The organism is Antrihabitans spumae, from assembly GCF_043944905.1.
Lineage (GTDB): Bacteria > Actinomycetota > Actinomycetes > Mycobacteriales > Mycobacteriaceae > Antrihabitans > Antrihabitans spumae.
This window is the reverse complement of sequence record NZ_JBIMSN010000008.1, coordinates 112060-153218: the sequence shown is the minus strand read 5'-3', so window position 1 is coordinate 153218 and position 41159 is coordinate 112060. Positions and strand designations below refer to the sequence as shown.

37 protein-coding genes and 1 pseudogene (1 of these 38 running past the window's edge) are annotated in these 41159 nt (G+C 63.4%); 16 read left to right on the top strand and 22 right to left on the bottom strand.

Annotated features, from left to right (window positions below; genetic code table 11):
- The first annotated feature begins 374 nt into the window (after nucleotides 1-374).
- Nucleotides 375-1250, top strand: coding sequence for an LppM family (lipo)protein (locus ACHIRB_RS02570; RefSeq protein ID WP_395116492.1), 876 nt, complete (start codon nucleotides 375-377; stop codon nucleotides 1248-1250).
- 68 nt (nucleotides 1251-1318) lie between these two features.
- On the opposite strand, the gene groL is transcribed toward ACHIRB_RS02570, so the two are convergent.
- The 7 genes from groL to ACHIRB_RS02535 form a co-directional block, all read right to left on the bottom strand.
- Nucleotides 1319-2944 carry a chaperonin GroEL gene (gene groL, locus ACHIRB_RS02565; RefSeq protein ID WP_199704395.1) on the bottom strand — a complete coding sequence of 542 codons (1626 nt, stop codon included), beginning with the start codon at nucleotides 2942-2944 and terminating at the stop codon, nucleotides 1319-1321.
- Between the two features lie 175 nt (nucleotides 2945-3119).
- The gene (locus tag ACHIRB_RS02560; RefSeq protein WP_395126571.1) at nucleotides 3120-5030 is read right to left on the bottom strand and encodes a putative bifunctional diguanylate cyclase/phosphodiesterase; all 1911 of its coding nucleotides are present in this window, start codon (nucleotides 5028-5030) and stop codon (nucleotides 3120-3122) included.
- Nucleotides 4942-5424 (bottom strand): hypothetical protein, encoded by a 483-nt coding sequence (locus tag ACHIRB_RS02555; protein WP_395126570.1) that lies wholly within the window; start codon nucleotides 5422-5424, stop codon nucleotides 4942-4944. The genes ACHIRB_RS02560 and ACHIRB_RS02555 overlap by 89 nt, the downstream gene beginning before the upstream one ends.
- A gap of 96 nt (nucleotides 5425-5520) precedes the next feature.
- Nucleotides 5521-6693: an epoxide hydrolase family protein gene (locus ACHIRB_RS02550; protein ID WP_395127595.1), complete on the bottom strand. Its 1173-nt coding sequence runs from the start codon at nucleotides 6691-6693 to the stop codon at nucleotides 5521-5523.
- A 10-nt stretch (nucleotides 6694-6703) separates the two neighbouring features.
- Complete coding sequence (locus ACHIRB_RS02545; protein WP_395116488.1) at nucleotides 6704-7570, bottom strand: DMT family transporter; 867 nt, start codon at nucleotides 7568-7570, stop codon at nucleotides 6704-6706.
- A gap of 75 nt (nucleotides 7571-7645) precedes the next feature.
- Complete coding sequence (locus ACHIRB_RS02540) at nucleotides 7646-8728, bottom strand: NAD(P)H-dependent flavin oxidoreductase (RefSeq protein ID WP_395116486.1); 1083 nt, start codon at nucleotides 8726-8728, stop codon at nucleotides 7646-7648.
- Nucleotides 8725-9378: a flavodoxin family protein gene (locus ACHIRB_RS02535; RefSeq protein ID WP_199704391.1), complete on the bottom strand. Its 654-nt coding sequence runs from the start codon at nucleotides 9376-9378 to the stop codon at nucleotides 8725-8727. Before ACHIRB_RS02535 ends, ACHIRB_RS02540 begins: the two co-directional genes overlap by 4 nt.
- A gap of 98 nt (nucleotides 9379-9476) precedes the next feature.
- Between ACHIRB_RS02535 and ACHIRB_RS02530 the strand changes: the two genes are divergently transcribed.
- Entirely contained in the window at nucleotides 9477-10070 is a 594-nt protein-coding gene (locus ACHIRB_RS02530; RefSeq protein WP_395126568.1) for a TetR/AcrR family transcriptional regulator, read from the top strand.
- Between the two features lie 15 nt (nucleotides 10071-10085).
- Here the strand turns inward: ACHIRB_RS02530 and ACHIRB_RS02525 are convergent, their stop codons facing one another.
- From ACHIRB_RS02525 to ACHIRB_RS02505, 5 genes are all read right to left on the bottom strand, one after another.
- Nucleotides 10086-10427: a UBP-type zinc finger domain-containing protein gene (locus ACHIRB_RS02525; protein WP_199704389.1), complete on the bottom strand. Its 342-nt coding sequence runs from the start codon at nucleotides 10425-10427 to the stop codon at nucleotides 10086-10088.
- The gene (locus tag ACHIRB_RS02520; RefSeq protein WP_395127594.1) at nucleotides 10411-11874 is read right to left on the bottom strand and encodes an ATP-binding protein; all 1464 of its coding nucleotides are present in this window, start codon (nucleotides 11872-11874) and stop codon (nucleotides 10411-10413) included. Before ACHIRB_RS02520 ends, ACHIRB_RS02525 begins: the two co-directional genes overlap by 17 nt.
- Nucleotides 11871-13565, bottom strand: coding sequence for an NAD(P)/FAD-dependent oxidoreductase (locus ACHIRB_RS02515; RefSeq protein ID WP_395123859.1), 1695 nt, complete (start codon nucleotides 13563-13565; stop codon nucleotides 11871-11873). Before ACHIRB_RS02515 ends, ACHIRB_RS02520 begins: the two co-directional genes overlap by 4 nt.
- Before the next feature lie 110 nt (nucleotides 13566-13675).
- Nucleotides 13676-13834, bottom strand: a complete 159-nt coding sequence (locus tag ACHIRB_RS02510; RefSeq protein WP_395116478.1) for a hypothetical protein — start codon at nucleotides 13832-13834, stop codon at nucleotides 13676-13678.
- A gap of 196 nt (nucleotides 13835-14030) precedes the next feature.
- The gene (locus ACHIRB_RS02505; protein WP_395123860.1) at nucleotides 14031-14642 is read right to left on the bottom strand and encodes a TetR/AcrR family transcriptional regulator; all 612 of its coding nucleotides are present in this window, start codon (nucleotides 14640-14642) and stop codon (nucleotides 14031-14033) included.
- 98 nt (nucleotides 14643-14740) lie between these two features.
- Here ACHIRB_RS02505 and ACHIRB_RS02500 point away from each other — a divergent pair, with 98 nt between their 5' ends.
- The 3 genes and pseudogenes from ACHIRB_RS02500 to ACHIRB_RS02490 all read left to right on the top strand — a co-directional run bounded on the left by ACHIRB_RS02500 (nucleotide 14741) and on the right by ACHIRB_RS02490 (nucleotide 17432).
- A complete protein-coding gene (locus ACHIRB_RS02500; RefSeq protein WP_395123861.1) occupies nucleotides 14741-16339 on the top strand; it encodes an MMPL family transporter in 1599 nt (532 codons plus the stop codon).
- A 12-nt stretch (nucleotides 16340-16351) separates the two neighbouring features.
- Nucleotides 16352-16867, top strand: a pseudogene (locus ACHIRB_RS02495) (MMPL family transporter); the annotation flags it as partial.
- A 112-nt stretch (nucleotides 16868-16979) separates the two neighbouring features.
- Nucleotides 16980-17432 (top strand): SRPBCC family protein, encoded by a 453-nt coding sequence (locus ACHIRB_RS02490; protein ID WP_395123862.1) that lies wholly within the window; start codon nucleotides 16980-16982, stop codon nucleotides 17430-17432.
- Here the strand turns inward: ACHIRB_RS02490 and ACHIRB_RS02485 are convergent.
- A complete protein-coding gene (locus tag ACHIRB_RS02485) occupies nucleotides 17407-18117 on the bottom strand; it encodes a TetR/AcrR family transcriptional regulator (protein WP_395123863.1) in 711 nt (236 codons plus the stop codon). The two genes, ACHIRB_RS02490 and ACHIRB_RS02485, sit on opposite strands and share 26 nt — an antisense overlap.
- Before the next feature lie 116 nt (nucleotides 18118-18233).
- Between ACHIRB_RS02485 and ACHIRB_RS02480 the strand changes: the two genes are divergently transcribed.
- Entirely contained in the window at nucleotides 18234-18614 is a 381-nt protein-coding gene (locus ACHIRB_RS02480; RefSeq protein WP_395116469.1) for a gamma-glutamylcyclotransferase family protein, read from the top strand.
- Between the two features lie 10 nt (nucleotides 18615-18624).
- Here the strand turns inward: ACHIRB_RS02480 and ACHIRB_RS02475 are convergent, their stop codons facing one another.
- Together ACHIRB_RS02475 and ACHIRB_RS02470 are read right to left on the bottom strand one after the other, a co-directional pair.
- Nucleotides 18625-22836 carry a molybdopterin-dependent oxidoreductase gene (locus ACHIRB_RS02475; protein WP_395116467.1) on the bottom strand — a complete coding sequence of 1404 codons (4212 nt, stop codon included), beginning with the start codon at nucleotides 22834-22836 and terminating at the stop codon, nucleotides 18625-18627.
- Nucleotides 22837-22896: 60 nt separating this feature from the next.
- A complete protein-coding gene (locus ACHIRB_RS02470; RefSeq protein WP_395123864.1) occupies nucleotides 22897-23586 on the bottom strand; it encodes a hypothetical protein in 690 nt (229 codons plus the stop codon).
- Nucleotides 23587-23822: 236 nt separating this feature from the next.
- Here ACHIRB_RS02470 and ACHIRB_RS02465 point away from each other — a divergent pair, with 236 nt between their 5' ends.
- Together ACHIRB_RS02465 and ACHIRB_RS02460 are read left to right on the top strand one after the other, a co-directional pair.
- Nucleotides 23823-24581 (top strand): SIMPL domain-containing protein, encoded by a 759-nt coding sequence (locus ACHIRB_RS02465; protein ID WP_395123865.1) that lies wholly within the window; start codon nucleotides 23823-23825, stop codon nucleotides 24579-24581.
- Nucleotides 24582-24591: 10 nt separating this feature from the next.
- Nucleotides 24592-25746, top strand: a complete 1155-nt coding sequence (locus ACHIRB_RS02460) for a PQQ-dependent sugar dehydrogenase (protein ID WP_395123866.1) — start codon at nucleotides 24592-24594, stop codon at nucleotides 25744-25746.
- Between the two features lie 5 nt (nucleotides 25747-25751).
- Here the strand turns inward: ACHIRB_RS02460 and ACHIRB_RS02455 are convergent, their stop codons facing one another.
- Nucleotides 25752-26783, bottom strand: coding sequence for a beta-ketoacyl-ACP synthase III (locus ACHIRB_RS02455; RefSeq protein ID WP_395123867.1), 1032 nt, complete (start codon nucleotides 26781-26783; stop codon nucleotides 25752-25754).
- A gap of 253 nt (nucleotides 26784-27036) precedes the next feature.
- On the opposite strand from ACHIRB_RS02455, the gene ACHIRB_RS02450 reads away from it, so the two are divergent.
- The 4 genes from ACHIRB_RS02450 (at nucleotide 27037) to ACHIRB_RS02435 (ending at nucleotide 31224) form a co-directional block, all read left to right on the top strand.
- Entirely contained in the window at nucleotides 27037-27309 is a 273-nt protein-coding gene (locus ACHIRB_RS02450; protein WP_395116457.1) for a GlsB/YeaQ/YmgE family stress response membrane protein, read from the top strand.
- Between the two features lie 148 nt (nucleotides 27310-27457).
- A complete protein-coding gene (locus ACHIRB_RS02445) occupies nucleotides 27458-28171 on the top strand; it encodes a phosphatidylserine decarboxylase (RefSeq protein ID WP_395116455.1) in 714 nt (237 codons plus the stop codon).
- Nucleotides 28168-29043, top strand: a complete 876-nt coding sequence (pssA, locus tag ACHIRB_RS02440; RefSeq protein ID WP_395116453.1) for a CDP-diacylglycerol--serine O-phosphatidyltransferase — start codon at nucleotides 28168-28170, stop codon at nucleotides 29041-29043. The genes ACHIRB_RS02445 and pssA overlap by 4 nt, the downstream gene beginning before the upstream one ends.
- A 6-nt stretch (nucleotides 29044-29049) precedes the next feature.
- Nucleotides 29050-31224 carry an AAA family ATPase gene (locus ACHIRB_RS02435; protein WP_395123868.1) on the top strand — a complete coding sequence of 725 codons (2175 nt, stop codon included), beginning with the start codon at nucleotides 29050-29052 and terminating at the stop codon, nucleotides 31222-31224.
- Nucleotide 31225: 1 nt separating this feature from the next.
- Here the strand turns inward: ACHIRB_RS02435 and ACHIRB_RS02430 are convergent, their stop codons facing one another.
- On the bottom strand, nucleotides 31226-31978 hold the full coding sequence (locus tag ACHIRB_RS02430) for an isocitrate lyase/PEP mutase family protein (RefSeq protein WP_395123869.1): 753 nt from the start codon (nucleotides 31976-31978) through the stop codon (nucleotides 31226-31228).
- A gap of 47 nt (nucleotides 31979-32025) precedes the next feature.
- Here ACHIRB_RS02430 and ACHIRB_RS02425 point away from each other — a divergent pair, with 47 nt between their 5' ends.
- Nucleotides 32026-33261: a hypothetical protein gene (locus ACHIRB_RS02425; protein ID WP_395123870.1), complete on the top strand. Its 1236-nt coding sequence runs from the start codon at nucleotides 32026-32028 to the stop codon at nucleotides 33259-33261.
- Here ACHIRB_RS02425 and ACHIRB_RS02420 read toward each other — a convergent pair whose 3' ends face one another.
- The 5 genes from ACHIRB_RS02420 to ACHIRB_RS02400 all read right to left on the bottom strand — a co-directional run bounded on the left by ACHIRB_RS02420 (nucleotide 33262) and on the right by ACHIRB_RS02400 (nucleotide 36490).
- Nucleotides 33262-33678, bottom strand: coding sequence for a GNAT family N-acetyltransferase (locus tag ACHIRB_RS02420; protein WP_395123871.1), 417 nt, complete (start codon nucleotides 33676-33678; stop codon nucleotides 33262-33264). It lies immediately after the preceding gene.
- A 75-nt stretch (nucleotides 33679-33753) separates the two neighbouring features.
- Nucleotides 33754-33954, bottom strand: coding sequence for a hypothetical protein (locus tag ACHIRB_RS02415; RefSeq protein ID WP_395123872.1), 201 nt, complete (start codon nucleotides 33952-33954; stop codon nucleotides 33754-33756).
- Nucleotides 33951-34523, bottom strand: a complete 573-nt coding sequence (locus ACHIRB_RS02410) for an ASCH domain-containing protein (RefSeq protein ID WP_395123873.1) — start codon at nucleotides 34521-34523, stop codon at nucleotides 33951-33953. Before ACHIRB_RS02410 ends, ACHIRB_RS02415 begins: the two co-directional genes overlap by 4 nt.
- Before the next feature lie 27 nt (nucleotides 34524-34550).
- Nucleotides 34551-35948 (bottom strand): HNH endonuclease signature motif containing protein, encoded by a 1398-nt coding sequence (locus ACHIRB_RS02405; protein ID WP_395123874.1) that lies wholly within the window; start codon nucleotides 35946-35948, stop codon nucleotides 34551-34553.
- A gap of 134 nt (nucleotides 35949-36082) precedes the next feature.
- Nucleotides 36083-36490: an NUDIX hydrolase gene (locus ACHIRB_RS02400; protein WP_199704368.1), complete on the bottom strand. Its 408-nt coding sequence runs from the start codon at nucleotides 36488-36490 to the stop codon at nucleotides 36083-36085.
- A gap of 146 nt (nucleotides 36491-36636) precedes the next feature.
- Between ACHIRB_RS02400 and ACHIRB_RS02395 the strand changes: the two genes are divergently transcribed.
- The 3 genes in view from ACHIRB_RS02395 to ACHIRB_RS02385 are tightly spaced (each overlapping or abutting the next) and all read left to right on the top strand, a layout consistent with a single transcriptional unit that may run on beyond the window.
- The gene (locus ACHIRB_RS02395) at nucleotides 36637-39453 is read left to right on the top strand and encodes a Na+/H+ antiporter subunit A (RefSeq protein ID WP_395127593.1); all 2817 of its coding nucleotides are present in this window, start codon (nucleotides 36637-36639) and stop codon (nucleotides 39451-39453) included.
- Nucleotides 39450-39977, top strand: coding sequence for a Na(+)/H(+) antiporter subunit C (locus ACHIRB_RS02390; protein WP_395123876.1), 528 nt, complete (start codon nucleotides 39450-39452; stop codon nucleotides 39975-39977). The genes ACHIRB_RS02395 and ACHIRB_RS02390 overlap by 4 nt, the downstream gene beginning before the upstream one ends.
- Nucleotides 39974-41159: the 5' portion of a Na+/H+ antiporter subunit D gene (locus tag ACHIRB_RS02385; protein WP_395123877.1), read on the top strand. 431 nt of this gene lie beyond the right edge of the window; the window shows 1186 of its 1617 coding nt (coding positions 1-1186); it begins with the start codon at nucleotides 39974-39976; its stop codon lies beyond the right edge, outside the window. Before ACHIRB_RS02390 ends, ACHIRB_RS02385 begins: the two co-directional genes overlap by 4 nt.

The following is a 41159-nucleotide window of genomic DNA, read 5'->3' as shown; positions in this document are numbered from 1 at the left end:
AGCACCTTTCTTCATGTACGACACCAACTCCGAAGGAATTACCGTGAAAGCGGCAGGCTAACAGCCGAAGGCCGCCTGCCGCCTTTGCCTTACCTCACGAACTACCGGCTAACCAGCCTCAACAGCTGACCATCGCTGTTACTAGTGTGACTAGAGGTATCTATGTGACAAAAGTCCACTCTTAAACAGGCTGTCAGTCGGTTTTGTGGCCCGTTACCGGATACGCATTCAGCGAGGCGTGCCGGACGGCAGGTCGGCCGGTGCGCCGCATGTCCAATCTGCCCAGTTCGGGGGCAAGCAGGTGCGAAAATCTTGCGATGAACCACGTCAGGTCTAGGGCACGGCGACTGCCCCTATTGCTTTCCTTCCTCGCCATGGCATTCGTCTTGTCCGGTTGCATCCACGCGACCATCGACGCAACGGTGTCGAGCGACGACACCGTCTCGGGAACGGTCGAGTTCGCCCTCAAGGACGAGTACATCTCGATCCTTCCCGGCGGCTCGGAGGAGTTTCGAAAGGAAATCTCCGCCGATGGCTGCGACATCCCCGGTGCTGAAGTAGAACCCTACGAAGAGGCTGGCTTCACCGGCGTCAAATGCACCTTCGACAAAGTCCCGCTTGCCGATTTCAACGGTATGAGCGGTGAGGAAGGTTCCGATACCGAAGACCTCACACTCACGCGGGAAGGCGACAAATTCATCCTGAAAGGCACCCTCGACCTGACCGAAGAGGCATCGGGTGGCGCGCCGGTCGATCCGAGCGAACCCGACTTCTCCGAAGCGCTGAAAGACGCCGAAGTCGAATTCAAATTCACCTTTCCAGGAAAGGTCGAATCTACGACGGGTGTGAAGAGCAACAACGACCGGACTGTCACGTTCACACCGAACGACGAGGGCAAAGCCGACATTCAGGCAACCGCGAGTGCAATCGAAAGCGGTAGCGACGCCGACATCACCAAGATCGTCATCCTCGTCGCAGCGATCGTCGCCGGCGTCCTTCTGGTTCTTCTCGCGCTCGTGTTGTTGCTCAAGAAGCGCAACAAGTCGAAGAACCCGCCGCAGAGCGGCTACGGTCCCCCACCAGCTGGTGGATACACCCAGGCGCCTCCCGGCTCCGCCGGTTACGGCGGTTACAACCCGACCCCGTTCCCGCAGCAGCCGGGCGGATACAACCCGCAACAGCCAGGCGGCTATCCACCCCAGCCGCCGCAGCAGCCAGGTCCTTACAACCCGCCGCCACCGCAGCAATAGCTGCAAACCGAAAGGCCGGCCCACCCGAAGGTGAGCCGGCCTTTTGCCGTACTTGGAAAGAACAGACTCTAGAAGTCCATGCCACCCATGCCGCCGGTCGGATCGCCCGCGGGCGCTCCGGCCTTCTCCGGCTTGTCGGCGACAACGGCTTCGGTCGTCAGGAACAGAGCCGCGATGGACGCTGCGTTCTGCAGTGCCGAGCGGGTGACCTTGACCGGGTCGTTGATGCCGGCCGCGAGCAGGTCCTCGTAGACGCCGGTCTCGGCGTTGAGGCCACTGCCGTCGGGCAGGTTGCGGACCTTCTCGGCCACAACGCCGGGCTCGAGGCCTGCGTTGAAGGCGATCTGCTTCAGCGGAGCTTCGAGCGCAACGCGCACGATGTTCGCGCCGGTGGCCTCGTCGCCCTCGAGCTTGAGGTCGTCGAGAACCGGGGATGCCTGCAGAAGTGCAACGCCACCACCGGCGACGATGCCCTCTTCGACAGCTGCCTTTGCGTTACGCACGGCATCTTCGATGCGGTGCTTGCGCTCCTTGAGCTCGACCTCGGTCGCAGCTCCGGCCTTGATGACTGCAACGCCACCGGCCAGCTTGGCCAGGCGCTCCTGCAGCTTCTCGCGGTCGTAGTCGGAGTCGCTGTTCTCGATCTCCGCGCGGATCTGGCTCACGCGACCGGCGATGGCATCGGCGTCGCCGGCACCTTCGACGATGGTGGTCTCGTCCTTGGTCACGACGACCTTGCGTGCGCGGCCGAGCAGCTCGAGGCCTGCGGTCTCCAGGGAGAGGCCGACCTCTTCGCTGATGACCTCGCCACCGGTGAGGATGGCGATGTCGGCGAGCTGTGCCTTGCGACGGTCACCGAAGCCGGGGGCCTTGATGGCAACCGACTTGAAGGTGCCACGGATCTTGTTCACGACGAGGGTGGAAAGGGCTTCGCCCTCGACGTCCTCGGCGATGATCGCGAGCGGCTTGCCGGACTGGATAACCTTCTCCAGCAGCGGCAGCAGGTCCTTCACGGTCGAGATCTTGGAGCTGACCAGCAGGACGTACGCGTCCTCGAGGACCGCTTCCTGACGCTCGGCGTCGGTCGCGAAGTAGCCCGAGATGTAGCCCTTGTCGAAGCGCATGCCTTCGGTGAGCTCGAGCTGCAGGCCGAAGGTGTTGGACTCTTCGACCGTGATGACGCCCTCTTTGCCGACCTTGTCCATGGCTTCGGCGATGAGCTCGCCGATGGACGGGTCGCCGGCCGAGATACCAGCGGTAGCAGCGATCTGCTCCTTGGTCTCGACCTCCTTGGCGTTCTCGAGGAGGCGCTTCGTGACGGCCTCGACGGCCTTCTCGATGCCACGCTTGAGGCCGAGCGGGTTCGCGCCGGCTGCGACGTTCCGCAGGCCTTCACGAACGAGTGCCTGAGCGAGCACGGTTGCGGTGGTGGTGCCGTCGCCAGCGACGTCGTCCGTCTTCTTGGCAACTTCCTTGACCAGCTCGGCGCCGATCTTCTCGTAAGGGTCGTCCAGCTCGATCTCCTTGGCGATGGAAACACCATCGTTGGTGATCGTGGGAGCGCCCCACTTCTTTTCCAGAACGACGTTGCGACCCTTGGGGCCCAACGTCACCTTGACTGCGTCGGCGAGGGCGTTCAGGCCCCGCTCGAGGCCGCGGCGGGCCTCTTCGTCGAACGCGATGATCTTGGCCATTGCGAAGTGATCCTCCGGGATATTGAGGCTGACACATGTGGACGACCACTTGGGTCGTCTCATCCAACGCTGCTGGCCAGGCTCGGTGCCCGCGACGGACGACCGGAGTGTCAATTGGGTTCCGGTCTCACCGTCCCGACCTGGCACTCACGGTTCGCGAGTGCCAACTGCCTTTTTAGCACTCGGGGGTGGCGAGTGCAAGGCCGCCGACGACTGCAGCTGCGGGCACCGGCCGGCCGAAGTACCAACCCTGCGCGTACCGGCACCCGATCGCACGCACCTGAGCTTCCTGTTCGGTGGTCTCGACACCCTCGGCTACGGTCGCCAATCCGAGTGCCCGCGACAGTGCCTCGATCGCCGAGGTCAAGACGACCTTGTGCGCGTCGCGATCGATTGCGTCGATGAACGACTTGTCGATCTTGACGATTTCGATCGGAAACTTCTGAAAATTGCCGAGCGCCGAATAGCCGGTCCCGAAGTCGTCGATACAGATCGTCACGCCCAGTGCAACCAATTCGCGCAACACCTCGCGCGCGGAAAGATGGTCTTCGATAAGGGCAGTCTCGGTGAGTTCGAGCCACAACGCCGATCCCGGCAGATCGTTGCGCTCCAGTGCCGCCTTCACCGTGTCGAGCAACCCACCGCCGCGCAACTGTCTACCGGAGACGTTGACCGCTATCCGCAACGTCGACTGCTGCCGACGCCACCGGGCAAGTTGCGCGCACGCCGAATCGAGGACCCATTCCCCGATCTCGACGATCAGGTCGGTCGATTCGGCGAGGCCGATGAACTCCGCGGGACTGACCAACCTGCCCTGCAGATGCCAGCGCAGCAATGCCTCGTAGGCAATCTCCTCGTTGTTCTGCAGATCCACTATCGGCTGGTAGTACAGCTCGAACTGATCTCTGCCGACCGCCTCGCGCATCGCGTTCGTCAGCTCCAGTTCCGAGAGCGCGATCGAACGCAACCGGTCGTCGAATACGGCGGCACCACTCGGTTTGGTGGCCTTCACGTAATACATCGCCGAGTCCGCTTCCCGGATGAGGTCGTCGGCGTTCAGTGGGCCTGCGCCCGGCGTGGAGAACGACACCCCGATCGACGTCGACACGAACACCCTGCCGACACTCAATTCGAAAGGCTCCCGCATCGCTGCGAGGATGCGGTCGGCAATCGTCGGATCTGCCGCCTGCGTCTCAGTACGCTGCTCCTTCTCCGCGACGCAGGGACAATCGTCGAAACTCCATGAGGCAACGACGAATTCGTCTCCGCCGTAACGATAGACAACGCCTAGGTCGCCGACGGCAGCGACGACGCGCGTTGCGACGAGTGAAATCAGCTCGTCACCGATTCTGTGGCCGAAGCTGTCGTTGACGAGTTTGAAGTCGTTGAGGTCCATGAAGTGCAGGCAGCAGCCCATGTTCGCATGTGGACCGCCCGCGGCAAGGTCGTCGTAGAGTGCGGATCGGTTCGGCAGGTTGGTCAGATCGTCGTGAGTCGCGCGATGCCGCGCCCGATCCTCTTCCTTTTCGCTCTGCCCGACAGCGATCTCACTTCGAATGAGCACAGCGCAGAAGAGCAACGCGAACAGGGCGAGCCGCACCAATCGGTCCGTCTGCCCGACCGGCGGGTAGAGGACGGTCATCACCACCGACACGGTCAGCACCACAAGTACGACGACGAAGCGCTGGCGAAAGGTGTCGCCGCGTCGTGGCCGCCACGGGGGCTTGTCCGCCATCGTCGGGTGCAGTGTGGCGGCGACCATGAACCCGAAGCCGATCGTCAGCGGATACAGACAGGCTGTCGACGGCGTCAGACCGGGGTACGCGGGTTGGATGGCGAGCAGTGCATGCGCGACGGTGACGCAGGCCATGCCGATCGTCAGCAATGGATAGGCGCGGTTCGCGCGGCCGCGCGCAATGCACAGATGCACGAGCACGGTGAGCACAGCCGCGTCGACGACGAGACACAGCACTCGCAACAACGACGCGTCGAAGGGATCACCCGTTCGCTCGATGACCGTGGTGACGAAAGCGACCCACATCGACATCGCGGTACCGAAAGCAACGAGCAGCGCGTCGAGTGACACCCGAGGGGGCCTTCGAACCGGTCTCCCGTCGCAGCCAGTGCAGCGCGGCCCACGACGTCAGGATCATCGGGACGAAACCCAGTGCCGGCGCCACGACCGTACGAAGGAGTTCGATGTCGGTCGACCACAGGGCCACGACGACACAGCTGACAGCGTTGGATGCAACGACGAGACGCCACGGTCGCCCATCTGCCGGCTTGTTCACGGCGATCCCGACGGTCATGACGACCACCGACCCGAGGGCAACCGTTCCGACGACGGCCAGCATGCCGTCGACACTTCCGATGTGTTGCAATGCGGCAAGTACCGGGACGACGACAACACCTGCACCTGCGGTGCCCCACGACCAGATGCGGCGTCGTCGCATCGATCGATCGCTCGTCATGCCGGTCACTCGCGAGATCCTTTGTCCAGTCACTACACACTTCACGACCCGTCTAGGCGCCTGCGATCGACGGGCGGACCACCTGCTACCCCGGCAACCCGTAGCTTAGGCGTCATCCTCGGCTGCGTGTCGGCGAAAGTCGCGTAGCGATTCGCGCAAATCTTTCAGGAGCAGGTCCGGTACCTCCAGCCCGGCGAAATGGCCACCACGGTCGTAGGACGTCCATCGCACGATGTTGTGTGATTGTTCGGCCAACGCTCGTACCGGTAGCGCGATGTCACGAGGGAACACTGCGACCGCGGTCGGGACAGGCGAGTATTCGAGCGCGCGCAACGTCGTCCAGGATTCCTTGTAGAACCGCGCCGATGAACCCGCGGTGCGGTTGAGCCAATAGATCATCACGTTTGTCAGCAACTCGTCGCGGTCGACTGCGTCGTCAGGCGTGTCGGTCGAATCTGTCCAGTCCTTGAAACGTTCTGCGATCCAGGCCAACTGACCCACCGGTGAATCCGTCAGACCATAGGCAATCGATTGGGGTCTGGTGCTCTGCAGCATCGAGTAGCCGCGTAGTTCGTTGCGATAGCGTGCGCCCGCTTCGAGGCTGCGGAGCTGTTCCGGATCGGTCGGATCGGCGGACTTGGGCCGGGCACTGGCAGAGAAAACCGCGGTGAGGTGCAGCGCGACAAGATGTTCCTGATCGATCAGGACGAGCCAACGCGAGATTGCCGAGCCGTAGTCACCGCCGTGCGCCGCGTAGCGGGCGTAGCCGAGTCGGTGCATCAACTCCGCCCACACCGCGGCGACCCGTGGCACCGACCATCCGACGGTCGCCGTCGGACCGGGAAACCCGAATCCAGGAATCGTCGGAACGACGACGTGAAATGCCTCGGTGGGATCGCCACCGTGCGCACGCGGATCGGTGAGTGGCCCGATGAGGTCGAGGAATTCGACTATCGAGCCCGGCCAGCCGTGGGTGAGGACCAACGGCAACGCCTCCGGTTCGGGCGAGCGCACGTGAATGAAATGCACATCGAAGCCGTCGATCTCGGTGAGAAATTGCGGTACCGAGTTCAGCTTGGCTTCCTCTGCACGCCAGTCGTATTCGTGGCGCCAATAGCCCGCCAGGTCACGCAGATAGCCGACCGGAATGCCATAACTCCAATCGGCGCCGACGGGATCCTCGGGCCAGCGGGTTGCATCGAGTCGGGCGGCGAGGTCGTCGAGGTCGGCTTGCGGGATCTCGATTCGATACGGCCGGATCTCCGGGTCTGCGCTCATCTGGGAAAGCCTATGCGCGAGCCGGAACAGCTTCCGGCGTATCGCGGGCGAGAGCGATCGTCGACGTCACCATGACGATCAGAGCGATCGCGAGAATCGCCGACATCTCGCGATCGGTATCGAGGTATTCGCCTAGTACAAGAAATCCGAGTGCGGTGGCAACGACGGGTTCGCAGACGGTCGACGCGGGCAGCGAGGCTTGCAGCGCCCCCGCCTGATAGGCGTTCTGCTGCAGGATCGTTGCGGTCAGCCCGACCACGACGAGCACGTAGGTCTCGGGCGCGCTGAGCAGTGCGCCTATCCCATCACCTGCATGTGCGACAACACCTTTGGTGAGTACGGCAGCGATTCCGAACATGGCGCCCGCAGCTATGCCGAGCAACAGCGCGCGTCGCGGTCCAGGAGAACGACGGGCACCGACGAGACACAGTGCGAGAACGGGTAGTCCGATAGCCGCAATGACGGCCCAGTGTTTGCCCTCAGCGTGCGGATTGCCAGGGCGGGGATCGCCGATAACGATGAGCACTGCTACCGCAATCGTCAGCAGAAACGCCCACGCCCATTCACTCGGTTTGATCGAACGTGACGCGAAGAACGCACCGAGCGGAAGAGCGAAGAGCAACGACGTCACCAGTAGCGGCTGGACGAGCAGAATCGAACCCTTGCCGAGCGCTGCGGCCTGGAAGACATAGCCACCCGCTCCGACGATGGTGCCGATCCACCAGATCGGTGTCTTGGTCAGCGATCCGACGGCGCCGAGCGCGCCGAGTTGGTCGTCGGGGATCTGCGCGGCAGCGCGTTGGCGCACGACCGCGCCGACGGCGATGCACAGCGCGGCGACGAGTGCGAAGGCAATCGCGGATGCATAGACGGGCACGCCGGAAGGGTATCCGGCGTGCCCGGGTCACGCAGCGCCGAACCAATAACGGCCGAACCATCAGCGGCCGAACCATCAGCGGCCGAGGACTGCCTGCGCCGTCGTGACCAATCGATCGACGTACGCCGCCGCGGAGCCGCCGCGCGAGAGGGTTGCCGCCTGCCCCGCCCATAGATTGACGAAGTCCGGATTGCCCTGGCGGCCTGCCTCTTTGCGGATCGGTTGCATCAGTGCGTTCTGGATCGGATATGCAGGCACCTCGTCCTCCAGCGCCGCAAGGTCACGGACGAATCCGTTCGGAATTCCTCGCGCGTGCCGTCCGGAAAACAGCCGTGTCAGGACGGTTGTCCCGGCGTCGGGGCCGAGTAGTGCAGCCTTGTGCACGGGGTGTGTGCCCGATTCGGTGGTCGTGAGAAAGCCCGTACCGATCTGCACGGCGTCGGCACCGAGGGTCAGCGCGGCTGCGACACCACGACCATCCGCGATTCCGCCGGCAGCAACAACCGGAATCCCGACGGCATCGGCGACTGCGGGGACCAACGAGAAGGTCCCGACCAACGATTCGCGAAGCGGGCGAAGGAACGCGCCGCGATGCCCGCCCGCATCACTACCGGAGGCGACGACCACGTCGATACCAGCGGCTTCGACAGCTACGGCTTCGGCGACGGTCGTTGCTGTCGCGATCGTGACGATGCCGCGGCGGCGCGCCTCGGCAACAACGTGTGCATCGGGAACACCCATCACGAAACTTATTGCGGGCGGCTCGAATTCGAGTAGCGCCTCGATCTGGTCTGGGTAGTTTTGACCCAACGACATGGTGTCGGGGTCGGGCGGATCGACGCCGAATTGTTCGTAGTACGGACGCAGCCTGTCGATATGTTGCGCGAGTTCGTCGATGGTCGGCCGTGGCGCATCGTCGACGTGTGGGACCCACAGGTTGATTGCGAACGGTTTGTCGGTGACAGCCCTCGCCGACGCGACGATGTCACCGATTTCGCCCGGCGAGAAGATGTGTGCGCCGAAGGACCCGAGTCCGCCGGCGTTCGACACGGCAGCAAGCAGTTCCACACTCGAGAGACCGCCACCGAAAGGCCCCTGGACGATCGGGTGTTCGAGGCCGAGCACGTCGCCGAGTCGCCCCGCCCACGTCCCGGTCATGCCGACACCGCAACGGCGGGTATGTTGCCGTCGATCGAGCGTTTGCCGATCGCGAACTGCCGCGCGAGCAATGCAACCCGTCGCCCGAGATGTTCTGCGGTGCGAAGGTCGGCGGACGGTGGCGCGACGTCCGGTGGCGCGTCGGATGGTGCCTGCGCCATGGCTCCGACGAATCCGCCGAGCCGGTTCAGGCTGTCGGCTGTGCCCGTCGAGGTGTAGATCCAGCCCGGCGCAAGGTCGAGGTTCACCCAGGTCATGCCGTGTTGAGCGGCGAACAGAACCATCGACGAGAGGGTGTGCAGTTTGTCGCCGTTCGCGCCTGCCGACGTGGTGAAACCAGCGGCAAGCTTGTCTCGCCAGCCCTGCTTGGCCCACACGCCCGCGCTCGCTTCGGCGAATGCTTGGAACGTCGACGACTGGCTCCCCATGTAGGTCGGTGAGCCGAAGACGATCGCGTCCGCGGAATCGAGTGCATCCCATAGCGATTCGGTAAGTTCCGCGACGTTTCGCAGTTCGACTCGGGCTCCTGCAACCGATGCGACGCCGTCGGCGACCGCACGGGCCTGCCTTGCCGTGTGGCCGTAACCGCTGTGGTAGGCGACGACGACCGAGATCGATGTTCGGTTGTGCTCACTCACTGGCTCGGACATTGCTGCCCCTTTCTTCGACTGTTCGATCCGACGTTTGCGATAGTAGACGACCGGTCAACTATTTTGCAAGTATAGTTGACCGGTCGTATACTCGCCTCATGGGACGGACAAGTGATGCGCGCGAGCGGATACTCGATGCCGCGTGCACCCTCATCCACACCCGCGGCTACGTCGGGATCGGTGTCGCCGAAATCTGCACGAAGGCCGACGTGCGGAAAGGCAGCTTCTACCACTACTTCGAGTCGAAACAAGCTCTGACGCTCGAGGTCGTAGACCTGCACTGGCAGCAACAGCGCGCCACGTGGATCGCAACGCTCAGCACCGACGACGAGCCGCTACAGCGTCTGGAATCCCTGCTGCGACTGCAGATTGCAGCCCAACGAACCGCACACGACACAGACGGCCACATCGACGGCTGCCTCCTCGGCAACCTGGCACTCGAACTCAGTAATCAGGACGGCAGCGTTGCAACGAAGTTGCAAGAAGTATTTGCCGATCAGATCGCTCTCGTCGCTGCCGTACTCGCCGAAGCCGCCGCACAGGGCGCCATTCCCGAGTCGAACGCAACCGTCGAGACCGCGCGCGGGGTGGTCGCGCAACTCGAAGGCCTCGTCATGTTCGCAAAACTCAGCAACGATCCAGCCATGCTGGACGGACTGTGGCGCAACACGCTCGGCCTCCTGCGCGCCTGACGCGTTACCCGTCGTTCAGTGCAGTAGGCGTTGCCAATTCGCAGGAACTCGACCTTCGGGTCCGGGGGCAGGCTGATCGAGCGGATGGTGCGTCGGTCCGGCCAACTCCGGACCGTCGTAGGACTGCTTGGTCTCGAAGTTCCAGTACCAGTCCTCGCCAGGCTCGAAGCTCTGCATAAAGGGATGACCGGTCTCGCCCGCGTGCTTCGTCGCGTGCTGAGCGGGCGACGAATCACAGCAGCCGATGTGCCCGCACTGAGCACACCGACGCAGGTGGAACCACCAGCCACCACCAGCACCGCATTCGACACACCCGGGGCCGCTCGGCGGCACGGCGGGATCAATTCCCTTCGTCATCGTCACGCTCTCTTTCTGGTGCGGTCAACGGCAGCCGAACGATGAACCGTGTGTTGCCCGGCTCCGACTCGACTCGAATATCGCCGTGATGTTTGTTGACGACTATTCGGAACGAGATATCTAGACCGAGGCCGGTGCCCTCACCGACGGCTTTCGTGGTGAAGAACGACTCGAAGATTCGGCTCTTGATCTCGTCCGGAACGCCGGTTCCAGTATCGCCGATCTCGATTGCTGCGCAGTCGTTTTCGAGGTATGTGCGAATCGTCAGTGTGCCGCCATCGGTGTCCGCCATCGCACCGACCGCATTGTCGATCAAATTCGTCCACACCTGATTCAGTTCCGCTGCATAACAGGGGACGGGAGGGAGACTGCGGTCGTAATCCTTGACGACCTCTATCGAATCGCCGATCTTACGAGCGAGCATCACCAGCGTGCTGTCGAGCAACTCGTGCACGTCGACCACCTGGAACGGCGCCCGATCCATCTGCGAATACTGCTTGGCGGCATTGACCAGCGACGTGATGCGAGTAGTCGAATCGCCGATTTCGTTCATCAGCAATTCGGTTTCGATCGTGTAGTTCAGCCAGCGGATAGAACCCTCGAAAACGAAGTCCTGCGTATCGGCGAGCGTCGCCTCGACCCGATCCAGCCAATCGGTGTCGATACCGGCCTGCACGAAGGTCGGCGCGAGATCCCATCCGCCGCTGATGTTGTGCTCCTCGAACCACTCGCCTAGGGCGTCCTCGCGGTCGGATTCTTCCATCGGCGTGAGAATCGGCGCTTTTGCGACCTGTTCGGCCGCCTGCTCCTGCAGCGTGATCAACGCTTCCATCGTCGCGGGCGAGAACTTGCCCTTCGCGATCATTCCGAGTTTGTGCCGCATGCCCGCCACCCGCTCGCGTAGCAACGAGGTCGCCCGCACCGCGGCAGCCGCGGGATTGTTCAATTCGTGCGTCAAGCCGGCCGAAAGCGAACCGAGCGCCAACAACCGTTCCCGCTGATCGATGATCATGCGCGAGTTGCGGTTTCCGAGGAACACACCTTCGAGTAGGTGCACCGCCATCGGAAACCATTCCTGCATCATCCGCGCGAACGTGCCTGCGTCGAGCACGAAGAAGCGCGCCGTCTTCCGCACGTACATCGAACCGCCGTAGGTCTGCTCGACCCGATCGCCGAGGTAGGCACCCCATGCACCGGCATAGGCGCCGGCGTGGTCGGAGCGCACGGTCTCGATCTCTTGGCCACCGGAGAGTTTCGTCAACGCGATCTCGCCGCTGATCATCACGTAGAAACAGGTCGCGGGATCACCTTCGTGATACACGGGTCCCGGTTCGATGACCTCGACGTGACCGTCACGGCACAGCCAGGCCAACTGCTCGTCGTCGAGCTTCTCGAAGAGGAACAGGGTCCGCAGTTCCTCTGGATCACATACGGTTTCGGCGCTCATGGTTTCGCCAGATATCTGTGTACGAGCATCACTGCCATGGCTCCTTCTCCGACGGCCGACGCGACGCGTTTCGCCGAATCGGCGTGAACATCTCCGGCGACGAAGACGCCGGGAACACTTGTCTCCAAATGATGTGGCGGTCGTTCCAGCGGCCAACCACGTGGTCTGCCACCGTCGATTGCGAGATCGGGACCGGCGACGACGTAGCCACGCTCGTCACGGACGACCACACCGTCCAGCCATTCGGTCCCCGGCGCGGCACCGATGAACAGAAACAGCCACTGCGCATCGACGGTCTCTTCGGTATCGGTTGCGTTGTTCCGCAGCGTGATTCGTTCGAGGTGATCGTCGCCGGCGACAGTCGTCACCTCCGAACACGATCGAACCGTGATGTTGTCGATGTTCTCGATCTGCTGAATCAGATAGTGCGACATGGAATTTTCGAGCGACGGTGCGCGGACGACGATCGTCACCGATCGCGACGTTCGCGAAAGGTACACGGCCGCTTGGCCTGCAGAGTTCGCCCCGCCGACGATGTAGACGTCCTCGTTGGCGCAGCGTGCTGCCTCCGTCATGGCCGACCCGTAGTACACACCCCGCCCCGTGTAGTCGTCGATGCCTGGCGCCGGATGGCGCCGGTACATCACGCCCGTCGCGACGATGACCGTGTGGGCATCGAGCGAATCGCCGTCTGCAAACCGGACGGTTCGTGCAGCCCCACGCACTTCGAGTCCGACGACGTCGCGAGTGGTGATGACTTCGGCACCGAACTTCGATGCCTGCCTGCGGGCGCGATCGGCAAGCTGGGAACCGGACACCCCGTCGGGAAATCCCAGGTAGTTCTCGATACGCGAGCTCTGCCCGGCCTGGCCGCCGGTTGCGGTCCGCTCGACGAGGACCGTACGCAAGCCTTCGGACGCGCCATAGACGGCCGCTCCGAGACCAGCGGGTCCGCCGCCGATGACGATGAGGTCGTAGAAGTCCTTGGAGGGAGTTGTGTTCAAGCCGACTCGCGTAGCGAGCTCGGCATCGGTCGGTTCGATCAGTGCCTCACCCTCGGCGGTGATCACGACGGGACAGTGATCGGCGTCGGTCCCTGCGGCTTCGAGCAAGCGCGCACCCTCCGGCTCATCCGACATGTACCAGCGGTAGGGCAGCTGATTTCGGGCGAGAAATTCTCTGACCTCCGACGATCGCGCAGACCATCGATGCCCGACGATCTTGGTCTCCGTGATCGGTCGGTGCTCTGTGCACAGCCACGCTTCGAGTTGCGCATCGATGACCGGGTACAGCTTCTCTTCCGGCGGATCCCACGGCTTCAGCAAGTAGTGATCGAGGTCGACCACGTTGATCGCATCGATGGCGGCGTCGGTATCTGCGTAGGCCGTCAGCAGGACCCGACGAGCATATGGATGGAGATCCATGGCCTGCTCGAGAAATTGAATGCCATCCATTCCGGGCATCCGATAGTCGGCAACCAGGATCGCGACTGGTTGGCCGCGCAGCTTCATTTCGCGGAGCGCATCCAATGCGTCGGGGCCCGATTGCGCGCGGACAATGCGATATTTTTCGCCGTAGCGGCGACGGAGGTCGCGCACGACCGCACGGGAAACTCCCGGATCGTCGTCGACACTCAAGATTGCTGGTTTGACTGCTGCGGGTGAATCATTACGGTCGCGAGGTGCCGTCACCCTACGAGTATGCCGACCAGCGCACTCGAGTATGCCGACCAGCGCACTGTCGCAGCTAGTTGTCACGCTCACAGCGGAATCGGACACTACGTCGATACCGAACCCGCAGCTCAGACGCGGTGGTGCAGTACCTGATCGAGTTCACGAGCAGTGAGTAGCCGCTCGAGCTTTTCACTCGGCCACTTCTTGGGCCTGCCATGCATACGGGCGGACTCGAGCAGCGGTATGGATTGGGCTTCGTGGCGACGCAGAATCGAATGTATTTTCACGACCGATACTCCATATGTAGCGGGTTGGTGATGTGTAACTGGTTGGTGCATTCACATATCCATCGCTGATATTGCTCCGATTATTACGTGTTACGCGTGAGACACGCGGGAAGATTGTTAATCAATTCCACTTTTGCGAATGCGGTTTGCAGTCATGCGGCGCTGGCTTTGTGCCAATACACCGCGGTCTGGTTCGTCATCCTCGGATAGCCCGCACGCCCTCGGCAATCTGGCTGACAGCACGGTTCAGGATGTCCTGGATGGGCTGCTCGTCCGAGGCGATCCAGTGCCGGATCGCCGCATGGACGCCCCACACCGACTGGGCCGCAAAAATCTTGACCTGTAGCTCGCCGACGTCTTCGAGACGGTCGCGGAGGATGTCGCACACCTGCTGCTCGATGTCGACCAGAAGCCGTAGTTGTCCCATCCGGACGTCGGGTTCGCTGACGACGTAACTCATCCGCCGTCTGATCCGCTCGACCTCGGCCGGGTCCGCGAAAATCTCACCGATCAGCAACGGCGCAGCTGTGACGACGGTGTCGTACAGGTCGCCGACAGTAATTCGCCGCTCGCCACCAGCCATCCGAACGACCTCGAAAATCTGCGGGTCGTACTCATCCCAGAGCACCAACATTTCCTTGGTGCCGAAATACCTGTAGATCGAACTCGCAGACACCGCGGCCGCCCCGGCGACGCGTTCCACGGTGACGGCCGTGTAGCCATGTTCGTCGAACAACGCCAAGGCCGCGGTCTGGATGTCGCGCATTGCCTGGAGCTTCCTGCGCTCCCAGGCAGACGGTCCGGCCATGCTCCTAGCCTACGCCAATTTCTGACAGTCACTTGCAGGTTGGGCGAACTGACCCTAGAGTCCGTACCAGACAGTCACTTTCAGAATTGGGGAATTCGATGACGCTCCAACTCGAAGAGCGGCCCGCTATCGGCTACCGATGGGGCGGATTCGTCGCACGACGCCGCTGGGCCGTGCTCGGCGCCTGGATCGTCCTCATCGTGCTCGGCGGGCTGTCCACGCCACTGCTCAACTCCGCACTCCAATCCCCCGACTTCACCGTGCACAATGCCGACTCGGCTCGGGCGAGCGAGCTCACCACCAAGCACTTTCCCCAGTTGGGCGACGGCCAGGGTGTCATCGTCTTCGACTCGCCGACGTTGTCGGCAGACTCACCGGAGTTCCGTTCGGCGGTCACCGACGCCGTCGAACAAGCCCGCTCCGCCCAAGGCGTTGGCAACGTCGTCGGGCCATTCGACGCACTCGGCGGACAGATTTCCGACGACCGGCATGCAGCGTTGGCCGTCGTTGCCCTGACTGGTACCCCGTCGGAGCGCGCAATCACCGCGCGAAAGTTGCAAGACGACCTGACCGCCACGAACCACCCGAACATGACGGTTGGACTCACCGGAATCGCCGCGCTGCAGAACGATCTCGTCGACATCGAAATCGGCGACATCACCAAGGCCGAGGCGATCGGCATCCCCGTCGCCCTGCTCATCCTCGTGTTCGCGCTCGGCGCCGTCGTCGCAGCAGCGCTTCCGATCGGGGTCGGCCTTGCGGGTCTCGCGCTGACGACGGGACTCCTGTTCCTGCTCTCCGGAGTCACCTCGATCAACGTGCTGACAGTGTCGATCGCATCGATGATCGGCATCGGGATCGGCATCGATTACGCGATGTTCATCGTGAGCAGGTTCCGTGAGGAACTCGCACGCGGCAGGGGGGTGACCGACGCAATCGGCATCGCGATGAGTACGACAGGCAAGACCGTCGTCGCGTCCGGGCTCATCGTGACCATCGCGCTCGGCTCGCTCGTCGTCATCGACGCGCCGATCTTTCGCGGTATCGCCCTCGGCGTCGGGATCTCGATCGTGTCGACAATGCTTGTCGCACTGACCTTCCTGCCCCCACTGCTCGCCGTCCTCGGGCCGAAGGTGAATCGTTGGGCGCTACCCGCACGCTTCCGGCCTGCCGAAGTCACCAACACGACGGAAACCAGCAGGTGGGCGCGGTGGGCTCATCTGGTCATGGCTCGGCCGGTGCTGTTCGGTGTGGGTGCGACGCTCGTGCTGTTGGTCGGCGCTGCGCCGCTCACGTCGATGTCGCTCGGTATCGACATGGGAATGGCGTACCTCGACAAGACGCCGTCGGGTGCCGCTGCGCAGACGGTGTCGACGAAGTTTGCCCCGGGCGCGCTCGCGCCGCTGACCGTCGTCTCGACCGACGGCGCCCGAAACGTCGACCAACTCGCGGCACAAATCGCTCGAGACGACAGGGTCGCGAGTTCCTTCGTCCAACGTGCAGACGGGCAAGCTCTGATCGTCGTCATTTCCGAGACCGCCACCGACAGTCCCGAAACGTCCGAACTCGTCGCACAACTACGCCGCCAGGCCGGCTCCGACTACGCCGTCGGCGGGCCCGCCGCAGAATTTCTCGACCTCTCCGACGAGATCAACGCCAAACTTCCTGCGGTCATCGGATTCGTGCTTATCGTGTAGTTCGCGTTCCTCGTCGTCGTGTTCCGCAGCATTCTGTTGCCGGTGAAGGCGATCCTCATGAATCTGCTGGCCACCGGAACAGCCCTCGGACTCACCGTGGCGATCTTCCAATGGGGGTACGGGGAATCGGTGCTCGGCTTCCACAGCGTCGGATTTCTCCAGGTCTTCCTGCCGACCATCGTCTTCGTCGTGTTGTTCGGCCTATCGATGGACTACGAGGTCTTCCTGATTCGTCGAATGAAGGAACGTTGGGACGCAAACGCCGACAAGTCCGACGAGGGAAATCGCGTCGCTGTCGCAGAAGGGCTTGCCATCACCGGCCGCCCGATCACCGCGGCCGCCGCCATCATGGTCTTCGTATTCGGCAGCTTCGTGACCGCGAGCGTGCTGGAACTCAAGCAACTCGGGCTGGCGCTTGCGGTCGCGGTCGCGATCGATGCGATCATCGTTCGAATGATGCTCGTGCCTGCGTTCATGCGGCTGTTCGGGCATCGGAACTGGTGGCTGCCGAGCCTACGTCGGTCATGATCCAGCACCTCCCGCCCATATCCGAAGTCGACGGGTTGGGAGTATGTTACTGCGAGTATCAGGTTCACCCCTGATGCAACGCATCTGTACAACGAGACAACGGAGTCATCGCGTGCCGAAGAACCTGCAGTCCTCCATCGACGTAGCCGCCACACCCGAGCAGGTGTGGACAGTAGTGGCCGACCTCAAGCTGATGCCCGAGTGGAGCCCGCAGTGCCGCGTCATGCAGCCGCTCGGCACGGTGCGCGAAGGCACCCGAACGATCAACATCAATCGTCAAGGCTGGAAGTTCTGGCCGACGACCGCCAAAGTCGTCCGTTTCGAGCCGAACAAGGAAGTCGCCTTCCGCATCGTCGAGAACCGCACGATCTGGTCGTTCGAACTCGAACCGACCGCCGGTGGTACGAAGCTCACCCAACGTCGCGACGTCCCTAACGGCACGTCGAAGATCTCGCAGGTTGGCATCGACAAGATGCTCGGCGGTAACGACAGCTTCGAGAACGAACTCGTCGACGGCATGAATTCGACGCTGGCGAAGATCAAGCAGGCGGTAGAACAGCGCTGATCGACCGATCGAGCAGCGCCTGAGCGGTTTCGCGGAGGCGCAGCGAGTCACCGGTCCAGCCGAGCACGCGCACCGCCGCCTCCGGTATCAGGGCGGGCGCGTGCTCGGGCGAAACGCCGTCGTCGGACCGCATGTTGATCACCGTCTCCACCAGCCGGAACGGTAGGTATTCGACGCCAAGCAACGCGTCTTCTCGATCCGCGGCGGTTGGGCGAGTGTCGGCGATCACCTGACGCGACACGACCGCGTAGAGCTTGCGGAGTTCGTCTCGACGCAAGCGAAACGACTCGAATCGCTCGGTGCGCAGTTCCGGCAGCAGATACAGCGAGCCGAGGTTCCACCGGTTTGCGCACAGCTGACGTGTGTCGAACAGCGCGAGGGCGTACAGCTTCGACGCGGCATCGCCAGATTCGGCGAGCAACTGCGCTGCGAGCGCAAGCGGTTCGGCGATGGTCTTCTCGAGTAGCGCGTCGAGAATGTCGTCCTTGGTGCCGAAGTGGTGATATAGCGACGCCTGCCGTATGCCGACGGCATCGGCGATCCGCCTGGTCGAGGTATTCGCGTAACCGCGGTTGGTGAACAACTCGGCGGCGGCGTCGAGTATCTCGGCGCGGGGGGTGCCGCCTGGACGCCGACGCTGCTCGAGTCGCGGACGGCCGGGACCAGGGTTCACCACGTGCCCCATTCTGGCACTACCTGCGAGCAGGCACCCAGCGAGCGCATAGCTGTGCACGCGAATCCGGGTCGCGGGACCTGAACACCTATGCGCTCGGTTGACGGGTCCAGCGATATCGTTCAGCGATGGTCGACAACCACCTCGAATCGGATATGTCCGCGTCGTCAGCGACGACGGTCAGGCTGTTCTCCTATGGGACGCTGCAGGATCCGACCGTTCAGGTCGAGACGTTCGGCAGGCTGCTGACCGGTACGAACGATCGACTAGCCGGCTACGCAACTCGGATGCTGACCATCACCGACCCCGACGTCCTCGCACTCAGCGGCGCTGCCGAACATCCGATCGTTGTCGCAAGCGACGATGCAGCCGACGGTGTGTACGGGACGGTCTTCGAGATCACACCTGAGGAGTTGCACAGCGCTGACACCTACGAGGTCGACGACTACACCCGCGTCGAGGTTGTGCTCGACTCCGGCACGCGGGCCTGGGTGTACCTCGCCGTGTGACTGTCGGCGATCAGTACACGTCTCGCACATAACGTTTGTCGGCGACCAGCTTCTTCTTCAGCGACAGTGCCGCCTCGTCGGACAGGTTGCCGTGAATCCGAGCGATGCGCAGTAGCGCGTCGTCGACGTCCTTTGCCATTCGCGTCGCATCGCCGCACACGTAGATGTGGGCACCGGCCTCTACCCACCGCCACAGCTCAGCACCGTGCTCGATCATGCGGTCCTGCACATAGATTCGCTCGCGCTGATCGCGTGAGAAGGCCAAGTCGAGCCTGTTCAGGAAGCCCGCGCGGAACAACTCTTCCAACTCGGACCGATAGTAGAAATTGGTCGCCTTGTGCTGATCGCCGAAGAACAACCAGTTTTTACCAGAGCACCCAAGTGCCCTGCGCTCCTGCAGGAACCCACGGAACGGCGCTATGCCGGTGCCGGGGCCGATCATGATCATCGGCGTTGCAGGTTCCGTCGGCGGCCGAAAGTTGGGTGACCGCTGCAGAAAGATCGGGACCTTCGTGTTCTCCGCCCGATCGGCGAGGAACGTAGAGCAAACTCCACCGCGACGCGGATCGTCCTCGCGCCCGAAGCGCACCACCGACGTCGTCAACTGAATTTCCTTCGGACTCACCAGCGGACTCGACGAGATCGAATACTGCCGCGGCTGAATCGGTTTCAGCACCGACAACCAGTCGCTCGCTGTCGCTGCGACTGGGAACGCACGGATGACGTCGACGGCATGGCGACCCCACAGAAACTTGTCGAGCTCGTTTTTATTGTCACGTCGAAGCAGTTTCGCGAGCTTGGGGTCCGGGTTGCGTTCGCCGATGAACCGAAGCAAATCCGGCGTGACCTTGCAGATGTCCAAACTCGACTGCAGCGCGGTGCGCAACGGGGTCTGGTCACCGTCGATCTCCATGACGCGATCGCCGTCGACACCGGTCACCTGCAGCCAACTTGTCACCACTGCTTCGTCGTTGACCGGAAAGATCCCGAGTGCGTCGCCCGCGTCGTAGGTGACATCGAACTCGGAGATGTCGAAGCCGAACTGCCGCACCTCTTTTCCGGACGATTCGACGGTGAGTCGTGAATTGCGTACGAGCGGTGCATAAATCGGTTCGGATCTGGTGAAGAACGGCTTCGGCGCGCCGACGGCCGGCCGGATCCGGGGGCGGGTGATCACTCCGCCCCGCGGAACTACCGCTCGCGTCGGTGAAATCGGTTGCGCAGGTGCGTCGTTGGTCGTTTCTGTGGCGCTGGCAGCCAACGCCGTCACAACCTTGGTCAACCACTGCCGGAACGGTTCTTCGTAATCGGGTTCGGAATCGACGCGCGGCAACAACGGTGTCGCGCCGAGTGCGCTCAATCTGGTGTCGACGGCTCGACCGTGGCCACAGAAGTCGTCGTAGGACGAGTCGCCCATCGCAAAGACCGCGTACCGGACGCCTTTCATAGTCGGGGCGTCGTCGGCGCTGAGTCTGCTCCAGAAGTCGGCGCCGTTGTCGGGCGGACCGCCGTCGCCGAAAGTGCTGGTGATGACGAAAAGATCTTGTGCACGGGCCAATTCGCTGAGCTCACACGTGTCCATGTCGACAAGGCGCGCCGAGAACCCCAACGACTCGAGTCGATCCGCGCACTGGGTCGCGCATTCCTCGGCATTGCCTGTCTGTGATGCCCAAAGCACGACAACGGATCTGGACACATCAGCCGGTGCCACGGATGGCGATGCAGCGCCCGCCGCGGCGGTCCGCGAATAGGTGCCCGCCAACATGCCGTCGACCCACAGCCTGATCGACTCGGAAATCGGTGCGCCGCTCGGCAGTACTGGTACCGAAGTCGGCGGCGCAGCTTGAAGTCCATTGAGAAAGCCTGCGAGGTAGAGCTTCTCGGAGTCCGACAGCACAGGCGGTGCGATACTGCCGATCCCGAGCGCGGTCGCGATCGGGCTGTGGGCGATCAAACTCTGGGCGATCGGGCTCTGGGCGATCGGGCTCTCGGCGACCACGACCTGTGGCTCGGCGTCTGCAGGTGCGGCAACGGGGGCCACTCGACGCAACGTCACTGCGCAGGCCTTGAATTCGGGCTGCAGCGAGTCGGCGTCGACGGCGTCGTTGGTGACGGCGTTGATCGTGAGGTACTCGCCGTGTTCGTCGTTCCAGTGGAAGGGCGCAAAACAATTGCCCTGCCGGACACGATCGGTGACCACGGCCGGAAGGACAGCGCGCCCGCGGCGGGACGCAATCTCCACCTGGTCTTTCGGTTTTATACCGAGCGCCGCCGCATCGATCGGGTGGATCTCGACGAACGGTCCCGGGTTCAACTTGTTCAGCTTGGCGACCCTGCCGGTTTTGGTCATCGTGTGCCACTGATGTTGCAGGCGGCCGGTATTGAGCACCCACGGATACTCGTCGTCCGGCATCTCCTGTGCAGGCATGTGTGGCCGCGCGAAGAAGTTGGCACGTCGGCTCGGCGTCGCAAAGGCGAGTCGAGGATGTGTTCCGTCGGCATCGACGAACAAGGTCTGACTGACGCCGTCGTTGAGGTAGCGAATCGGGTGGCGATCGTTGTCGTCGTCGGGTGGACACGGCCACTGCAGCGATGTCGTGCGCAGACGTTCGTAGCTGACACCGCGAAGGTCGTAGCCCGTATTCGGATTCGAGAAGAGCTTGATTTCGTCGAAGATCTCTTCGCTACTCGCGTAGGTGAAGTCCTTCTCGAATCCCATGGCAGCGGCGACCTGGGCGATTAGTTGCCAGTCGGGTCGGGCGTCGCCGGCCGCCTCGATCGACTTCGGCAGCAACGTCATGTTGCGCTCGGAGTTCACCATCACCGCGTCCGATTCCGCCCACAGCGTCGCGGGCAGGATGATGTCGGCATACGCATTGGTCGCCGTATCGATGTAGGCATCCTGGGTGATCACCAACTCGGCCGTCTCCAGTCCGGCGATCACCGTCTTTCGGTTTGCCACCGTCGCAACGGGATTCGTGCAGATGATCCAGCAGGCCTTGATCTTGTCCGCGGCCAGTTGGGTGAACATGTCGATGGTGCCTGGGCCGATGTCCGTTCGGATCGTCCCGGGTTCGAGTCCCCACTTCTCTTCGACGAATGCTCGGTCGTCCGCCGCGACCGACGACCGCTGGCCAGGCAAACCGGGCCCCATGTAGCCCATTTCGCGACCGCCCATCGCATTGGGCTGACCGGTGAGCGACAGCGGCCCGCTGCCGGGTCGGCAGATGGCGCCGGTTGCCAAGTGCAGGTTGCAGATCGCGTTGGTGTTCCAGGTCCCGTGGGTGCTCTGGTTCAAACCCATTGTCCAGCAGGTCATCCACTCCCCTGCCGCGCCGATCAGCTCGGCGGCGGTGCGAATGTCCTGGATTGAGAGTCCGGTGATGTCGGCGACGCGCTCCGGTGTGTAGTCGGCGAGGAACTCCGGCATACCTGCCCAGCCGTCGGTGTGCGCGGCGATGAAATCCTCGTCTATCCGACCGTTTTCGACGAGCAGATGCAGTATCCCGTTGAGCAGTGCCAAGTCTGTGCCCGGCGCGATCTGCAAGAACAGGTCAGCCCTGTCCGCAGTGGTCGTGCGGCGCGGATCCACGACGATCAGCTTCGCGCCCGCTTTCAGCCGTTCGGCCATCCGCAGGAAGAGAATTGGATGGCAGTCGGCCATGTTGGCACCGATGACGAAGAAGAGGTCGCTCGATTCGAAGTCGGTGTAAGAACCCGGTGGGCCGTCCGCGCCGAGCGACTGCTTGTAGCCGGTGCCCGCGCTCGCCATGCACAATCGCGAGTTGGATTCGATGTGAACGGTGCGCAGGAAACCTTTGGCCAGCTTGTTGGCGAGATACTGCGCTTCGATCGACATCTGCCCCGACACGTACAGCGCGACAGCGTCGGGTCCGTGCTCGTCGACGATTCGCCGCAAGCGCTCGGCGGCGTCACGTATCGCGTCGTCGACGTCGACGGCCTCCGGTTCACCACCGCGCGCGCTTCGCACGAGGGCGGTTTCCATTCGACCGGTTGCCCGCATCATGTCGGCATGCGTCGCACCCTTGGTGCACAGTCGACCGAAGTTCGTCGGATGCAGCTTGTCGCCGGACACCTTGGCGATGAACTTGGCGCCGCTCTTCGGGTCCTTCTGTGTGTCGACGACGATGCCGCAGCCGACGCCGCAGTACGAGCACGCGGTCCTCGTCCGTTCGGTGTCGTCGATGGTCACGCCCGCCATCGTGACGCGCTGACGTTTCGGTGAGGTTTCCGGAGCGTAGAACAGGAGGTCACACCTCGCTCACCGATCCGATATCGCAGCTGAGAAGCGATCCAGGTCACACCGACGCCGCCACCTTCGCACGACCACAAAAAGCACCACCACCGGGATCCCGACGAAGCTGACCACAGTGCCGATCCGGTCGTCGGCACCTGCAATAGCTCCGATGGATACGAGACCTACAGACCAGAGCAACGCTGACAGCGAACTCAACCCAGCGAACTGCTGGTAGCGGATCGGCGACAGTGCAAGAAATCTCGGTGCCAGCGTGCGGGTACCGCCGAAGAGCGGCGCCCCGAACGACACAGCACGTGGGGCCCGGTCCGACATCCGCTGTGTAGCAGCGACCGCACGCGAGAGTCTGCCCCTGGTCAATTCGTCCAGACCTCGCGGGACTTCGAACGTGACCAACTGTTCGCGCGCCTGCAGGAACGAATACTGAGTGCCGACCGTGGTCGCGACGGCGACGACACCTATTGCCGGCAGCATCGGCACCGTTCCGATCCCGACGAGCATGCCGAGGCTGAGCACGATACTGGAACCCGGAAGCAGAACTCCTACAACGGATCCCGACTCCACAAGAAGGATTGCGGCAATCACGGCGAGCAGCAGCGGCACTGAAACGGACGACGCGACCACCTCGAGTCCGGCTGCGATGTCCATGACGGCTCCGATCAAAACCGGGCAATACTCGCCACCGGAGGCAAGCATTTTCGAAACCCTGGCACTACAATAGTAGTGGAAACACTACAAAAGTAGTATCCCTTCGGTTCGGCGTCACGAACGGGCTCTCACTGTCGCGATCCGGCGCTGAAAGCAGCACTGGAAGCCCGCTCGAGCTGTTCGCCGGCGACGCACCCTCACAAATCCGGCACACGATTTCTCTACACTCGAGGTCGGGTCCGGGACGACGGCCGAATCGCGGCATCGACGGAATGAGGGGCGTTATGAAAACTTGCACACCGCAGGCTTGCAAAACACAGGCTCGTAGAACGAGAGCGGCGATCGGGGTGGCGGTGGCCGCTGTCGCGGTGCTCGGATTGAGTGGCTGCACAAACTCCGACTCGGGCGACGGCGGAGACGTCACCGTCGTCGGCAACGGTGAGGTCCGCGGTACGCCGGACATTCTTAATGCGACGGTCGGGATCGAGGTCAGCGCCCCCGACGTCGCGGGTGCGGTCTCGACCGCCAACGAGCGGGCCAACGCCATGGTCGACGCGCTCTCGGGTAGCGGCGTAGCGAAGGAAGACATCCAGACCAACCAATTGTCGGTCTCGCCCCAGTATTCGAATCCGGGACCGACCGGCGGTACCAGCACGATCACCGGATATCAGGTGACCAATTCGGTCCGCATCGTCGTCAGAGATCTGTCCAAGGCATCGGACGTGTTGGACAAGGCGGTCAAGGCAGGTGGCGACAACGCGCGACTCAATGGCGTCTCGTTCGACATCGACGACAACACCCAACTGCTCGCGGACGCGCGCGAGCGTGCTTTCAACGATGCGAAAGCCCGAGCCGAGCAATATGCAGAGCTCTCCGGTGAATCGCTCGGTGACGTCATCACGATCACCGAGGTTCGCGGCGACACTGCGATCCCACAACCGCAAGTACAGCGCGACACCCTCGAAGGCAGCGCCTCTTTCGCGCTCGAACCGGGGCAGCAGAAGGTGAGCTTCCAGGTCACCGTCAAATGGTCACTCGACTAGATTGGATTTCATGCGTGCACCGCAGTTGGCACTGACCGGACTTTTCGCGCTCGCCTGTGCCACTGCGTGCGGCACCGATCAGCCCGTGAGGGCGTCGGCCGCCCCGCCGTCGTCGTTCCCTGCTCTCGACGTGGAAACCGTCATGGCGGGACTCGATCATCCGTGGGATGTGGTGACCGCACCGGACGGGACACTGCTCACCGGCGAACGCAGCGGGCGGTTCGTCGCGTTGCGGCCCGGCGGGCAGCCGACCGACGTCGCCGCCGATCAGACCGATCTGTTCGCGTCGGGCGAGACCGGCCTGATGTCGATCGCCCTGGCGAACGACTTCGACAGCTCACGAAAGCTGTTGACCTGTCAGGGTTTTCAGTCGGGCGACACCAAGGACGTCCGAGTGCAGACCTGGACCGTCGACGACGCGTGGACCAACCTCACTCGAACGGGCACGTTGATCGACGGGTTCCCGATCAACTCCGGTCGGCATGGCGGTTGTCGTCTGCTACCGATGGACGACGGCACCATGTACATCGGTGTCGGCGATTCCGCACGACCGACGGTGCCGCAGGATCTCGGCTCGCTCGGCGGCAAAGTGCTGCGGATCGACGCGAACACCGGACGCCCGGCGGCAGGCAATCCGTTCCCCGACAGTCCGATTTTCACCGTCGGGCACCGCAACGTGCAGGGGTTGGCCCTACGTCCGGGCACCGAGAGCATCTTCGCGGTCGAGCAGGGCAGCTCGCGCGACGACGAGGTGAATCTGCTGCGCAGCGGCGGCAACTACGGATGGAAGCCCGACCGAAATCCCGACCGGTACGACGAGTCCGTTCCTATGACCGACCCCGAACGGGTGCCGGGCGCGATCGGTGCGGTGTGGTCGTCGGGTCCGTCGACCATCGCGACAGCAGGCGGCACCTTCGTCGACGGCGACGCCTGGGGCGACTGGAACGGTGCCTTGGCGGTCGGTGTGCTGAAAGGCCAGGAACTACTGCTGCTTCGACTGTCCGACGATGGCAACAGCGTCGCCGACGAGGTCTCGCCCACCGAATTGGACGGTACGGTCGGCAGAATCAGGTCTGTCGCCGCGCAGCCGGACGGGTCGTTGCTGCTGACGACCGACAACGGTTCGGACGACAAGGTGCTGCGAGTTACCCCGCGCGCGAGCTGAGCAGGTCAGACAGGCACACCGGGCAGAGAGACGACCTGCGACGCGTAGGAGAGTCCGGCGCCGAATGCGATGAGTAGCGCGGTGTCACCCGGCTTGGCTTCGCCTTTGCGCAGCATCGTGTCCATCGCCAACGGGATCGAGGCTGCCGAGGTGTTGCCCATTTCTTCGATGTCGTTCGCGACAGCGCAGTTGTCGGGCAGCTTCAGGATCCGTGCCATCACTTCGGTGATTCGGCCGTTGGCCTGATGCGGGATGAGCGCGTCGAGTTGCTCGACCGCTACCCCTGCTCGATCCAACGATTCCCTGCAGACCTTCTCCAGCGAGTGCGCCGCCCAGCGGAAGACGGTGGTGCCTTCCATCGTCAGGTAGGGCCGACGCGCGTCGAGGCCGAGAGCTTCGATCTCTTTGAAGAACCCGACCCAATCCTTGGTCTGCCGGATGGCGTCGGACTTGTCGCCCTCCGATCCCCACACGGTCGGGCCGATGCCGTTGACCTCCGACGGTCCGACGACGACCGCTCCGGCGCAATCACCGAAGAGGAACGCCGTCGTGCGATCAGTCATATCGATTGTGTCGCTGAGCTTTTCGACACCGACAACGAGTACGTGGCGAGCGGTGCCCGACTTGACCATGTCGGCAGCGAGGCTGAGACCGTGACAGAAACCCGCGCAACCCGCGGAGACGTCGAACGCGGCCGTTGTGTTCATACCCAGTTCCGTTGCGATCTGCGGGCCGGCAGCCGGCGTCAGCAACATCCAGGTCGAGGTGGCAACAACGACGCAGTCGACCTGATCGGGAGCAATGCCTGCCGATTCGATGGCGATGCGCGAAGCGTCGACACTCATCGAGACCACCGTTTCATCGGGGCCGCAGAACCGCCGGGTCTTGATCCCCGACCGCGTCCGAATCCATTCGTCGCTCGAGTCGATCGGTCCAGCGACCTCGTCGTTGGTGACGATTCGAGAGGGTCGATACACGCCAAGTCCGAGGATCGCGGTGTGCTTGGCACCCGAGATGGCAGCGATTGAGGCCGGCATTGGTTCTCCTAGCAGGTTCTCCCGGCAAAAAGTGAGGCTCCCTCATATTCTACCCGGCGGTAGTGAAGAGCACCATCCAGGGATCGATTGCCGTGGAGGGTTTGCGCAGCGTTTGCCTGGGGTATGCGGACTCGATGGTCGCAACGACTGCAGTATCAATGATGCGGTGCAATCGTCGCGGGTGTCGAATATCGTTGACCGGTAAGCACTGTCGCATCACTGAAGATGCGACTAGCCAACTGAGGAGCCTCACATGCTAGGACTCGGAATCATCGGCTGGATTATCATCGGCGGTCTTGCTGGCTGGATCGGCAGCAAGATCATGAAGACCGATGCCCAGCAAGGAATCTTGCTAAATATCGTGGTGGGCGTCGTCGGCGGTCTACTTGGCGGCTTCCTACTGAAGTTGCTTGACGTAGACGTCGAGGGTGCTGGCCTCTTCTTCAGCTTCTTCACCTGCCTCGCGGGTGCGTGCATTCTGCTATTCCTCGTCAAGCTGGTCACGGGGCGGCGCAGCCGCGTCTAGCCAGCTGCCGCACAACCGCGCACCTGCACCACCAACCGGGCCGCTCACGTAAAGTGTGGGCGGCCCGTGTTGTTTGGATTACACCTTGTTCGTTAGCACTCAGTTCCTTCAGCACGGCGACCCTTGTTCAACGACGTTAGAGGAGCCCGTGGCCCGCCGCCCAACGCCGATCGGCACTCCCCCGGAAACGGGGATCAACCACTTCGTCGAACTGATTCGCTCGACAATTCCTCCGCTGCACCCCGCTGGCCTGCCCTTTGTCGTCGGACCCCTCGCGGTCGCCGGCCTCGGTCGCAAACACAGATGGGTTCGCAATGCGGGTCTCGTAACAGCAGGCGCATGCGCCGCATTCTTCCGCCACCCGAGCCGCGTCTCGCCGACCCGTCCAGGCGTTGCCGTTGCTCCGGCCGACGGCGAGGTCGCACTCGTGGACACCGCGGTTCCGCCTGCGGAACTGAATCTCGGCGACACTCCGCGTCCGCGGGTGAGCATTTTCCTTTCCGTGCTCGACGTCCACGTGCAACGGACCCCTGTTGCCGGCACGGTCACCTCGATCACGCATCAGAGCGGCAAGTTCCTCTCCGCCGATCTGGCAGAAGCCAGCGAAGTGAACGAGCGCAACAGCATGCTGTTGGCGACCGCCGAGGGGCACGAGGTTGCGGTCGTGCAGATCGCCGGTTTGATCGCTCGCCGGATCGTCTGCAACGCCAAGGTCGGTGACAACCTCGCACTCGGCGAGACCTACGGCCTCATTCGCTTCGGATCTCGCGTCGACACCTACTTTCCGGTGGGGACGCGCCTGCAGGTCGAGCGCGGTCAACGTGCCATCGGCGCCGAGACGGTGCTGGCCGAGCTCCCATGAGCGCCAAGTCCATCAAGGGTCGAGCGCGCCAGATAAGACCGGTACGCCTGCTGCCGAGCGTCATCACGGTGATGGCGCTTTGCGCTGGACTCTCCGCGGTGAAGTTCGCACTCGACCACGATCTCCGCATCGCGTTGGCGATGATCGGTGCCGCAGCGGTGCTCGACACCCTCGATGGACGTATCGCCCGCCTGCTCGACGCCACATCGAAGATGGGCGCCGAACTCGACTCGTTGTCGGACGCGGTGTCCTTCGGCGTCGCGCCGGCACTCATCCTCTACACCGCGCTGCTGGAACGGAACGCCAACGGCGGCTGGATCATTGCCTTGATCTTCGCGGTGAGCATCGTGCTACGACTTGCTCGGTTCAACACCCTCAACGACGACGACACCCGACCGAGTTATGCGAGGGAATACTTCGTCGGAGTGCCAGCTCCGGCGGGGGCCTTGATCGCGCTGTTGCCGATAGCCATGTTCGCCGAGTTCGGCGACGGCTGGTGGGCCAACTTCTACCTGGTCGCGGCGTGGACGATCTTCTCCGCGGCGTTGATCGTGAGCCGAATCCCCACGCTGGCAATGAAATCGGTGTCGGTGCCGCCTCAACTCGCGGCCGTGCTCCTGGTTTTCGTTGCCATCGCGGCGGCAGCACTCGTCGTCTATCCCCTGATCCTGCTGATGGCGCTTGTCGGGATCTACCTCGTGCACATACCGTTCGCGGTCAGGTCGCAGCGCTGGGTCGCCGCACGACCCGAGACCTGGGATCGCAAACCCGCAGAACGACGCGCCGAACGCCGCGCGATCCGACGGTCCTCGCCTGGTCAGATTCGGCGATCGTCCGCACGACTGCGGCTTCGCAGGCCGAGCGGCGAGTAGCGGCACGTGCCCGAACTCGCGCTGACCGCCCGCCTCAACAACTCGGCCGCCGACACCCGCCGCGGGGTCGTACGCCTTCATCCCGAAGTGCTCACTGCACTGGGCCTGCGGGAATGGGACGGGATCTCGCTTGTCGGGTCCCGCCGCACCGCCGCGGTCGCCGGCATAGCACCGGCAGGTACGCCCACCGGCACAGCGCTGCTCGACGACGTGACCCTGTCCAACGCAGGCATCAAGGAAGATGCGTCCGTCGTCATCGCGCCCGCGACGGTCTTCGGCGCCAAGCGAGTGTCGGTGAGCGGATCCGCATTGGCGACACACTCGATCTCGGCTGCCACGTTGCGGCAAGCGCTGCTCGGCAAGGTCGTCACCGTCGGCGACACCGTGTCGCTGTTGCCACGCGACCTTGGTCCTGGCACGAGCACCGCCGCTGCCACACAAGCGCTTTCGCGTACCTTCGGCGTCGCCTGGACCTCGGAACTGCTGACCGTCACCGCACTCGATCCGTCGAGGGGTCCGGTCAGCGTGCAACCCAATACCGCGGTGGTCTGGGGATCGGGTGAGAACAGGACGGCGGTCGGTGCGAGCGGGACGTCGATCACCCCTGCGTCGGCTCCCGCGATGCCCGCCGTGGCAGTGGAGGATCTGGTCGGTGCGCAGGTCCAGGCTGCAAAGCTCACCGAATGGCTCGGACTTGCACTCGACGAACCCGAGTTGCTCCGCACGCTGCGCGCGTCCCCACATCTCGGCGTGCTCATCACCGGTCCGGCCGGGGTCGGCAAAGCAACGCTCGCCCGGTCGGTGCTCGCTGCACGCAACGTCGTCGAACTCGACGGTCCGACCGTCGGCGCGACCGACATCGGCTCGCGATTGCGGGAAGTCAGCGAAGGGGTCGCTGCGGTGGCGACCGGAGGGGTTTTGCTGATCACCGACATCGACGCATTGCTGCCGAACGAACCCGAGCCGGTTGCGACGCTGATCCTCGACCAGATTCGCGCAGCGCTCCGCACGCCCGGTGTTGCGTTCGTGGCGACCACCGCACATCCGGACGCGGTCGACGAAAGGCTCCGCGGACCCGACCTGTGCGATCGTGAACTGGCGCTGAGCCTTCCGGATGGCTCGGTCCGAAAAGCTCTGCTGGAGTTGCTGCTTCGCAAGGTTCCGACCGGAGAATTGAAGCTCGACGAGATCGCGTCACGGACACCCGGTTTCGTTATCGCAGATCTCACGGCACTCTGTCGCGAGGCCGCGTTGCGCGCCGCCTCCCGCGCCAGTAAGGCACACGAGGAACCCGTACTCGAGCAGGCCGACCTGCTCGGTGCTCTCGAGGTCATCCGCCCGCTGTCGCGTTCCGGCACAGAGGAACTCGCGATCGGCAGCCTCACCCTCGACGACGTCGGCGACATGGTCGAGACCAAACAGGCGCTCACCGAAGCCGTGCTGTGGCCGCTACGCCACCCCGATTCGTTCGCGCGACTCGGTGTCGATCCGCCGCGCGGGGTCCTGCTCTACGGTCCGCCCGGTTGCGGTAAGACCTTCCTCGTCAGAGCACTCGCGAGCAGCGGTCAGTTGAGCGTGCACGCAGTCAAAGGTGCCGAACTGATGGACAAGTGGGTCGGCGCATCGGAGAAGGCCGTACGTGAATTGTTCCAGCGTGCAAGGGATTCGGCACCCTCGCTGGTATTCCTCGACGAAGTCGACGCTCTCGCGCCGCGTCGGGGACAGAGCTCGGATTCCGGCGTCGGCGATAGGGTCGTCGCCGCTCTGTTAACCGAACTCGACGGTATCGAGCCGCTACGCGACGTCGTTGTTCTCGGCGCCACCAACCGGCCCGAACTCATCGATCCCGCGTTGTTGCGTCCAGGACGGTTGGAACGACTGGTCTTTGTGCCGCCGCCGAACGCCGAAGCGCGGCGCGACATTCTGCGAACGACGGGGCGATCGGTGCCACTGGCCGACGATGTCGATCTCGATGCGCTCGCCGACGATCTCGACGGCTATTCAGCTGCGGATTGCGCTGCGCTGCTGCGTGAATCAGCACTTGCCGCGATGCGGCGAAGCATCGACGCCGCCGATGTGACGGCAGCCGATGTCGCCGCAGCACGCAAAGCTGTCCGGCCATCACTCGATCCGGTGCAGGTAGCCGCCCTTGCTGCCTACGCCGAAAACCGCTCCGGCTGAATCACTTCCAGCGCTCGAACAGTGTGTTCGCCTGTTCCGCAAGGGCCATCTGCAGGAGCGGGCCGAAACTGACTCGCGCGACGCCCTGATCGGCCAGTTCAGCTTTGACACTCTTGCCTGGTAGGCCGATCATGTTCACCGGCAACGGCAGTTCGGAGGTCAGCCTGCGCTGTGAGGCGTCGTCGTGCAGCCCGACCGGATAGAGAACGTCCGCACCTGCTTCGGCGCACAACTTCAGGCGGGCGATCGCCTGATCGATGCGGGTCGACTCGTCGCCGTGCTTCTTGAGGATGTAGTCGGTCCGCGCGTTGATGACAACGTGGACGCCGGCGGCGCCTGTGACGTCACGCAACTTGCCGACGAGGTCGGCATGCTCCTGGGGCTCACGCAACCGACCGCCTTCGCTGTGGACCGTGTCCTCGATGTTGAACCCGACCGCTCCCACGTCGAGCAGTCCCTCGATCAGTTGTGTCGGCTCCAGACCGTAGCCCGATTCGATGTCGACCGAGACCGGCAGCGAGACGGCGTCGGTGATCTGCCGGACGCGGGTGAGCAACTCGGCGAAGGTCATGCCCTCGTTGTCGGCGCGGCCGATCGAGTCCGCAACGGGATGACTGCCGACCGTGAGACCGGCAAATCCTGCTGCGGCAGCCAGGTTGGCCGACCAGGCGTCCCACACGGTCGGCAGGATCACCGGATCGCCCGGCTTGTGCAGTTGGAGGAATGACGTTGCCTTGTCGCTGAGAGAGGTCATGATCACGATCATTCCTCGAGTGCCCGTGTGGGGCGTATGTTCGCGCAATGCAGACCTCGCGGACGGCGGCAGCCACGGTATCCGCCGGTGCTGTCATCGAGACAGCGGCATCCTTCGCCGTCGCGATCACGGCGGCGTCGATGCTGGTCGCTCCGAGGGCGTTGCTCGATCATGAGGACCGCGTCGTCCAGGTCCTCACGTCGGAACTGATCACCGACAATCCGCACGTCAACTCCGCTGGCATCGCGCTCGGTGCGATTGCCGCAGTCGTCGCGGGTGCTGCACTGCGTGGTTCCCGTGCGGCGTGGTGGGTCGCTGCCGGTGCCCTACTCGTTTCGGGATTGGCTGCCGGCACCACCACCACTGTGATCACCATTGTCGGAGCAGTCGCAGCCGGTATTGCGCTCGGCGCCGCCGCGGCAGCAGCATGGCGACGAGCGTCGGGTATGCCTGCGATCGCGCTCGTCACAGGTTTCGCCGGTTCCGCATTGTTGAAAGACTGCTACCTGCAAGACGATTCGCGACCGTGGGCGTCGTACACCCCGTCTGCGACAAGTCCGACCGACCCGTCAGCGCCGGTGTGGTTGTTCGTCGTCGCTGTGGCCCTCGCCGCGATAACCGCGCTTATGGCGACCTCGGCCGCCGTTACCGAGACTCGCGCTCCGCTGCGGCTGTCGTTCGTCTCGGTCACAGCAACGGTCACGCTGCTTGCCGCGCAGGTGTTCGTCGGGGACCAGATCCTGAAGGGAACGATCGGAAGCTACGCCGCCCTGGCTGTTCTGTTCGTCGTCGTCCTCGGTTGCGCGGTGCTCGTCGGCAGGATCGACGGTCCGTGGTCGGGGACGTTTTTGATCGTCATGGCGGCAGTGACAGCCGCGGGGTACGCGACCGCAGGCGAGAAGTACACGTCGTCGGCAACATTGCTGCTCGTCCCGTTGCTGTGCCTCGGTGCCGGCATCGCCGTCGGTGTGATCTTTCGGCACCGTCCATTGCGTGTGATCATTGCGCTCGCTCTCATCCCGATCGCTCTCGCGCTGCCGCAGTTGTTCGCACTGACCGGGGTCGCGGTGCTCGGCGGCTTCGCCCTCGGCGTCTGCCTCCCCGGAGCAGGTCCGCTCGCGGCTGTAGTCGCGCTGACGATCCCAGCCACTGCCGCGGCATTTGCATCCATCGCCGACGCGGAAGCACAAGGAAGTCCACGTATCGCGCTCGCGGGGGTTGTGGTCGCCTGCGCAATCGGAACCGTTGCGGTGGGTTGGTTCTCGCGCGCGACGAAGGAATGATCAGGGAGCGCGGCGAACCTGAAAACGTTCGACGCCCGGATATATCTCGCCGAGCGATCGCACCGTAAAACCGTTCGCACGGTAGAACGCCACGCCTTCCTGGTCTGTCTCTGCGACAATCGGCAGCGTCGGCTCGACCGACCTGACGTAGTCGACCAAAGCCGTGCCGATACCGCGTCTACGCTCCGTTTGCCGCGTTGCAATGTGCACAAGAACGATGTCGTTGTCGACAATTCTGAATCCCGCAATGCCGACGAGCGCACCATCCACTGTCGCGCCGACGAGGCTCGTTCGTCCCGATCGGTACTGCTCGAGCGCGGCAGCAAGACGCGCGCTCTCTCCGCCGACAGCAAGGTGCAGAAGCGCAGACACATCGGCCGAATCCACAGTGGTTGGCAAGATCAGCAGACCGCCCACACGATCATGATATGAGCCTCTAGTGGCTGATAGCGTTCCGCAATTATGCAGGCAGCACCGGCCGTCTAGCGCCAACTACTGATTGCGTTGACGACGGATTTGATGCTCGAGCATCAGGGCGAATGCCACAAGCAGCACGAATGCAATCAAGACGATCAGCGGTAGATGTCCGTCGCCAGCCACGAACAAGGCTCCGCCTGCCACCACCAGCAGGGACATCATCAACACCGAAATCTGTAGCTGCCGCATGAGAACTCCAAATCGGTCGAGAATCACGCGGTCTCAGAGTCGAGGAATGCCTTCCCACGCGGACTCAGTCGATACCCGACGGGCAGGCTTTCGGTGAGACCCAGATTTTTCAGCCGTCGGACCCGAAGCTTGAACGGTGCTGTTTCCATTCCGACTTGCGCGGCAAGCACTCGCGCGACAACGTCCGGATTGGCTTCGATGAGCCGCAGATATTCCCTCGTCCACGACTGCTGAGCATCCATGCGCGCCAACCGCTTTCGCAGGTCCTCGACGTCGTCTGCGGTGAGACTCACATCCGCACGCAACGCATGACGCGGATCGGGACCGCCGTACCGGACGCCCACGCGATACAGCTGTCCGCCACTGCGCGATTGCTTGTCGATGATCTTGTTCAGCGCCGCCGCATCGGTGAAGCCGGCTGCTTCCGCCTCGGTGTCGGAGATCGAATCCACCTGCTCGACCGACACGATCTCGACCACCCCGAGCGCATTGGTGATCGTCGAACCAACCTTGACACGCGGTCGATCCCAACGCCGGAACGCAAGCGTCACTCGACCCGCGGCAATGCCTTCGAGGGCAGCCGGTGTGAAAAGCATGCGTCAGTATCGCAGGACGCCGACCTGTCAGACGAGGTCCCAGTATTCGTGGGGATGGAAATAGTGATTGATTCGCGGTTTTCGGGTCGGGTCGATATGTTTCGGCGGAACCCACAGAATCCGGCCGGGATATTTGTGATCGGGTCCGGCGACGATGGTGTGCCAGTCGGTGTCTTTCACCCCGGCCAACCGATGATGCGAATCACACACCAGCGCAAGCTGATCCACATCGGTCAGGCCGAGTTCGGCCACCCATTCCCGGCAATGGTGGCACTGACAGCAATTGGCTGGTCGCCAACACGCCGGGAAGGTGCAGCCTTTGTCCCGGGCGTAGCAGACCAAGCGTTGATCACCCTGCGCGATCCGTTTCGATCTGCCGAGATAGATGGGACGGCCATCATCGTCGAACAACGCCAGGTAGTGATGGGCATGAGCCGCCATCCTGACGACATCGCGGATCGGAAGCAACGATCCACCACCGGTGATGGCCTGTCTGGTGGCGTCCTCTAGCTCTTTGACGGTCATGGTCGCCACGACGGTGACGGGGAGTCCACGGTGTTGGCCGAGGGTGCCGGAGGCGAGCGCGTCGCGTAGCACCATTTTCAACCCGTCGTGTTGGCGTTGCCCGACCGACCGCGTGTCGCGTTGGGCGACCTCGTCTGCGGGTTCGGTGTCGACGGTGGAGTCGGTATCTGCCGGGTTCCCGACGCCTGGTTTGGCGTATTTCGCGAACAGCGCTTCGAGGTAGGCGCGGAGTTCGGGGTCGACGCAGAAACTCCCCTTTGTCATCAGGTCGGTGCCTTGTTTGCCGAGGGTGAAGCTGCGTTTGCGTTCGCGGTCGACCTCGGGTGCATCACCGTCGGGGTTGAGGTAGGCCAGGATCCGGTTGCCTGCGCGGCGGAGTTGGTCGGGCCGCAGAATCCGGGCTTGCTCGGCAAGTTTGGCTTCGGCTTGTTCGCGGGTCTCGGCGTCGACGTAGCTGGGGACCTGGGCGAAAAATTCGCGGATCACGGTGATATGCCCGCGGCCGATCGCTCCGTCGGCGTGGGCTGCGGCGGTGTTCGGGTAGACCGGGTCGAGAGGTGCACCGGAGAATCCGGTGCGCGGGCCGAGGTCTTCGGCGATGCGGCGGCGTGCTTTGGCTTCGCTCGGATAGATGCGGAGAGTGTCGGCGAGGACGTCGGCGAGGCGGTAGTCGCCGAGTTCGCCGGGGATCCATTGTTCCTGCATTTTGGCGATCAGGGTGGTTTGGAAACCGGCGGTGGTCCGTGACCCGGTTTCGAAGCGGTGGACGAGGTCGATGCAGTCGGGGTTCTTCGACAGTTCGTCGAATCCGGCGTCGCGGAGGGCTTGGATTCCGGCTTCGTAGACCCGCATTGCTGCTTCCACCCGGGTGGTGGGTTGCGATGTCGGGTTCGAAAGCATGTGCTAATCGTAGCGGCACCCACCGACACACTTTCGACGCAAAGTCCCTGCACAACACCACAATTCCACCCACTACTCGTGAGTCTTTTCGGAGGGCGGAACCACCGAAAAGACTCACGAGGCGCGGAGCGCCCTCAGTCCACCAATCCCATTGCCTGCAGGCGACGGAACACCAACATCGAGCCAGGGGCCACGTGGGGCATCGCCGCGTATTCGGCGACGGTGAAATACCGCAATTCCGCGATTTCGCTTGTCGGAGCCGGCTCGTCGACCAAGTCAGCGAGGAAACACGTCATGTGCAAATGCGTCCCGGCCGGGTGACCGAAAGCTTCGGCCTCGAACACACCCAACTCCGAGACGCTGGCGGGGACCAACGCCGACCCCAGCTCCTCGCGGATCTCGCGGTGCAGAGCGTCTTCGGCACTTTCGCCTGCGTCGATTTTGCCGCCGGCCATGTAGAACGCTTCCTTGTCCACCGACCGCGTTTGCAGCAGCCGACGGTCGCGCACATAGGCGAGGGCAGCGGTCCGAATCTCGGGCACGGGCGAAAGGTTACTAGGATGGGGTCAAGGTCGCGCCCCCTCGGACGCGCCTTCGACCAAACCTTCCGTTCTCGTTCCCCACCCCGCCGCCCGACACCCCGCCGCCCGACCGACTTCGGTTCCGGCCAGACCGACGGAGTGATAGCTTGCTCGCGATTTTGCTCGCCCACGTGGTTGCTGCGCTTATGGCACCGGTGTGCGTGCGATATCTCGGACGCAACGGGTTCCTGGTTCTCGCGCTGGTTCCCCTTGCCTGTCTCGGCTGGGTGATCGGCAACTGGAATTCCGACGCGACCACCCATGTGACGTGGGCGCCTGGTCTTTCGATGAACATCGACCTGCGCTTCGATGCCCTCGCGGCGATCATGTCGGCGATCATTCTCGGAATCGGCAGCCTGATACTCGTCTATTGCTCGCGCTATTTCGAAGACGACGAACCTCGGCTCGGCGTCTTCGCGGCAGAGATGGTGGCCTTCGCCGGGGCGATGTTCGGCCTCGTGACCAGCGACAACCTTCTGGTCATGTACGTCTTCTGGGAACTGACAACCGTGCTGTCGTTCCTACTCGTCGGCCACTACGCGGAACGCGCATCGAGCCGTCGAGCGGCGACGCAGGCGTTGCTCGTCACCACGGCAGGCGGTCTGGCGATGCTTGTCGGCATCATCGTCATCGGCCAATCGAACGGGACGTATCTGCTGTCGGAGTTGATCGCAGCACCGCCGACGGGTTGGTTGTCGCAAGTCGCAATCGTGCTGATCTTGATCGGCGCGTTGAGCAAATCGGCGGTCGTACCCATGCACTTCTGGCTGCCAGGGGCAATGGCAGCACCGACGCCGGTCAGTGCATATCTGCACGCGGCCGCAATGGTGAAGGCAGGCATCTACCTCGTTGCTCGCCTCGCGCCCGGCTTCGCCGATACAACCGCGTGGAAAGTCACGATCATCCCGCTCGGTATCGCGTCGATGCTGATCGCAGGCTGGCGTGCACTGCAGGAGTACGACCTCAAGCTGATCCTCGCCTTCGGCACGGTTAGTCAACTCGGACTGCTGATCATTCTGGTCGGGATCGGTAGCCCGGACGCAGCACTCGCCGGCATGACGATGCTGGTCGCGCACGCCTTCTTCAAGGCGACGCTGTTTATGGTCGTCGGCATCATCGACCACTCGACGGGTACTCGCGACATCAGAAAACTGGCGCATCTGGGTCGCCGGGTTCCCACGCTCGCCGTCATCGCGGCGCTGGCCGCGCTGAGCATGTCCGGGCTACCGCCGCTGCTCGGGTTCATCGGGAAGGAAGCCGCCTTCACGGCCATCTCGACGACGCCGACACTGGACACCGGCGTAAGAACCGTTGTTCTCGTCGCAGTCGTGGTGGGAGCGATCCTCACCTTGGCCTACAGCCTGCGGTTCGTCTGGGACGCGTTCGCAGGTAAGCAACGAACCGAGCCGAGCAACGCGGTTGCGAAACTGCATCCACCCGGACCGCTGTTGTTGGCAGCCCCTGCCATTCTTGCCGTCGCAGGTCTCGTCGTCGGAATCGCTCCGGCCGGCCTCGGCACACTGTTGGAGCGCTACTCCCGAACACTGCCGGGAACCGGCGACTACTACCTCGCACTGTGGCACGGTTTCGGGCTGGCACTCGGCTTGACCGCAATCGTTGTCGTCGCTGGTGTCGCCCTCTACCTACGCCACGACCTCATCACGCGGCTCAAACCCGCGCGTCGAGTTTTCGGCAACGCCGACCGTGCCTACGACGCGACGCTGCGCTTCATGGACCGGACGTCGATGCGGATGACGGGCACGACCCAGCGTGGTTCGCTTCCGGTCACGCAGGCAACCATCCTCGCCACACTCGTGTTGCTACCGGTCGTCTTCCTCGCGTTGGGCACGCGGTCGGGTGTCGAACTGCGACTGTGGGATTCGCCGTTGCAGATCGTCGTCGGCGCGATGATGATTGCCGCGGCCCTCGGTGCGACCGTCATGCGGAACCGGTTGGCGAGCGTTCTTCTTGTCGGCATGGTCGGCTACGGCTGCGGTGTGGTCTTCGCGCTGCACGGCGCTCCCGACTTGGCCCTTACCCAATTTCTCGTCGAGACCCTGACACTGGTCATCTTCGTGCTCGTCCTCCGCAAGCTCCCCGCCGAGGTCGACGACCGTGGCGCTGCGGCGTTCAACATCCCGCGCGCGCTACTCGCGGTCGCTGTCGGCGCGACGATCGCTGCCTTCGCGACGAGCGCTCGCAGGGCAACGCCGATTGCCCTCGACCTTCCCGACGCCGCCTACAACATCGGCAACGGCAAAAACGTGGTCAACGTTCTACTGGTCGACATTCGCGCGTGGGACACCCTCGGCGAAATCTCGGTGCTCCTCGTCGCCGCTACCGGCGTCGCATCGCTGGTCTTCCGCAGCAGGAGATTCGGCGCCGCACCAAGGGTTTCCGACGCTCCCGCCGAACATCTCGGCATGCTCGGCGACCAGACGACGTGGTTGCGCGGCGGCGACCTCGTTCACCCGCGGCATCGCTCACTCGTCCTCGAGATCACGACCCGACTCGTCTTCCCGACCATGATGGTGCTGTCGATCTACTTCTTCTTCTCCGGCCACAATGCACCGGGCGGCGGGTTCGCAGGTGGTCTCACAGCGGGGCTTGCCCTCGTTCTCCGTTACCTTGCCGGCGGTCGGTACGAACTCGGCGAAGCGCTGCCGGTCGACGCAGGCCAGATCCTCGGCGTCGGCCTGATCTTCTCGGCAGGCACGGCAGTCGTATCGATGCTGCTCGGCGCACCCGTCCTGTCCTCGGCCACGCTCGAGGTGACGCTGCCGCTCATCGGCGACATCAAACTCGTCACGTCGTTGTTCTTCGACCTCGGTGTCTACCTGATCGTGGTCGGCTTGGTACTCGACGTGCTGCGCAGTCTCGGCGCTCGCCTCGATTCGGCAGCGGAGTCGGTGACCACTCGATGAGCGCGAATCTCGGTCTACTCATCGTCATCGGTGTGCTGTCCGCATGCGGCGTCTATCTGATCCTCGAGCGGAGCATCACCAAGATGCTGCTCGGCATCGTGCTCTTCGGCAACGCTGTCAACCTGCTGATCCTCACAGCAGGCGGACCCGACGGCGCGCCCCCGATCGTCGGTCGAACCAGGAACGCAGCCGAGTCGACGGCGGACCCGCTTGCCCAGGCCATGATCCTCACCGCTCTTGTCATCACGATGGGCCTGGCCGCGTTCGTCATGGCACTCGGCTACCGGTCCTACACCTTGACGACGAAGGACCGCGTCGAGAACGACCCCGAGGACCTGCGCGTCATCCAGACCCGTCGCTCGCGCGCCGATGCTCCCGACCAAGACCGTTCCGACGATCCCGTCACCGGTGAGCCGAGCCTGTCCGGCGACGCCTTCGACGCGAAAGGTAGCCCGATCCCCCTCGACCAACTGCCCGATCACGATCTCGTCGACGAAGACACCGCCGAGGACGATCGACGATGACACTCGATCCTGCCCTGGTCGGAACCCTCGCACCTCTGCCGGTGCTGATCCCGTTGCTTGCCGCATCGGTGACTCTCGTACTCGGCCGACGACCACGCACTCAGCGTTTCACCGCCGTCCTTGCCTTGAGCGCCGCCCTCGCCGTTTCGATCGTGCTGCTCTACCTCGCCGACCGCGACGGTACGACCGCGATCCAGGTCGGCGGCTGGGATTCGCCGATCGGTATCACCCTCGTCGTCGACCGCTTGTCGGCAACGATGCTCGTCGTCTCGTCGATCGTGCTCCTTGCCGTCATCGTCTATGCCGTCGGACAGGGCATCCGCGACGGCACCGATCAACAGCCGACATCGATCTTCGCACCGACGTATCTCGTACTGTCCGCAGGTATTTCGAACGCGTTCCTCGCGGGCGACCTGTTCAACCTGTTCGTCGGCTTCGAAATCCTGCTCGCGGCCTCGTTCGTCCTTCTGACGCTCGGCGCAAGCGGTGACAGGGTGCGCGCAGGCGTCGGCTACGTCATGGTGTCGATGGTGTCGTCGCTGATCTTCCTTGTCGGCATCGCGTTCGCGTACGCGGCAACCGGAACGCTCAATCTGGCGCAACTCGCAGCCCGACTCGACGACGTCCCGACCGGAACGCGAACCGCGATCTTCGCCGTGTTGCTCGTCGCGTTCGGCATCAAGGCCGCAGTGTTCCCGCTGTCCAACTGGTTGCCCGACTCGTACCCGACCGCCCCTGCACCCGTGACCGCGGTCTTCGCCGGTTTGCTGACCAAAGTCGGTGTGTACGCGATCATTCGAACGCATTCGCTGCTGTTCCCAGGGGGCGAACTCGACAACGTGCTGCTGGTTGCCGGACTGCTCACGATGCTTGTCGGCATCTTCGGCGCCATCGCCCAGAGCGACATCAAACGACTGCTCTCGTTCACCCTCGTCAGCCATATCGGCTACATGATGTTCGGCATCGCGCTCTCGACCGAAGCCGGTCTCGCCGGTGCCGTCTTCTACGTTGCGCACCACATTCTCGTACAGACGACACTGTTCCTCGTTGTCGGACTGATAGAGCGGCAAGCAGGGTCCTCGTCGTTGCGACGGCTCGGCGGTCTCGCAGCGGCGAGCCCACTTCTCGGCATCCTGTTCCTGATACCGGCTCTCAATCTCGGTGGCATCCCACCGTTTTCGG

Coding starts and splice junctions, on each gene's coding strand:
- ACHIRB_RS02570 (WP_395116492.1), top strand. CDS start 375: ATGGCATTCGTCTTGTCCGGTTGCATCCACGCGACCATCGACGCAACG.
- groL (WP_199704395.1), bottom strand. CDS start 2,944: ATGGCCAAGATCATCGCGTTCGACGAAGAGGCCCGCCGCGGCCTCGAG.
- ACHIRB_RS02550 (WP_395127595.1), bottom strand. CDS start 6,693: ATGAGCGCAGACCCGGAGATCCGGCCGTATCGAATCGAGATCCCGCAA.
- ACHIRB_RS02540 (WP_395116486.1), bottom strand. CDS start 8,728: ATGACCGGGACGTGGGCGGGGCGACTCGGCGACGTGCTCGGCCTCGAA.
- ACHIRB_RS02535 (WP_199704391.1), bottom strand. CDS start 9,378: ATGTCCGAGCCAGTGAGTGAGCACAACCGAACATCGATCTCGGTCGTC.
- ACHIRB_RS02530 (WP_395126568.1), top strand. CDS start 9,477: ATGGGACGGACAAGTGATGCGCGCGAGCGGATACTCGATGCCGCGTGC.
- ACHIRB_RS02525 (WP_199704389.1), bottom strand. CDS start 10,427: ATGACGAAGGGAATTGATCCCGCCGTGCCGCCGAGCGGCCCCGGGTGT.
- ACHIRB_RS02520 (WP_395127594.1), bottom strand. CDS start 11,874: ATGAGCGCCGAAACCGTATGTGATCCAGAGGAACTGCGGACCCTGTTC.
- ACHIRB_RS02505 (WP_395123860.1), bottom strand. CDS start 14,642: ATGGCCGGACCGTCTGCCTGGGAGCGCAGGAAGCTCCAGGCAATGCGC.
- ACHIRB_RS02500 (WP_395123861.1), top strand. CDS start 14,741: ATGACGCTCCAACTCGAAGAGCGGCCCGCTATCGGCTACCGATGGGGC.
- ACHIRB_RS02485 (WP_395123863.1), bottom strand. CDS start 18,117: ATGGGGCACGTGGTGAACCCTGGTCCCGGCCGTCCGCGACTCGAGCAG.
- ACHIRB_RS02480 (WP_395116469.1), top strand. CDS start 18,234: ATGGTCGACAACCACCTCGAATCGGATATGTCCGCGTCGTCAGCGACG.
- ACHIRB_RS02475 (WP_395116467.1), bottom strand. CDS start 22,836: ATGGCGGGCGTGACCATCGACGACACCGAACGGACGAGGACCGCGTGC.
- ACHIRB_RS02470 (WP_395123864.1), bottom strand. CDS start 23,586: ATGCTTGCCTCCGGTGGCGAGTATTGCCCGGTTTTGATCGGAGCCGTC.
- ACHIRB_RS02465 (WP_395123865.1), top strand. CDS start 23,823: ATGAAAACTTGCACACCGCAGGCTTGCAAAACACAGGCTCGTAGAACG.
- ACHIRB_RS02460 (WP_395123866.1), top strand. CDS start 24,592: ATGCGTGCACCGCAGTTGGCACTGACCGGACTTTTCGCGCTCGCCTGT.
- ACHIRB_RS02455 (WP_395123867.1), bottom strand. CDS start 26,783: ATGCCGGCCTCAATCGCTGCCATCTCGGGTGCCAAGCACACCGCGATC.
- ACHIRB_RS02450 (WP_395116457.1), top strand. CDS start 27,037: ATGCTAGGACTCGGAATCATCGGCTGGATTATCATCGGCGGTCTTGCT.
- pssA (WP_395116453.1), top strand. CDS start 28,168: ATGAGCGCCAAGTCCATCAAGGGTCGAGCGCGCCAGATAAGACCGGTA.
- ACHIRB_RS02430 (WP_395123869.1), bottom strand. CDS start 31,978: ATGACCTCTCTCAGCGACAAGGCAACGTCATTCCTCCAACTGCACAAG.
- ACHIRB_RS02425 (WP_395123870.1), top strand. CDS start 32,026: ATGCAGACCTCGCGGACGGCGGCAGCCACGGTATCCGCCGGTGCTGTC.
- ACHIRB_RS02410 (WP_395123873.1), bottom strand. CDS start 34,523: ATGCTTTTCACACCGGCTGCCCTCGAAGGCATTGCCGCGGGTCGAGTG.
- ACHIRB_RS02405 (WP_395123874.1), bottom strand. CDS start 35,948: ATGCTTTCGAACCCGACATCGCAACCCACCACCCGGGTGGAAGCAGCA.
- ACHIRB_RS02390 (WP_395123876.1), top strand. CDS start 39,450: ATGAGCGCGAATCTCGGTCTACTCATCGTCATCGGTGTGCTGTCCGCA.